The organism is Desulfuromonas sp. TF, from assembly GCF_000472285.1.
Taxonomy (GTDB): Bacteria; Desulfobacterota; Desulfuromonadia; order Desulfuromonadales; family ATBO01; genus ATBO01.
Window position 1 is genome coordinate 258,623 of sequence record NZ_KI421418.1, and the last position, 40,898, is coordinate 299,520.

Consider the following 40,898-nt stretch of genomic DNA (forward strand, 5'->3'; position numbering starts at 1 on the left):
CCAAAAGTAAGCAAAAAATGCCTTCCCCTGGCGGGGGACACTTCTGTCGCGGATCACCTGCCGTCGAACGCCCTCGCAGCAACAGACCGGGGTGGTGCTCCGTGGCGCCGAGGGGCCTGTTGTTTTCCGGCCCCTGTGGACGCGGTTTTATCCAGAATCGGGAGCTGTACTGCCGTTGCGTAGCTTTGGCGCCGGTGAACCGTTGCGAAACACGCCAGTGGCAGGCCCTTTTCCGCATACTCTCTTAGGCTATGGGTAACGATTTTTAAAGATGGATTCGATATGACCGCAATTCAGATTCTATACGTATTCCTCACGGCACTGTTCGCCTCGCTCACCATGGTTCCGCTGCTGCGCCGCTGGGCCCTGAAAAGAGGGGAGGTGGACCGGCCGGACGGGGAGCGCAAGACACACCTGCGGGCGACCCCGCGGATCGGCGGCATTGCCATTTTCATGGCCGTTCTTTTTGCCCTCCTGGTGCATGCCGATCTCGACACCGGCGTGCGCGGCATCCTGGCCGGAGGGCTTGTGGTCTTTTTCACCGGGATGGTTGATGATCTGCACGGGATCTCGGCCCGCAAGAAATTTCTCGGCCAGATCGGAGGCTGTCTGGTCGCCATGGCGGTCGGCCAACTCTATATCACCAGCCTGGGCAACCCCTTCGGCGCGGGGGAGATTCATCTGCCGCTTTGGCTGGCGTGGCCCTTCACCGTCTTTGCGGTCGTCGGGGTGTGCAATGCCATCAACCTGATCGACGGTCTGGACGGTCTCGCCGGCGGAATTTCGGTGATCGCCCTCGCCGCTTTTTTTATCCTTGCCTGCCAGGACGGCAACCAGCCCGCCATCGTTCTCAGCGCCGCCGGTCTGGGCGCCATCCTCGGATTCCTCAAGTTCAATTTCTACCCGGCCCGCATCTTCATGGGAGATACCGGCAGTCTCACCATCGGCTTCCTGCTCGGCTTCATGGCGGTGCAGTTGACCCAGCCGGTGGCCGCCGGCATTGCACCGGTGATTCCCGTGCTGATCCTCGGGCTGCCGATTCTCGACACCCTCTGGGTCATGACGCGCCGGATCCTCCGTAAAACGAGCCCCTTCACGCCGGATCGGACCCATCTGCACCACAAATTTCTCAACCTCGGCCTGCAGCATCGGTTCACGGTTATCCTGATTTACGGCCTCTCGCTCTTCTGGGCGATATTCTCCCTGCTCTTTCTGAATGCACCGGAATATTTCCTTCTCGCCGTCTATCTCTGCGCCTCCCTGGCGTTCTACGTGGTGCTGCGCCATGTTCTCAACCATCCCCAGCACTTTCCGATCGTCGACCGCGACTCGGCGGCGGGGATCCGGCAGTCGGCCGTTTATTTGAAGATCGCCGAAGGGATCGAGCGCGGGGTGCCGGTCTTGATGATGATGGCCGGTCTCTACCTGCTGGCCGCGGTATGGACGGCACGATATGCCGGCGGCAATCTCTGGCAGGTCAACGGGATTCTGGGCGTGTCCGCATTGGGGGTGCTCTACGTCACCCGTGATGCGAGAAACCAGTTTCTGCTGGCGGTGACCTATATCGCCGTGCTGCTGGTCACCTTTTCGGTAGAATCGGCCGGCGCCCGGGAGCTCTTCTGGGGGGTGAGTCTGGCCCGTTTCAGCGACGTGCTTTTCGTCCTGATGGGGCTGCTGGTGGCGGTGAAGATCTGTTTCCGCACGGACGGCGATTTTTTCATCTCCACCGCCGATATCCTCTTCTTCGCCCTGAGCGTCCTCTTTTCGACCACCTACTCCCAGCTGCCCCTCTCCGCCGGACCCGAGGTTCTGCTCAAAGGCATCGTCTTCTATCTGGCCGTCAAGACCCTGGTGGCCCGGAACCGGCGGCGCGCGGTCTTTTCAGTAGGCTCGGTACTGACGGCTCTGCTGCTGATCGCGGTGCGGGGTGTTTTTGTTTAACATCGGAAAATCTTTTTTCAACATTCCTTGCTGAGACTTACCAGCGCTATATAATGAACTCAAACCGCCTCGGCCAACGCCGGACGTATTCTGATGGTTGCCGTTATTGATTGATTTCTGGTCTTCAAAGGAGGTTGCGAACTTTAAAAAACTGAATAACTGTCGTGAAGGAGGATTCTTTCATGCAAGCCACAGTCAGGGCATTCTGGTCAGCGCTGGTGTTGAGCCTTGTTCTGTCTTCAACCGCTTTTTCGCAAGATCCTTTTCCTTCTCCCGTCCGCATCATGCCTCTTGGTGATTCCATCACCAACGGCGCCTACAGCATCTTCGACTCCCTTCCCTTCGAACTGAGAACCGGTTACCGGCAGCCGCTTTATCTTGCCCTGCGGGATGCCGGGTATGTCGTCGATTTCGTCGGCGGCCTGCGCTACGGGGAGCTGGCGACGCCGACCTTTGATCCGGACCACGAAGGGCACGGCGGCTGGCGCGACGACCAGGTGGCGGCTCAGGTGCACAGCTGGCTGACGGCCAATCCCGCCGATATCATCCTGCTGCATATCGGAACGAACTCCGTGGACACCAGCTCCAACGACGTGCGAAACATCCTGGATGAAATCGACCGCTTCAGTACGGCACCGATTGTTCTCCTGGCGCGGATCATCAACCGCATGACCTACGATCCGGTGACCACGGCCTTCAACGACAACGTGGAAGCGATGGCCCGGCAGCGGATCGCCGAGGGGGACAAGATCGTCATCGTGGACATGGAAAGCGCCCTGGACGATCCGTCCTATTATTCGGATGATAAACATCCCGACGCCGCCGGTTATGAGATCATGGCGGGGGTGTGGTACCAGACCCTGACCGGCATCCTGTCCCTGCAGGATGTGCCTCCGCAGATCACCTCGACTCCGATCACCTTCGCCCAGACCGGCGTATCCTACGTCTATGCGGTCACCGCCAACGGCTATCCCTTTCCATCCTATGCACTGGCCGACGCTCCGCCGGGGATGACCATCGACGCCGAATCGGGGGTGATCGAATGGACTCCCGACACTTCCGGCACCTGGGAGGTGACAGTGGAGGCCGCCAACTACCTGGGCGCCGCCCAACAGACCTACCTTCTCTCCGTCGTCGAGGCAGGGGGATGCTCCGCGGGACTGGTTTCCTACTGGCCCCTCGATGAAACATCCGGATCGGTGTATGCCGATGTCTTCGGCGGCAGAAACGGCCTCTGCGCAGGAGGCGGATGTCCGGCGGCGACGACCGGACAGGTTCTCGGAGGCCAGTCCTTCGGCACGGCCACCGGCATCTCGGCGCCGGCCGACGCCGCCTTCGACTGGGGAGCGGCGGAGAGCTTCTCCGTCGAGTTCTGGATGCGGCGCTCGGGCGCTCCGGAGGGCACCGAAGTGATGGTGGGGCGAGACGCGGCCGAAAACAAGGTCCAGTGGTGGTCCGGCATAGATCATTCGCAGGGGGACGTCGCCCGGTTCTATCTGAGGGACCGCGGGGGCCGGGCGACCGGCGTCAGCGGATCGACGAACATTTCAGACGGCGCCTGGCACCATGTGGCGGCGGTCAGGGACGCCGCGTCCTCCCTGCTGCGGATCTATGTGGACGGGGTGGAGGAAAATTCCGCGGCGACGAATTACACGGGCGGGTTTGACTCCGCGTTCGCCTCCGTGGATGTCGGCTGGATCAATTTGGGAAGCGGATATCATTACCGCGGACTGGTGGACGAGGTGGCCCTCTACAATCGGGCCCTGACCCCTGTTGAAATTCAGAATCATTACAGCAGCGGCCTCCTCGGCGAGGGATACTGCGCGAACCCGTCGGACTCCGTCGCTCCTTCCTTCGTCACCGATCCTCCCCTGACGGCTGCCCTTGGGGGCAGTTATGTCTACGATGCGGATGCCGGCGGAATCCCCGCGCCGGTCTATTCCCTGGATCAGAGCCCGGAGGGGATGACCATCGATCCGGCATCGGGGCTGATCGAGTGGAGCGTCAACAACACGGGCAGCTTCCCCGTTTCCGTCCTGGCCGTCAACACGGCCGGCACGGCAACCCAGTCATTCTCCATTCAGGTGAACGCCGTCGTTCTGGCCCCTCGTATCACCTCCAGCCCGACCCTGAGCGTTAACCTGGGAAACACCTACACCTATGACGTCGAGGCCGATGGCGCTCCAGCCCCTGCTTTCGCCCTGGCCGCGGCCCCCCCGGGAATGACCATCGACGGGACATCGGGATTGATCACGTGGCTTCCCGGCGCCGCCGGCAGTTACGGCGTCACCGTCGAAGCGTCCAACTCGGACGGAGGGGACAGCCAGTCCTTCACGGTCGCGGTCACGGAAATCCAGAGCGGCGGCTGCTCGGAAGAACTGGTCTCCTACTGGACCCTCGATGAAACGTCCGGATCCTTGTACGCCGATGTCATCGGCGGCAAAAACGGCCTCTGCTCCGGGGACGGCTGCCCGGCGCCGGCGGCCGGACAGGTCCAGGGGGCTCAAGTCTTCGGAGCGAATACGGCAGTATCGGTGGAGCCGGACGCCGCCTTCGACTGGGGTGTGAACGACAGCTTCTCCATCGAGTTCTGGATGCGCCGCTCGGGGATCCCGACCGGCAACGAGGTCGTGGTCGGCCGGAACGAGTCCGGAACGAAGCTTCAATGGTGGGCCGGCATCGATCATTCTCGGGGGGACGTGGCGCGATTCTATCTCCAGGGCACGACCGGAAAAGGCGCAGGAGTCAGCAGCACGACCATCCTGGCCGACGGCGCCTGGCATCATGTGGCGGCGGTCCGGGATGCCGCGGCGGGTCGATTGAAGATCTACGTGGACGGGGTGGAGGAAGGCTCGGCTCCGGCCAGCTTCGGCAGCGGGTTCGGTTCGCCCTCAGCCCCCGTGACAATCGGCTGGCTGAACCGCAGTAAGGGCTATCATTATCTGGGTCTGGCCGATGAAGCGGCCATCCATGGCCGAGCCCTGTCGGCGGAGGAGATCGAGGCGCACTACGCCAGCGGACTCGCCGGCAAGGGCTACTGTGAAGCGGCTCCTCCGGCCGAGGCCGCTCCCTCGATCACTTCCGACCCGTTATTGTCGGCCAACCTGAGCGGAAGCTACGCCTACGATGTCGACGCGGTCGGGGTTCCCACCCCTTCTTATATCCTGACCGGCGCTCCGCCCGGAATGACCATCGACTCCGCCTCGGGGCTGATCGCCTGGACACCGACCTCCTCAGGCTCCTTCAATGTCGTGGTCGAGGCCGTCAACGCGGTCGGAAGGGACATCCAGTCCTTTACCGTGACTGTCGCCGAGGCCTTGGTCTGTCCGACCGGCCTGATATCCTACTGGACTCTGGATGAGGCCGCCGGTCCCCTCTATGCCGACATCTTCAGCGGCAAGGACGGCCAGTGCGCCGGAGGGGGCTGTCCTGACGCCGTTGCCGGACTTGTCCTCAGGGGGCAATCCTTCGGATCGTCCACGGGAATCGCCGTTCTGGACGATGCCGCCTTTGACTGGGGAGTGAACGACAGTTTCTCCATCGAATTCTGGATGCGTCGCACTGGCGCCCCTTCGAGCAATGAGGTCATTGTCGGTCGGGACGAAGCGGGAAGCAAGCTCCAGTGGTGGGTCGGCATCGACAATTCAAGAGGCGATGTTGCCCGGTTTTATCTCCGCAACCGCTCCGGGCATACCGCCGCCATAAGTGGCGTAACCTTCCTTCCCGACGGCGGCTGGCACCACGTCGCGGCGGTCCGCGATGCCGGGGCCGGTCGGCTGCGGATCTACGTGGACGGGGTGGAAGAAGGCTCGACGGCAGCAAACTTCGGCAGCGGTTTCGAATCGTCCGCCCCCCTGACTATCGGCTGGCTGAACCGCAGCAACGGCTATCACTATTTCGGCGTGGCGGATGAAGCGGCCATTTACGGTAGGACGTTGACTCCGGGAGAAATTCAGCAGCACTTCAACGATGGTCTGGTTGGAAGGGGGTATTGCGGGGATTAGAGGTTCGCGGGACGTTCGACGAGGGAAGTTCAACCTGTAACGGATAGCCTGCCCGCGTCCCGATTTCTAATCGACCAGACGCTGGAATGGTGATATAAGAGGGGAGTCGTTCCGTTTGATGCTTTTCATGGATCGTATTTCAGTTGAACGAACAGGAGACCTCCGTGCCTTTTTTTGCGCCTTTTTTCCTTTTTTTTCTGCTCCTTGCCGTCGGCCCGGGTCTCGCCGCTTCAACCTGGGCGCTGGAGTTGATCCCTTTCAGCACCACCAACCAGAACCCGCTGGTGGCGGTGTACGGACTTCCTCCCGCCGGACCGGCGGCGGTCCTCGCGCCGGGGCGGACAGCTGCGGAGCTGCGGGCCGACATCGCCAGCAACTTCACCAGGGCTCGGGGATCGCAGGAACAGATCCTTCTCGACGGCGAAACCTACCGTTACACCCTGGCCCTCAAGCACGGGATCGGAGATCGTCTCGAGGTGGGGCTGGAGGTTCCTTACGTGATGCACCGGGACGGTTTCCTCGACAGCTTTGTCAACGATTTTCATGACATTTTCGGTTTTCCCGACGGAGGCCGGGACAACGCGCCGAGCGACCGCCTGACCTACTCTTATGAGAGAGACGGGCTGCCCCTTATCGATTTGACCGAGGAAAAGGAGGGTTTCGGCGATCTGCGCCTGACCGGCGCCTGGCAGCTGTGGCGGCGGGAAGGGGAGAACCCCCGGGCCCTGGCCCTGCGAGCCAGTCTCAAGCTCCCCACCGGGGATGAGGACCGCCTGCTGGGCAGCGGCAGCACCGATTTCGCTCTTTGGCTGAGCGGCTCCAGATCCTGCCGGGGCGGCTCCCTGGCCCTCTTCGGAGCCGCAGGCGGCCTGCTGATGACGGACGGTGACGTGCTGCCCGATCAGCAGCGCAACGCTGTCGCCTTCGGCACCCTCGGCGGCGGCTGGAGGGCTCTTCCCCGGCTGGCCCTCAAACTCCAGTTCGACGGTCACACCCCTTTTTACCGGGACAGCAGCCTTCGGGAACTCGGCGAGTCCGTGCAGCTGGTGCTCGGCGGCACGATCGGCGTGACCGACACCCTCTCCCTGGACATTGCCATCAGCGAGGACATCGTCGTCGATTCCGCTTCGGATGTTGTTTTTCATCTGGCCCTGAGGAAAATCTTCTAAATTCAGGGCAAAGCTTTTTTATCCGCAGATATACGCAGATTTTCGCAGATTAAATCAGAGACAGGATTCTTTGATTTTTGTCCTTATCTGCGCTAATCTGCGTCATCTGCGGATAGGTTTTCTCACCCTGGATTCAGGTATTAAGAGAATTGAAATGGACGAATTTGAAATCAGGGATGCCGAATACATCGAGCTGGCCAGCCTGCTCAAGGCGACCGGGCTGTGCGCCAGCGGGGGCGCGGCCAAGATGGCGATCGCGGAGGGGCAGGTCAGGGTCGACGGCGGGGTGGAACGGCGCAAGCGCTGCAAGATCCGGCCGGGGCAGGTGGTCGAATTCGAGGGGCATGTCATCGCGGTGCGGTGAAAACAAGCTGTAAGCTGTAAGCTGTAAGCTGTAAGCTACGAGTTACGAGTTACGAGTTACCTGCATCCGCCATGGCGATCAGAGGCTCTTTCTCCTTTTTCTCATCCCCCGGCGAGCTGGCGACCCAGAGCATGGTTCCCTTCTGAATCCCGAAGAGTCTCGCCGCCTCGCGGTCGTCATGCCAGATGTCCACCCGTCGGTGCCAGCGCCGATTCATCCTGTCCTGCACTTCGAACACCCCGTGCCCCGGAATCAGAACCCTCTGGCCGAAGGCTAGGCCGAGCTCCTTGACGATGTCGTCGGAGACGGCGATGACGCCGTGGCGCACAGGTTTGTTCGAGGCGGTGATGTGAGGAGTGGAGTCGCACTGCTCGGGGGTGGAGGAGTAGGCGGTGAGGGTGACGGGGGCGGTGTGGACATTTTCGAGTTGAACCGGGCGGCCGAAACTTTTTTCCAGCAGGCTGATGGCCAGGTCCAGGTCTTGACGAAGCTTCTCCAGTTCGTTCTGGAACTCTGCCACGGGATCGGGGGCGTCAGGCGCGGCATCGACGACCTGCAGTTCCATTGCGGAGGTTCCGGAGAGGGTCTGGGATGAAGCGGGCTCGTAGGGCCAGATGGCAGCACCGATGAGCACCGGCAAAATCGCAACAAACAGCAAAGCGCATGTGGGGCGATTCATGACCATCCTCCTTGATTAAAATTGAGTCTACGATTCAATAGTATCGACTAATCGAGTGAAATCAACTTTAAGGGATTTTTTTTGGGACGGGGGAGGGGTTTCACCTTGTCGTAGTCGCCAGTTTCAGCGCCAGGGCCACAAACACGGCGCCGGCGAGTCGGTTCATCACCTTCTGGGTTCTGGCGGAGCGGTTGAGCCATCGGCCGAGGGTGCCGGCGAGCAGGGCGATGCAGCCGAAGACCAGGATGGTGGAGAGGATGAACACCCCGCCGAGCAACAGCATCTGGATCGAGATCGGGCCACGCGCCGGGTCGGCGAACTGGGGCAGGAAGGCGAGGAAGAAGATAGAGACCTTCGGGTTGGTGATGTTCATGAGGATGCCACGGCAGTAGAGCTTCCGGAAATCGGCCGCGCCTTTCTCCTCCCCTTTGATTTCGGTGGGCGAGGCGCGGAAGGCCTGCCAGCCAAGTAGATGAGGTAGGCGGCGCCGAGCATCTTGAGGGCCGTGAAGGCGATCGCCGAGGTCTGGAAGATCACCGCGACTCCCAGGGCGACGGCGACGCTGTGGCCGACCAGTCCGGTGCAGAGGCCGAGCATGACCATCAGGCCGGCGCCCCTGCCGCGCAGGGCGGACTGGGTCAGGACGAAGAGGTTGTCCGGGCCCGGGGCCAAGGCCAGGAGGGTGGACGCGGCGAAGAAGGTTGCCAGGGTTTCGATGGGGAGCATGGGGGTAAATCCTCGATTCGAATTGTCAAAGCGTTTCGTTCCAGAACTCCTGGAAATCGAAGGAACGTTGGATTTCTATCGTTTTTTTCGGTATTCCGATACGGCTGAAGCAGTGGCTGCAGCGAAACAAGCAAGGGAACTGATGATCCACACTGTTTTCCCGGTTTTGCTTTCAATTGAACGTGCCGACCAGAGTGATATTTCGGCGCCGGAATAACCGAGCAATGCCAGTATGCCGACAATCGCACAAAGAGCAGCCAAGGCGGCGACCCAGAGGAGAAAAAATAATCTGTATCTCATCGCGCTACTTGATCCAAAGGCCCAGAAGGTCAGATCGCGGAAAAACCTTTCCCCTTCCGGGGCCCGCGACATCAATAGCCACCAGTCGCTCCTCCGCCTCCGAAGCCCCCGCCGCCCGGGCGGAATCCCTCGGGGGCGGGCGTTTCTGGCGCCGGAGCCAGGGGTTGGATCGCCGCCAGGGCCTCGGCATCCAGGCCGTAGAGACGAGGCTCCAGCAGGGACTCGGCGGTGAAGGCACCTCTGCGCCGATGCGCACCGGAGTGCAGCCAGCGCAGAAGCCCCAAGGCCACCCCGACCAGGACCAGCCCCGCGGCCGTCACCTCCTCGGCCAGATATCCCAGGTGGATGAAGTACTTGAGGGTGAGGATCGAGGCGGTGCCGGTGAAGACTGCGTACCAGAGGAGCGCCCGGTCCCGGCGGAGGATCCCCAGGATCAGGGCCGTCACTGGCAGGAGGGCGGTGAGCAATGCGCAAAAGGGATCGGTCCAGGGCATCTCCCACGCTTCCGGTGTCCAGCCGAGCCAGTTCGTCCACAGGAGGCGGTGGGCGAAGAGGTTTACGTCCAGGTAGATCCCCGCCAGCGCGACGAGACGCACGGTCTCAAGGCACCAGACGTAGCTGCGGGGCATGGTTTCCCGGCGCCCGAGCCGCCGGTGCGCCCAGATCCCTGCCGCGCCCAGGAGGAGGAAGAGGACGACCCTGGCCAAATCCGGCTCGTGCAAGTGCAGCGCGTCGACCAGGTGGAAGGGGAGGGCGGCCAGGGCAGCCACGGACCCCAGGGCCGCCAGGGCATACCCGTAGCGGACGGCCAGCACCGTTGCGCCGGCAAGCAGGATGCCGTGGGCCGCGAGCCAGCCCAGGCGCTCCGCGCTCATTCCCCACTCGTGGGTGGGGATCCCCACCGCCAGGGCCAGGAAGCCGACGGCCAGAAAGAGGAGAACCTCCTCGGCTCCGCAGCGGTAGAGGCGGCGGCCGCTTATGAGGCGGCGATCGGCGACCCATGCGCAAAGCGGCGCGAAGAGGAGGAAGAGCACCGAAATGCCGAATTCCTCGACATCCAGGACCACGGCCGGGAGCGCCACCAGGGCCACCACACCCACCGCGGTGAACAGGGCCAGCAGGATCCGTATGAACAGGTTCACCCGCGCCAGCTCGGGGCGGTACCGTTCCCGCACCGCCGCGGCCTGGGCCGGCGAGACGATCCCGGCTTTCTCCCAGCGGCGGGTCTCTTCAAGCACCTGCACCCGTCCCTCGCCGGCCGAATAGAGCGCGATCATTCGGCGCTCCTGAAGCGACGGTGGAAGGCCACGAGGGCCGAAACCAGGGCCGCCGCGGTAATCAGGAAATAGCTGAGGATCCCCTCCGAGCGCCACCGGACGTGTTCCAGCACGAAGATCGTGACGCCCAGATATCCGTACAGCAAGGCATAGAGGAGAAAGGCGAAGCGGCGTGCCCGCTGGGCGTAGAGGGCGCTGCCGGCGCCGACCAGAAGGAGACCGGCGAGGTAGAGCAGGCCCTTCGCCTGGGAGTCGATCCCTGCGACCAGCGCCGCAAGGAGGATGTTGACGCCCAGATGCAGGTGCACGGGGAGGAAGTGGCGCTTCCACCCGAGCCGGATCTGTGCCGTTCCAGCCCCCACCACCGCGGCGCCGAAGGCGAGGGCGTTGCCCCGCAGAGCGGCTTCCCAGCTTCCCCCGGCAAACAGGCTTGTCTTCACGCCGAGCCATGCGCCCAGGGTGGAGAGGGCCAGGGAGAGCACCAGACGATTGTCGAAGAAGTGGGCGCAGAGGAGATAGAGCACACCGGAGCCCAGCAGCCACCAGTTCCAGTGCTGGGCCAGCACCTGGTAGCGGAGCTCCAAATATCCTTGAAAGGTCCCGATGAGCAGGCACCCCAACAGGAGCGCGTAATCGTACCCCGCATCGGGAGCTGGCACCTCCTCCGGAGAAAACCCGCCGCCCCGGCGCAGGCAGTAGGCGAAACATCCCGCGCTCCCCAGGGCGATGGCCGCGAGCAGGGCCTCGTGGCCGATGGAGGCGAAATGCTTTGCGACAAGCAGGCCGAGACCGGTGGTCAGGATCAGGATGCCCGCATAAAGAAGCAGCCGGAGTTCCCAGTGCACCGAAAATAACTCCCGGCCGTAGATCCGGCGCAGCAGCGCTGCCTGCTCCCGCTTCAGAATCCCGGCCCCATCAAGGTCGTTAAGTGCCTCTTGCACAACTTGCCTCCCTAAGTCATAACCGACCGTTTCCCATTCCCTCCAAGCTTCTTGGATAGATTGGCATCTCAAAGTTGGATCTTTTGCAGTCTCTTGGTTTTTCCGCCTTTTTGTCAAGTGTGTAGGCTTGACCCCTCAGCCTTTCCCCATCTCGGCTCGTGTCATGGATGCCACACTCCCGTTGTAAGACCAACTCATTCAGGCCCGGGAGAAAGGCAAAATAGATTGGATTTTTCTTGCGGAAAGCCTCGCCGATAATTTTTATCAACTAACTTTCTCTTTCAAAACAGCACCTTGTGCCTTTTTGCGTCATTTCGGTGCGTGAAAACGCGAGACACTGAAAAGTCCAGTGCTTCCGCCCTCTTTCCGATCGAAAGGAATGTTTTCAAGATCAAATTTTTCGGAAACAGAAGGTGGGCGAGGCAGTTTGAGAGAACGACGGCTCATTGAGACTATCGGGTTTGATATTCCTCTATGGCCACTATTGGCACGTCAGGTGCAAAAGATCGAGACGAACAAGCCAAGCTGTGGAAAAACATACAAAAGTTTTCTTCGACAAAGGCAAAACCGGAGTAATCCGGTGACGCAAAGTCACGGGTCCGTCTTAGCCAAGGCTTGAACGGATAGCCGGACTGCCGAAGAGATGCCGCCCAACAACAAGGGTGCTCATCTTCGGTTTTATGATGATGGGCGCCCTTTTTTGTTATTTGGCAGACTAACCAGTCCCCTTTCCTACTGAATTTGCCCGTTCTCGGCGAATGACCAGCCGTTCGGGAAGGTTGCCGGGAAAGGGGTAACCGTCGCAACCGCTAACCGAAGGAGAATCGGAATGGAAAGCTCGAAAACAGCAACAGCAGCGACAGAAATGAGCTTGATCCACAGAGCATCAGTACTTTTTTTGATTGCCATCGCCTTCGTGGCATTTCAATTCTGGGGGACGGAAGCCCAGGCGTACTCCTCATTCTACTCGAGCAATTGCGGCAGCTGCCATGTCGCGGCAACAACCAACACCTGCAACGGCTGTCATCACCACGGCCCGAAATCGTTGAAGGGAACGACCGACAAGGCGTCATATGCCCCTGGTGAGACGGTCTCGGTGACCATAAGCGGCGGCAACCAAAAAGGCTGGTTCCGGGCCGTCCTGTATGATCAGAACAACAAGCAGGTTGCCATTTCGAACGACAACGCCAGCGGCTTCGGGCATGCGGCCACCTATCCTGCCGTTCTGAGTGCGGCGGCCCCGACGACACCGGGCACCTACACCTGGAAGGCGGCCTGGTTCGGGAACAACTTTGATACCAACAATATGAATGCCAGCTCCCACGGCGAGGTTGCGGTAAACACCAACTCCTTTACCGTCGTGGCTCCGGCCGACACCACCACTCCGGTGGTCGGCACCTTCACCCTGCCGGCGACCGCCACCAGCCTGACCGTGCCGGTCACCTCCCTGAGCGCCAGCGACAACGTTGGCGTCACCGGCTATCTGGTGACTACAAGCTCCACCAAGCCGGCCGCCTCGGCCTCCGGTTGGAGCGCCTCCGCTCCCTCCAGCGTCACTGCTCCTGCCGAAGGGAGCGTCACCTTCTACGCCTGGGCCAAGGATGCGGCGGGCAATGTCTCGGCCGCCAAGAGCGCCACGGTGAAGATCACCCTGCCCGACACCACTGCTCCGGTGGTCGGCACCTTCACCTTGCCGGCGACCGCCACCAGCCTGACCGTGCCGGTCACCTCCCTGAGCGCCAGCGACAACGTCGGCGTCACCGGCTATCTGGTGACCACAAGCTCCACCAAGCCGGCTGCCTCGGCCTCCGGTTGGAGCGCCTCCGCTCCCTCCAGCGTCACTGCTCCTGCCGAAGGGAGCGTCACCTTCTACGCCTGGGCCAAGGATGCGGCGGGTAACATTTCGGCCACTAAGAGCGCCACGGTGCAGATTACCCTCGCTGTCACCACCCCGCCCACGCTGACGATTTCCACCCTGGCCGACGGCACCCGCACCAACCAGGACACGCTCAATCTCAGCGGCAACGCCAGCGACCCTGACGGCATCGAGTCCGTCACGGTCAATGGCCAGGCGGTAACTGTCAATGCGGACGGCTCCTTCAGCACCGCCCTGGTGCTTGTCGAAGGGATCAACACCATCACGGTGGTCGCCACCGATTCCCTCGGCACCCAGCAAACAGACAACCGGACCGTCACTTACGATCCGAGTGCACCGGTCATCACTGTCTCGAACCCTGGCGATAACAGCACCACCAACCAGGCGTTCGTCGTTGTCAGCGGCAATATCAGTGAAACCGGCACGGTCTTCGTCAAGGCCAACGACGATACGCCCCAGGTCGCACCCATGACCGGAAACGACTTCAGCGTTACCGTTTACCTGCAGCCGGGTGTCAACACCATCGACATCGACGCCACCGACCTGGCCGGCAACACCTCCAGCGCCAAGCGGACAATAACCTACGAGGTCGCCCAGATTTCCGTCGCGGTGACCAGCCCTGAACAGGACATCACCACCGGTAAACCCTTCCTGAACATCAGTGGGACGGTCGCTGACGGCGTCGGAACTCCCACCATCTCCATAACCATGGACGGCATTACCTATACCCCGGCTGTCAAAAGCGGCCGATTCCAACAGCGGCTCACCTTCGACGCCGCCAAACAGTATGCGATCGCCGTCACCGCCACCGATGAGGCGGGCAATGTCAGCACCGCTTACCGCAACGTGATCTACGATCCAGCGGCCAAAGGTGGCAAAGGCGGAGGCAAGGGTCGTGGTAATAAGTGATTGCACCTACCCGGGCAATCGAACCTAGATTGATCGATGAATGCGAAAGCCACCTGGAGTTCCGGGTGGCTTTCGTCTATTCAGAGAATCTGATAAGAGTAAGGTCGCTTCCTTGACCCCGCTACTTTAATTTAGGGAGGTCCGTATTTTTTCTCATCCTCTGGACAACCTGTCCCACCCCAGGTAAACATTCCTGTTCATGGGCTTCAATAGGGATTAAATTACATTCTCGCATGTGATGCAATATAGAGGTCTATAGCGATGGACTCTATAAGAAAGGAAGCGGCAATAAACGGCATTAAGAAGGCTGCTGCTCTACTCTGGTGCCTCGAGAATTTAAAAGATCGTATGACTTCGATGATAAACCAGAACAGGTTTAGAAGAGGAATAAATACAAACAGAAAAACAATAAGTCCAAATCCTGAATCCATACGATTAAATCCGAAAATCAAATCAAATTTAGCGCCGACAAAAAGGATCAATGGCACTTGGGTTGAGATAATCGCTACGCCTCTAAAAATATTCACCTTCAGACCTCATGGTTGCAATTTAACGGTATAGATAAGAGTAAGTTAGAGTGTCAGGTCTACACATTGACAAAAATTCTGTCATTTGATGTCAAGGAGTAGACCTGACACTGCTGTTTTATCCTGTTGTTTTATCTCCGGCGCCAGGACCGCCTTTCTGATCGCCGCGATATCGGCCGCGCGAATGAGCTTCGGGATGTTGCCGTAAAAGAAGGCGTGGTAACCGTAGCCGCCATCGGTCAATTCGAGGATGGCAGCTTCCTTCTCCCACCCTTGGAAGACGATCCGGTACATGGCGCTGACCAGACCTGTGCGGTCGGAGCCGTGCCAGCAGTGGATCAGGATCGGTCCGTCGCTGTTGCTGATGATGCGAAGCGCCGCAATGACCTGGTCGGTGGTGACGGATCCGGCCGCCATCGGCACCCGGAAGAGGTTCATCCCCGCGGTTTCCTCGCCGCTGTCGATGTGGTGTTCGCGCAGGTTGAGGACATTGCTGATGCCGAGCGCCTTGAGCTCGGCGAACCCCACGGCGCTGGGCTGCGCCGCCCGGTAGACCTTGGAGTCGAGGCGGTAGAAGTTCTTAAGCTGCGCGGAGGGGAGGGGGCTCGCCCAGGCGGAGGGGCGTCCGTCCTGTTCAGCCTGGTCGTCCTGGCAGTAGTTTTGCGGATGGTCCTCCGCATAGGCCTGGAGCTGCCGCTTGACCTGCTCCTTCTCGATCGCGTTCAGTTCCTTGTAGCCACGTCCGTAGTCCCAGCCGTAGCCCCAGCGGTACCAGGCGGGAAAGGCCGGGATGCCGCCGGCGCGAACGCCGAGATACATGGCTTGCGCCAGGGTCGCATCGCCAGTCCGCTCCTGGACGCAGCCGCGCAGGGCTTCGTCCGTCGCAAGGCGCTCCGCTTCGCTTCCCCCCTGCCAGTAGGCCATATCATGGCTGAAACAGCAGTCGCACCACCTGGTGCGGTCGTTGAGGGTGCCGTCGGGGAAGAGGCTGCAGCCGTCGCTGCTGAAGGGGTGGATTTCGGTGGCAGCGAAAGTGGCGGAACCCGTCAGCAGCATGGCCGCCAACAGCACAGGGGTCATGGGGCGCAGCAAAAGGCGGGTCAGGGATCGTAAGAGTTCCATGAAAATTCCGAGCAGGTGAGACATTCTTTGTACCTACGGTAGTGGGGGCTGGGACAGCTGAACTGTAAGAGAACCACATTAGGGCCTGAATTCAGGTCCAGAAAGGGTGACGCGAAAAAGGTTAAAAAGTTTCTTCCCAAAACTCCGGAAAATCGAAGGAGAGTTGCCGGTGGTGCTTGATAGCCAGCAGGTAGAGATCGTTGTCGCGCCGGGCGTAGAGGATGAGGTAGTCGCCGCGGATCAGTTCGCTCAGGGCGGTCTGGGAACCAAGGCGTTTCCGAAGAGCGGATTCCAACTCGGAGGCTTCACGGGAGGACGCTCGGCGGCGGAAGAAGTCGGTTCCAAGTTCTGGATAGCGTTCGAGGGCGGGGATGCTCTCTTCGAAGAGGTCGTCGAGCAGCGCCGAAAAGGCCCCCGGTGCGTCGGCTTCGAGCAGGAACTCCTTGATGGCGTCGAGATTCTCAGCGAAGTGGCGGGTAACCCGGATGACGGCTTTTCTCATTCTTCGCGGCCGTAGCGCGCCTTGAGCTCAGCCACCGACAGCAGATCTCCCTTTTCGACGTCATCCCAGCCGCGGCTCGCCTCTTCCAGAAGGGTGAGATGGATATTTTCGCGCTCCAGGCGGTGATAGTAGTCGAGTCGCCGGGCGTCGATAAGGGCGACATAGGCTTTGCCGTTGCGGGTGATGATCTTCTCGCGCCCCCGGCAGGCGTCTTCGGCCAGTTCTGTCAGCCGGGCCCGCATCTCCTTGAGAGGGACGATGTCCTTGCTGGTGATCGACATGATGTCTCCTTGGGTTGAAAGTTACACCAATAGATTAAACTATTGATGCAGCTTCGGCAATGGCCGAATTCGTCCCCCAGAGAAAAACGATTCATGGGGCCAGGCGCTCTATCACCCAGTTTCCTGCCTCGTCACGCCGATAGCGCAACCTGTCATGGAGGCGGTTTTCCCCTTCCTGCCAGAACTCCATCACTCCGGGGACGACTCGGTAGCCGCCCCAATGAAGGGGGCGGGGAACGTCCTGCCCTTCAAATTTCCGGGTCAGATCCTTGAACCGCTTTTCCAGGGAAGAACGGTCTCTGATGATCTCGCTCTGGGGCGAAGCATGGGCGCCGAGTTGATAACCCCTGGGTCGGCCGGAAAAGTAAAGATCGGATTCGGCGGCACCCGATTGTTCCACAATCCCTTCGACCCGAACCTGACGGGATAAAGGCAGCCAGCAGAACACGAGAGAAGCCAATGGATTTTCCCGTAGTTCCTGTGCTTTTCGACTCTCGTAGTTGGTGAAAAAGACAAAACCGCGCTCATCAACCTCCTTGAGCAGTACGACCCGGGCCGATGGCTTTCCCTGTCGGCTCGAAGTGGCGAGCGTCATGGCATTTGGAAGCGGGACTTCGGCCTGCTCGGCTTCACGAAGCCACCTGATAAACTGCGAGATTGGATTGGGTTCCAAGCTATTCCGGAGCAGCGGTGTCCTCGGCCAATTTTTCATACTATCAAGAGCCTCTATAAAGGGGGAGAGGGGGGGCAGGATTCCTTCATTTGTGGATACTGGGATTATGTCCCCGGAAATACCAAGCCCTACAGGGTACACAATATTCTATTGCTTGATGTCAAGGTGTAGACTTGACACTGGATTTTTTCTCAGGCACTTAGCTTGGTCCGACCCGAGACATCCGAGATTCTGACATCTGATAATTAAGTAAGGTGTCCCTGGAACTGCCCCATCCTGTCTGCTCCCCGTTCAGGATTCCGGCCTCCTCCAAGTCGTTCAACACTTTCTGCACGCCGTTCCTCCTGCCGTTATCCATAATCTGGTTGCCATTCGTTCAATAATGTTTTTTTGGGAGAGGCTCTCTCAAACCTTGATTCCAAGAAAGTAAGAATGTCAGGTCTGCACGCTGACAAAAATTCTGTCATTTGATGTTAAAGCGAAGACCCGACAATGTTGGTTTATCCTGTTGATTTATCCGTAAAGCACTTGTTTCTCAGTTTTTATATCATCTCATTTTTGCTCATGAAAGAACAAAAAAGATTCGGAGATTACCCATGAAAAGTCCCGTTTGGCGGCTATACTCTGAACATTCAGAAGGAACTCCGGTGCCAGTGAGGTTATCATGTCCCTACGGAATAACGATTGGATAAAAGTCGCCGCAATCATCGCCATTGCAACCCTGCTCTTGCCGTCGCCTTCATGGTCCCAGACCGATTGGCTGCAGAGAGGGCGGGAGCTGTTCGGTATGCCCGAAAAGGGGTCCAACGCCGTCACCACCTCCCAGGTCGCTGCCGGACTCAAGGAGGCCCTGCGGGTCGGAAGCGAAAATGTCGTCGGCAAACTCGGCCGTCCCGACGGCTTTGCTGCCGACCCGGCCATCCATATCCCGCTGCCAAAAAGCCTTCAAACCGTTCAGACGACCCTCAAACCGCTCGGCATGGCCTATCTGCTCGACGATCTGGAATTGAAGCTGAACCGCGCCGCCGAACAGGCGACCCCGAAGGCGAAGGGGCTCTTCTGGACGGCTATCGAGCAGATGACTCTCGATGATGTGATGGGGATTTACAACGGACCGCCGGATGCGGCAACCCGCTATTTCCAGAAAAAGATGTCTGTGCCGCTCGGGGAGGAAATGCGGCCGATTGTGGACCAGACGCTCGATCAGACAGGGGCTGTGCAGGCCTACGACAACGTCATGGGGAAATACCGGAACGTTCCTTTTGTCCCCGACGTCAGGACCGACCTGACCGGCTATGTCGTCGAGCAGGGAATGAATGGCATTTTCCACTATCTGGCCGAGGAGGAGGCCGCCATCCGGATGGATCCGGCCAAGCGCACTACCGAGTTGCTCAAAACCGTCTTCGGCTCGAAATAGAGGTGCCTTATGCCACACCCCTCACTCCTGCCGGTTGCCAGGGCAGAAAAATTCCTCGGACTGCTGCCACGGATGGCCAACCGCCACGGCATCAGGCACAGTGACATTTCCAGCTTCGACCGGGAATGTCCGTCGCGTCAGTGGGGACGTTGGTAAGTTTTGTAGCTTATTCACGAATGGGAAGAATCCAGCGGGCAGCTTAATTCACCAGCATCCGCCAATCCCCCACCCCCAACGCCTCGGCAAGCATCCGAGCCCGCTCCTTGCCGATGGGGCGCTTGCCGTTCTCCATCTCGCTGATGTGATGCTGCGGGATGCCTGTACGTGCCGATAGTTCCTTCTGGGTCAGGTCCTCGCGAGTGCGGTAGGCGCGCAAGGCCACATGCGACTTACTGCCGAGATATTCAGGAAAGACCTCGGCGACGGTAATTCGGATTTGGTCATGATCTCTGTTCACAACCCGTGCTCCCTTTTCAACTGCCTTAAATCTTCCTCCAACTGCTCCCCCATCGACTGCGTATAGATCCGTGTGATCCTGCCGACGTTTTGCAATTCCACCAGTTTCCCCAAGTCGCTGGTACGCTCCCGCCATGTGATCCCGTCCGTTACCAGCAGGAAATGAGTGTCATGCCGTTTCTCAGTGACGATCCGGCTGATGTCGCCCAAGACGTCCGTCTGCTTGCTGCCGGTGGCGCCGTATGCTTTGGCTTCTACCAGAATGGCCGGATCCTTGCGGTTAGGAATGGCGAAATCCGCTTTTTCGGAGCTGATTCCAGTGGCGCCGAGAAAGCTGCAGCGAAGGTCGTAGGCGTTTTCTCCGAAGACGCGGATGATCTTCCCCTCGACGAAATCCTCCAGGAAGCGACCACGGCGCTGTCCCTTGATGGCGCTTCCGCGACCGCCCTTGAGACGTTCCACCATCAAATCGCTCCAAACTAAGGGCCGGTTCACCGCTGCAGCAATCCGGTCCAGCAGCCCCAACTCCTCAAGTGCGCCAAAGAATTGATCTGAGTTCTGAAGAGCTTTCTTGATGCCTATTCCCTTGCCGAGCCGGTCCCTCAATTCGGCGGTGAACTCGTCCTTGGACATGTCCAGAAACAGACGAACCACCGTCAGGTCAGCATCGAAGCGCTTCCGATTGGTGGTATCCAAATCGAACATTCCGATCAGGTCGTTACGGGTGTAGGCGGTTTTGACGGGAAAGTCTTCCAGCTCCCGGATCACCGCATCGGCATGATCGTCGCGCCAGCTGGCCTCGACGGGAGACAGGTGCTCAAGGATTTCGTCCAGGGTTTGCCGGTAGCGTTTCATTCAGACTCCGATGATGAGGTATTCCTTGACCTGGGCTCGTTTCACGGCCTGATGGGTTCCGAAGTGGTAGCGATGCGCGCGCTCGAAGACTTCCACCGTGCGCTTGTACTTGCGCATGAGGCGGTGCAGAACGGCGAGGTCGGGATAGCCGTTGGAGGAGTAGGAGAGGACAAGAGTGCTGTCGGCGAATTTGCGGAACATGCTATCAAAGGCGTCGATGGCGTTCTTGCGATAGGAGAAGGGAGTGAAGGGTTTTTCGATCTTCTTCACCTTCGTATCCGGCATGATCGTCTTGCCTTCCCAGTAGCAGGAAAGCCCCTCCAGGAAGTGGTAGCGCTTCATGTAACAGTTGTCGTCGGCGCGCGGCACGTAGGGAGGGTCCATGTAAACCAGATCCGGCGGTTCAGGCAACTGCCAGTCGAAGACGTCGCCGCAATGGGCCGAGTTCCGCTGCCCATTGTCGAAGGCGGCGGCGTTGTAAACCTGTACCTGCTCCAGAAAATGCTCCCGCAGGCTCAGCTTCAAATCGCGCCGGCCGTCCTTGTAATGATCCAGGTCGCCGGAGATGGTGAAAACCCCACGGGGCTGGCGCTTGGCGCAGGATCGTATGAGGGCGGCGCGGGCGATGGCCTGCTCGTGAGGGTCGGTCAATTTCCGGATGTTCCAGGAGGTTTGATCGAGGAAGTGAAGATCCTTCGGCGTGTAGAAAATTCCCGAGAAAGTCTTCTCGATGAATCGTTCGTGGTCCTTGTCCGTTTCTAGAAGCATTTCCAGGCTTCCATTTGAAAGCTGACGGCCGGGATTCTCGATCAAGGCCTTGGCCAGAGTCGTGCCGAGGTTGAGGAAGTCATTGGAGGCCACCCGCTTGCCCATGGACTTGAACATGTAGCCGATACAGCCGGAGCCCGAAAAGGCATCGGCGGCACTCTCGAATGTCAGGTCGGACAGAACGGTATGAATCCAGGGGAGAAGCCGGTATTTGCTCCCCATGAAGCGGATTTGCGGGAAATCTCCCGCCTTGGCGGGAAATCCCAGGTCGAACAGCTTTGCCTGGTCCGGTTCGGGGATCGGTTCCGCCACGATGAAACGGCCGTCTGCTTCTGGGGCGGAATCATTGCAATAGGGAGTGGGATTGGATGAAGACATTTATTGCCTTTGATTTACTCAGAGGGTTTATTCGAATGGAATGAGTCTGCTGGAACTCTATGTCAGAATACGTCATACATCTTGTTCATTATGATAATGAACAGTCTGGACCCCCAGCATATTTATATCATTCCATCTTCCCCGGCCAAAGCACAAAAGCAAACGGCCTCCCGGGGGAGGCCGTTCGTCATCTCAAATCAAGCACACTCACTATACCCGCAAGCATGACACACGCAGCATCCACCCTCATGCTCCACCGGCCCCCCGCACTCGGGGCAGGCGCCGCCGGCCTGGGTGTGGGCGACGTCCTCCTCGTGGAACATGTGCATCTGGATCGCCTTGGCCACGGCGTCGGCGCAGGAGGTGATGCGGTTGTCGCCGAAGCCGGCGGGCTTGTGGCAGGTGATGCCGATCATCTGCTTGACCGCCTGCCGGGCCTGCACGCCGCTGCGCCAGGCCAGGGAGACGAGGCGGCCGATGGCCTCGCACTGGCTGGCGGCGCAGCCTCCGGCTTTGCCCATGGTGGTGAAGAGCTCGAAGAGCCCCTGGTTGTCCTCGTTGATGGTGACGTAGAGAGGGCCGCAGCCGGTCTCCATCTGGTAGGTGGAGCCCTTGAGGGCCCGGGGCCGCTCACGCTTCTTGCCGGCCTTGTGCGACTCCATGGGGACGATCTTCTCGTCCTTCTTCTCCTCTTTCTTGCCTACCGAGAGCACCTGCATGTCGCGGGAGCCGTCGCGGTAGATGGTTACCCCTTTGCACCCCTTCTTGTAGGCGAGGCGATAGACGGTGGAGACGTCTTCCTTCGTGGCGGTATTGCAGAAGTTGACGGTCTTGGAGACGGCGTTGTCGGTGTGCTTCTGGAAGGCCGCCTGCATCCGGATGTGGTCCTCGGGGGTGATGTCGTGGGAGGTGACGAAGATGCGGCGCACGTCCTCGGGGATCTCGTCGATTCCCTGCACCGTGCCGTGCTCGGCGATGAGCTTCATCAGCTCGGGGGAGTAGAAGCCCCGCTCTTTGGCGATCTTCTCGAAGAGGGGATGCACTTCGAGCAGGATGTCGTTGTCGAGCACCTGGCGCACGTAGGAGACGGCGAAGAGGGGCTCGATGCCGCTGGAAGTGTTGGCGATGATGGAGATGGTTCCGGTGGGTGCGATGGTGGTGCTGGTGGCGTTGCGCACCGGTTTGGCCCCTTTTTTGTCGAAGACGCTGCCGGTGAAGTTGGGGAAGGCGCCGCGCTCCTCGCCGAGTTCGATGGAGGCCTGCCGGGCCTCTTCGGTGATGAACTTCATCATCTTTTCGCCGAGCTGGACCGCCTCGGCGCTGTCGTAGGGGATGTCGAGGAGGATCAGCAGATCGGCCCAGCCCATCACCCCCAGCCCCACCTTGCGGTTTGCGCGGGTCATCTCGTCGATCTGCGGGATGGGATAGTTGTTGACCTCGATAACGTTGTCGAGGAAGCGGGAGGCCAGGCGCACGACCTCCTTCAGCTTGTTCCAGTCGAGCTCTCCCTTCTCGTCCACCATTTTCGCCAGGTTGATGGAGCCGAGGTTGCAGCTCTCGTAGGGGAGCAGGGGCTGCTCGCCGCAGGGGTTGGTCGCCTCTATCTCACCAACGTGGGGGGTGGGGTTGTCGCGGTTCAGACGGTCGAGGAAGATGATCCCCGGCTCGCCGTTGGTCCAGGCCAGATCGACGATGTGCTCGAAGACCTTGCGCGCCGGCATCCTCTTCAGCGCCTCGCCGGTACGGGGGCTGACGATGTCGTACTCGCCGTCGGCATCCACCGCCTCCATGAAGGCCTCGGTGAGCCCGACGGAGATGTTGAAGTTGGTCAGCACGTTCTGGTCGCGCTTGGCCATGATGAAGTCCATCACGTCAGGATGGTCGACCCGCAGGATACCCATGTTGGCGCCGCGGCGGGTACCGCCCTGCTTGATCGTCTCGGTGGCGGCGTCGAAGACCTTCATGAAGGAGAGCGGACCGGAGGAGACGCCTTTGGTCGACATCACCACGTCATTTGCCGGGCGGATGCGGGAGAAGGAGAAGCCTGTGCCGCCGCCGCTCTTGTGGATCAGCGCCGTCTGCTTGATCGATTCGAAGATCTCCTCCATCGAATCGCCGATGGGGAGCACGAAGCAGGCGCTGAGCTGCCCCAGCTCGCGGCCGGCGTTCATCAGGGTGGGGGAGTTCGGGAGAAACTCCAGCGAAGTCATCATCCGGTAGAACTCTCCGGAGAGAGCCTGGGCGTCGTTGCCGGTTTTCAGCCGGTCCTCAGCGGCGGCGATGGATTCGGCCACCCGGCGGAACATGTCGACAGCGTTTTCAAGTACCTTGCCTTCGCTGTCCCGCTTCAGATAGCGGCGTTCGAGGACGGTCAAGGAGTTTTTGGAGAGGGGAAGGGCGGCTTCGGACGGAGTCTGCAAGGCTGTTGATAGTTTTTTGGCGCTCATGGTGGTGAAATTACTCCATTTTATTGAATGTTGATTTTAGAAGGAGATGCCTATATCATGTGGTGGTTCAGAATTTAAAACACAATATGTCGTGCTGTCAAGGATTCTATGGATATTTGGGGGGGGCCTGTTTCTTGCAGAAAAAGTAAACGTCATAGTCGCTGAGCGCTAAAAGGATCAAATCACCTTTACACGGGTTCTCATTCATTTTATTATTCGACATTAATTTTAATTGAATATCTCAAAGGGAAGGTCGGTTTATCGCCATGGCCCAGCTTGAACTTTTCGAAGAGGAAGCAAAAGGGTTGCGCGCCATTCTGACTGTGGCCCAGGTCGTGGTCTCGTCGTTGGAGCTCGATGAGGTGCTGCAGAACATCCTGTGCAGCGCCATGGGGATCATGGACATGCCGGCCGGCAGCATCGCTCTTTATGAGGAGGAGTCACGGAACCTGACTCTCCATGCCCATGAGGGACTGAGCCCCACATTCACTTCCAGGGGCCGCTGGCAAGTCAAAAAAGGGGGACTCACCCATCGGATACTGGAGGCGGGGGAGCCCCTGGTTGTCGAGGACACCTCCGAGGCCGCATTCTTCAACAATCCCTTGGCACTCGATGAAGGGATCAGATGCCTGATTGCCGCTCCCCTTCAGATACAGAAGAAAATCGTGGGGATCCTCTATCTCAACGATTTTGTTCCGCGGCGGTTTTCCAAGCCACTGCTGCAGCTGCTGTCGATTCTCGGCTCGTTTGCCACCATGAGCATCGACAACGCCCGCCTTCACCAGCAAACCGTCCATATGGCCTGCACCGACGGTCTGACGGGACTGTACAATCATCGCCAGTTCAAAAAGATGCTCAAGGATGAGATATCCCGGACGAAGCGCTACGGGAACCCTCTTTCTCTGATCATGCTCGATGTGGACGATTTCAAGAAGTTCAACGACACCTATGGCCATCCCGCCGGGGACAAGGTGCTGACGACCGTGGCAGGTATCCTGCGGGATCTCTCTCGCGAGAGCGATCTGGCCTTCCGTTACGGGGGGGAAGAGTTTGTGGTCATTCTCCCCGAAACCTCCATTGACGAGGCGTTGGTGGCGGCCGAACGCATCCGCCGGGTCATTGAGTCCGATTCCGTTCCAGATCTGCACGGAGCGGTCAAGTCGGGGGTGACGGTCAGCGCAGGGGTGGCTTCATATCCCAGCGACGGCGATAGTGCCGAGAACCTGCTTAAGACCGTCGACGAACTTCTTTTCCAGGCCAAGGAGCAGGGAAAGAACAAGATTCATCACCTGCCCTCCTGAACGAATGCCGACGGACATCGAAGCCGATGAATATATGTGTCTGATCTTCCTGAGTTCTGCTCCTCTGCGAGATCGGGAAATTTAGGTTGCCAAACCTCAAGATCGGTGATAATTTTCGGCCGTCTGTCGGGCGGCGCAGCCGGAGCTGAAAAGACATGGAGGGGTTGAGAAGCGTCGGTTTTCCATACGGTTTTTTTAATTATGACGATATATCTCGATAATGCGGCAACCTCCTTCCCAAAGCCGGAATCCGTTTATCGCGCCGTGGATCAGACCCAGCGATTTATCGGGGCTAATCCGGGCCGTGGCGGACACCGCCTCGCCGTGGATGCCAGCCGTCTGGTTTTTTCGGCCCGGGAAGCCGCAGCCGATTTTTTTTCCATCGCCGATGCATCTCGGATCGCCTTCACTGGAAGCGCGACGGAAGCCATCAATATCGCCCTTTTCGGTCTTCTGCAGCCCGGCGATCGGGTGGTGACCTCCACGATGGAGCACAATTCCGTCACCCGTCCCCTGCGGACTCTTCAGGAACGGGGCATCGAGGTGGTCAAGGTCCCCGCCGACCGGCGCGGATTTATCGACCCCCTTGCCATTCGCCGGGCTTGCGCCGAAAAAACCCGCATGGTCGTCCTCACCCACTGCTCCAACGTGACCGGCACTCTTCAGCCCATCGAGGAAGTCGGTCCCTGGTGCCGCCGGGAGGGGATCCTTTTTCTTGTCGACGCCGCCCAGAGCGCGGGTTTTTTCGCCATCGACGTCGAGGCGATGGGAATCGATCTCCTCGCGGTTCCCGGTCACAAGGGACTGCTGGGGCCCCAGGGGACGGGGTTCCTGTATGTCCGGGAGGGTTTGAAGCCGATACCGCTGATTTACGGGGGCACAGGCGGCAATTCCCATTCAGAACTGCCCCCCGAGACGATGCCGGAGCGGCTGGAAAGCGGCACGCTCAACACGCCTGGCATCGCCGGGTTGAAGGCCGGCATCGATTTTCTGAAGGAGGAGGGGATAGCGGCCGTAAGGGCCCATGAACAGGAGCTGATGGCCAGGCTCATTCAGGGCCTGCGTGAGATTCCCGGCTGCAGCATCTATGGCCCTCTCGATCCCCGCTTCCATGGGGGCGCCCTTTCCTTCAATATGGAAGGGATCGATCCTTCCGAGGTCGGTTTTATTCTCGACCGTGACCACGATATCTTCGCCAGGGTTGGACTTCATTGCGCTCCGGATGCGCATCGCACCATTGGCACCTTTCCCCGCGGGACGGTTCGGGTCAGCCCTGGATTTTTCACCACTTCCAGGGAAATAGATCATCTGGTGGCAGCCCTGTCTTCTCTCTCTTCCCATTTTCCGGCTTGAAGGGTAATCTTAAGAAAACACCGCATGATCGGCTTGGGAACAGTCGCTCATCCGATTCCGCGAAAAAGGTAATCATGAAAAAAACCTACGTCCTTGATACGAATGTTCTGCTCCATGATCCCGAGGCTTTGTTCAAGTTCGAGGACAATGATCTGGTGGTACCAATAACGGTCATCGAGGAAATCGACCATTTTAAAAAGGATCAGAACGAGACCGGACGTAATGCCCGGCAGATCTCCCGGATTCTCGACGGCTTTCGTGAGAAGGCTCACCTGACCGCCGGGGTGCCTCTGGAAAGAGGGGGGACCCTCAAGGTGGAGATCTATGCCGAGGAGGCCCTCAGGAAACTGCCTCCGGAGTTGAGGATCGATCGGGGAGACAATCGGATCCTGGCCGTGGCCATGGCCCTGAAGGAGGGGCGGGACTGTCCGGTCATTCTCGTCACCAAGGACACCAATCTGCGGATCAAGGCCGATGCGCTGGGGCTGTTGGCCGAGGATTACGCATCGGACAAGGTTTCCCTCGACGAACTTTATTCCGGCACCGCGGAGGTTCTTGTCGAAAAAGACGAAGTCGATCGTTTCTATTCCCAGGGGTATCTGGAGCTGGAGGAGGAATTTTTTCCCAATCAGTGCCTGACTCTGGCCGAATCCTCCAACCCCTCGCACACGGCCATCGGGCGGTACCATGCGCCGCTGCAGAGACTGCAGCCGCTGATTCGCGCCCCCAAGGACGGGATCTGGGGGATTCATCCCCGCAACCGCGAACAGCAGTTCGCCCTCGATCTGCTGCTGAACGACGACATCCAACTGGTGACCCTGGTCGGTAAGGCGGGCACCGGTAAAACCCTCCTCGCCATTGCCGCCGGACTGTTCAAGACCGCCGACGAGGGGGCTTTCAGCCGCCTGCTGGTTTCCCGCCCGGTCTTCCCCCTGGGGAAGGATCTCGGCTTTCTCCCCGGCGACATCGAAGAGAAGCTGGCGCCCTGGATGCAGCCCATCTTCGACAATGTCGAACTGCTGCTGAGCGGTGTGGACGAAGGAGGCAAGCGCAAGCGCGGCCATCGCGAACTGGTCGATATGGGCATTCTCGAGATCGAGGCACTGACCTATATCCGCGGCCGCTCCATCCCCAGACAGTACATGATCGTCGACGAGGCCCAGAATCTGACTCCCCACGAGATCAAAACGATCGTGACCCGGGCCGGGGAGGGGACCAAGATCGTCCTGACCGGCGATCCCTATCAGATCGACAATCCCTATGTAGACTCGTCCAGCAACGGCCTGACCTATGTCGTGGAGAAATTCAAAAGCCAGGAAATCGCCGGCCATATCACCCTGACCAAGGGCGAGCGTTCCTGTCTGGCCGAACTGGCGGCCAATCTTCTGTAAAATCGTCATTGGTCATTTGTCCATGGTCATTTGTAAAAAGAACCAGGTGACAAGTGACAAGTGACAAATGACAAGTGACGTTTTGCCATGCTTTTACTCTGTATCGAATCTTCCTGCGATGAAACCGCCGCCGCCGTGGTGCGGGACGGGCGCTCCATTCTGTCCAATGTCGTCGCCTCCCAGGTGGATGTCCATGCCCGCTACGGCGGAGTGGTCCCCGAGCTGGCTTCGCGCAAACACCTGGAGGCCATCACCGTGGTCGTGGACGAGGCGCTCGGCAAGGCCGGCGTGAGTCTCGGCGAGATCGGAGGGATCGCCGTGACGCGCGGTCCCGGCCTGGTCGGGGCGCTGCTGGTGGGGCTTTCGGTAGCCAAGTCGATCGCCTTTGCCCGGGACCTCCCCCTGGCGGGCGTTCATCACATGGAAGGCCACATCCTCGCCCCGCTTCTGGAGCAGGAGATTCCTTTTCCCTATCTGGCGCTGGCCGTTTCGGGGGGGCACACCCATCTCTACAGGGTCGAAGACATCGGGAGCTATCGCATCCTGGGGCGCACGCTCGACGACGCCGCCGGGGAGGCCTTCGACAAGGTGGCCAAGCTGCTGGGCCTCGCCTATCCGGGAGGAGTGCTGATCGACCGCCTGGCGGCGCAGGGAAATCCCCAGGCCATCGATTTCCCCCGACCGCTGCTGCACCAGAAGAATCTTGACTTCAGCTTCAGCGGGATCAAGACGGCTGTCCTCAATCATGTACGCCGCCAGTCCGGTCCCATAGAGGGAGATCAGCTCAAGGACCTGGCCGCCAGCTTTCAGGAAGCGGTGGTCGATGTGCTCAGCCGCAAGACCATGCGCGCCGCCGAGGAAACGGGGCTGAAACGCATCGTCGTTGCCGGCGGAGTGGCCTGCAACAGCGGTCTGAGGACCCGGATGCAGACCCTGGCCCGGGAAAAAGGTGTCTCCGTTCACTTTCCCAGCCCGGCCTTGTGCGGCGACAATGCCGCCATGCTGGCTGTGGCCGGCGACCGATACCTGGAAGAGGGGAGAAGAGCGCCGCTGGATCTCAATGCTCTCGCCAGCTGGCCTCTGGATCAGGCCGGATGTGAACTGAGCCGATGAAAAAGGACTGAACGGAACCAGATATGTGGCGGCGTTTCGGATTCATCCGGCAAATCAAACTCAATTTCCTGCGTTTCGTCAGGCTGCGGGGGGCTCCCGATGAAATCGCCAAGGGGGTGGCGCTCGGGATTTTCATCGGCATGACCCCTACATTTGGCTTTCAGATCGTCCTTGCCCTTTTCTTCGCCTGGCTGCTCAAGGAAAACAAACTGGCGGCCCTTCTGGGGGTCTGGATCACCAATCCGGTGACCGCCCCTTTCATTTACGCTCTGGAATACGAATCGGGAAGACTGCTTCTCGGCATGACACGGGCCAGACTTCCGGTGGAATTCTCTTTTTCCGCCTTCGGGCACCTGGGTTGGGAGGTGCTCCTTCCTCTCACTCTCGGAAGCATCCTGTACGGCGTCCTCTGCGCCAGCCTCTCCTATGCCCTGACCCTGCGCATGATTCCCGTGGTCAAGACCTGGCATGTTCCCCGCTGGCCGAAGAAGCGGAAAAACCTGTGACTAGTGATTGGTGACTAGTCATTGGTTTAGAGCAAGGCCTTTTACGAGTCACCAATCACCAATCGCCAATTACGGATTTTCATGGATTACCGCCCCAAAAAGCGCTTTGGACAGAACTTTCTAAGGGATCATCATATCGTCCAGCGCATTCTGGATGCCGCCGCACTTCTGCCGGAGGATCGGGTAGTGGAGATCGGCCCCGGCCTGGGAGTTCTGACCGACCGGCTCCTGCCCCGGGTGCGGGAGGTCCGGGCCATGGAGGTGGACCGGGACCTTGCCGAGCGCCTCCTGCAGCGCGAGGCGGATAACCTCGTGGTCCTGGAAGGCGATGCCCTGCGCCTGTCCTGGGAGGACCTTCTGCCGACTCCGCCGTACAAGCTGGTGGCCAATCTCCCCTACAACATCTCCAGCCAGATTCTGTTCAGGATTCTTGACCACCGCCGGTTCTTCGGGCGGCTGGTCCTGATGTTTCAGAAGGAGGTCGGCGACCGCCTCTGCGCCTCTGCCGGGACCAAGGATTACGGCATCCTTTCGGTTTTCTGTCAACTCTGGTACGATATCCGCCGCGTCGCAGTCGTTCCGCCGGGGGCCTTCAACCCACCCCCCAAGGTCTATTCGGTGGTGCTGGCTTTCGATCCGTTGAGCGGACCCCGCGTGCCGGTCGAGGACGAGGCGTTCTTCCGCCGGGTGGTCAAGGGGGCATTCTCCCAGCGCCGCAAGACCCTTCGCAACGCCCTGATCGGGTCAGGATTTACCGCCGGGGACCTCGACTCAGCGATGGAAGTTGCCCGGATCGACCCGGTCCGACGGGGAGAGACCCTGAGCCTGGAGGAATTCGCCCGGCTTGCCGCGGCTCTGAATCCGACCGAGGAGAGATGATATGTCCGACCTTGTCGCCACCGTGAACGGCACTCCCATCCGCCGTTCCGATCTCGATAATGCCATTCAGGGGCTTGCCATGCAGATGCACCGCAAGACGATGGATCAGCTCTCGGCGGAGGAGCGGGAGGAGATCAACGAACTGGCTCTGGAAAAGCTTCTGGCCCGGGAACTCATCTACCAGGCGGCCATGGCCCTGGGCGTCCTTGCCGACGCAGCGGCCGTGTCCGAGGAAAAGCGCAAAGTCATGGCCAATTTTCCCACCGAGGAGGAGTTTTTTGCCACGCTTGAGAAAGCGGGCATCGATGCCGCGGCTTATCACAGAATGCTTCGACAGGATCTTACGGTGAACCTGATGACGGAGAGGCAGCTGGCCGACCTCGATATTGAGCCTTCCGAGGAGCGGATCGCCGAAACCTACCGCCGTTTTCCCGAGAAGATGAAAAGGCCTGGAAGGGTTCGTGCCGCCCATATCCTGATCCGCCCCGGAGAAAGCGGCAGGGAGGAAGCCCTCAGGCGTGTCCGGGAAATCAGGGCTCTGTGTGCCGAGGAGGGTTTCGGCGCCCTGGCCAGAAGGTTTTCCGATTGTCCCAGCGCCCCCGGCGGCGGTGACCTTGGCTATTTCCGCAGGGGGGACATGGCCCGGCCTTTTGAGGAAGCGGCCTTTTCCCGACCGGTTGGGGAGATCGGCGAGCCGGTGGAGACCCAATTCGGTTTTCACCTCATCAAAGTGCTCGACCGGGAGGAAGATGTTCCGCTGACCCTGGAGGAGGCGACACCGAAAATCCGCGGGTTTCTCAAGGAGGAAGCTGCAGCCGCAGCCCTTAAGAAGTGGGTCGGAGAACTTCGGTCGGCAGCCGAGATTGTGATCATGTAATCTTGATGGCGCCATCCTCTGAGTTTGCGAGTGCATCAATCTTCCCCGTAGCAGGTCGTCCTTGAGCTCCGCAGGAAGGAAACTTGTCATGCCGGCCGGGATGATTTAGGCTTTCTATAAGCGGGGATGTCTTTTCTTCCCGATGAAAGTTCATCAACCTCCACTCCTCGGGAGAATTCATGAGTTGGAATTTAGTCGTCGATTCCCGGTCCGGATTATCCCCGGATGACGACCTGCTTCGGAAGACTGAACAGGTCATCTCTATTCTGGAAGCCGAGTCCGGGAAAGCAGGATATCCCTGGTGCAAAACCCTCGCGGCGATTCTGCGGGAGCATACGCCTCTTTCCTTCATCGTTTCCCCTTCGGCACGGCAGATCGCCGACTGGCTTCTGGAATTCGCAAGGTTTCTTGAAAACCGCCGCCAGGATGCCGCTGTGCGTCTTCTCCCCATCGGCGCGGGAGGGCACTTTCTCCTTCTCACCAATTCCCCCGATGTCCCCTACCTTCTCGATTCCATCCAGACCGTCCTAGAGGGCCTGAATCTGCGCTTCAACCTCATCTCCCACCCCATTCTGAGCGTCCGCCGCAAAGACGGCGCGCTGACTCACCTGGCGCGCGTCGAGAAGAGGGGACCGCACGAATCATTCATCGTTATCGAACTCGAAGGGATAATGGCCGATGCTCTTCCCCGCATTGAGGAAGGGGTCCGGAAAACGATCGAAGCGGCGCGGCAGGTGCACCATGACCATAAGGCACTGATGAAGACGCTCGCCGGCCTGGAACAGGTCCCTGGAATGAACGATTACAGGGATTTATGGCGCTGGCTGCAGAAAGGAAACTTTTTCCCCTTCTCTTATCGCTGCCTGCGCGTCGAGGCGGCTGGTGCCGGGGAAGCGACAATACGGGAGGTGGAAGGCTCGGCTCTCGGCCTCACCCCGGAGCCGCCGGAACTCACCTGCTGCGACGGGAGGCCCCTGTCCGACTTCGACCGTGACGTCCGGGAGCGCCTCCTGCGCCGGGAGGCGCTGGTTGTGGAAACCATCGAACGCCGCAGTCCGATACTGCGAGACGATTCACTGGTCTGGATCGGGTTTCGCGAGAAGGATGAACATGAACCGGGATCCTGGCAGGAACACGTGTTTCTCGGTCTTTTCTCGCAGCAGAGCATCGATGAGACGGCATCCAGCGTACCGACGCTGCACAAGCGGATCGACCAGGCGCTTTCCTTCCTGCGCATTCCCGAGGACAGTCACGACTATCGCAAGTCGATCGAGATTTTCAACAATTTTCCCAAGGTGGAGCTTTTCAGCATGGCGCCGGATGAGCTGGCCGGGGCCGTTCGTTCCTTCACGCTTCTTTACCGCCGGGGCGCAGTCAAGGTCGTCCCCGCCCGCAGCCTCGCCGTACGCGGATTGACCCTGCTGGTCATCATGCCCCGTGAGTATTATGCGGAAGAGAACATGGGGCGCATCGGGAATTATCTCTGCCGCTATTTCAAGACCCCTTCGGTCGCGGCACAGATCATTCATATATCCGACGACTATCTGAGTCTCCATGTCAATATCCGGCTGCGCGAGGATGTCCGGGTCGATATCGAGCGACTGGAGCGCGGATTGACCAATATCGCCCGGCCGTGGAAACTCAAGCTGCAGATGCTCCTCGAACGCGAGCTCGGCGAGCAGGAAGGCGGCGAGCTGTGGGAGAAATACAGCAGCAGCTTCCCCCGCGAGTATCGAACCATGGTCCATCCCCGTTTTGCGCTCCGTGATATCCGGGGGCTGGAGCAGGTCCTGACAACGGGCGAAGAGGTTCTCGACCTGTGGGGCCCCTTCGCCGCGGCCGAGCCGTCTTACCGCATTCAGTTCTACAGTCTCAAGGGAAGTTATCTTAATGAACTGATGCCGTTTCTGGAGAACCTCAATCTGTGCGTCATCGACGAAGTCGATTTCTCGATCAAAGTCGGCGGCGTGGTGGTGTTCATCAAGAGCTTTGCCGTGCGTGGAGCGGCCGAGGCGACCCACCGCCTCTCGAGCCTGCGGGAAAACTTCCTCGGTACTCTCACCGCTTTGCGGAGAGGAGAGGTGGAGAATGACTATCTCAACCGGCTGCTGGTGCTGACGGGACTCTCCTGCAGGGAGATCGATGTTTTCCGCGGATACCGCAATTACTATTTCCAGCTCGGCTCTCCCTATACCAAGCGGCGGGTGGCTTTTGCCCTGATCAATAATCCGCAGGTCGCGCTTCTGCTGTTTCGCTACTTCGAGGCGCGCTTCAGGATCGAACCCGAATGGCAAGATCCCATGCGGCGGGAAGAAGAAGCCCTCTCCCCCATTCGCCAGGAACTCGTCACCGCTCTCGAAACCGTCGCCGACATCAATGAAGACAATATCCTGCGCATCCTCTTCAACCTGATCGACTCCACGGTGCGGACGAACTTCTTCCTTCGCCGAAACCTGCCGGATTACTTCTCCTTCAAGATCAGCGCCATCGGGATCATCGACATGCCGGCCCCGCGCCCCCTTTACGAGATCTATGTCCATTCCGCCTCCATGGAAGGTATCCATCTGCGCGGCGGGCGGGTGGCCAGGGGAGGGATTCGCTGGTCCGATCGCCCGGACGATTTTCGCACCGAGATCCTCGGTCTGATGAAGACCCAGATGACCAAGAACGCCCTGATCGTTCCGGTCGGCTCCAAAGGCGGATTCGTGGTGAAAAAGCCCTTCGCAGATCGGGAGGAGGGAGCTGCCCTGTCCAGGGCGGCCTATCAGACCCTGATCCGCGGGATGCTCGATCTCACCGACAACCGTGTCGGGGAAGAAATCGTCCGACCCGAGGGTATCGTCGCCTACGACGAGGAGGATCCCTACCTGGTGGTGGCGGCGGACAAGGGAACCGCCCACCTCTCCGATACGGCCAATGCCATCAGCCGCGAATATGATTTCTGGCTGGACGACGCCTTTGCCAGCGGCGGCTCGCAGGGCTACGATCACAAGAAGCTGGGGATCACCGCCCGCGGCGCCTGGGAGTGTGTCAAGGCCCATTTTCGTGAGTTGGGGAAGGACATCCAGACCGAACCCTTCACCGTGACGGGGATCGGGGACATGAGCGGAGACGTCTTCGGCAACGGCATGCTCCTCTCCCGGCAGATCCGTCTCCTCGCCGCCTTCGATCACCGGCACATCTTCCTTGATCCCGACCCGGATCCCGAGGTCTCCTTTCGGGAACGACAGAGACTGTTCGAGCTGCCCCGATCCTCCTGGGATGACTACGATCGCAGCCTGATCTCGTCCGGCGGCGGCGTCTTTCCCCGCCACGCCAAAAGCATTCCCTTGTCACGGGAAGTGCGCGACTGGCTCGGCGTGCGCCATGAGACGATGGACGGACAAGGCCTCATCAGACTCCTGCTTATGGCCCCGGTCGACCTGCTCTGGAACGGCGGGATCGGCACCTACGTCAAGGCCGCGGGCGAAAAGAACGAGGATGCGGGGGACCGGGCCAACGACGCCGTCCGGGTCGATGCGCCGCAGCTCAAAGTCCGGGTGGTCGGGGAAGGGGGAAACCTCGGTTTTACTCAGCGGGGCCGGATTGAGTACGCTCTTGGCGGCGGCCGGATCAATACCGACGCTGTCGATAATTCGGGGGGTGTCGACTGTTCCGACCATGAGGTCAATCTCAAAATTTTCATGCAGCACCTCAAGAACAAGGGGCTCATCGGCTCGCAGGAGGAGCGCGACCGACTGCTGGAGGAGATAGCGGACGAGGTATGTGCCGCCGTTCTGGCCGACAATTACGGCCAGAGTCTCTGCCTTTCCCTGGACCGGATCCGCTGTGCCGACGATGTCGAGCCCTCCCTCAGCCTTACGGAGCGTCTCTCGTCCGCCGGACTCCTTGATCGTCGCGGCGAATTTCTGCCGACCTCAAAAGAGGTATTCGCCCGAAAGGACAGCAGCCTCACTCGTCCGGAACTGGCCATCCTGATGGCTTACAGCAAGATGCAGCTTTTTCAGGCGCTTCTGGAGAGTGCTCTTCCCGAACAGCGGGAAGCCCGGGTTTACCTCTTCCGGTATTTTCCCGAGGCGGTCCGCAACCACTTCGGTGATGAGATTCCGGCCCATCCCCTGGCGCGGGAAATTACCGCAACGGTTATCACGAACCTGGTGGTGAATCAGGGCGGCAGTACTTTTCTCAATCAACTTGCCCGTCAGACCGGGGCTCCACTGGCGAAGATTGCCGCTCTCTATCTCGCCCTGGATCAGGTTCTCGACGGGGAAGCCATGCGGCTTCGGATTGCCGCGCTCGACAACCGTGTATCAGCCGGCCTTCAGCAACAGCTCCTTCGCCGCCTTGAAGACACCCTGTTCAGCCTCTGTTCGTGGGCTCTCGTGCGTGAAACGGGACTGGGGCTCGAGGAGGAGGAAATTTCCGCTTTTCGGGAGCGGGCAAATGTTTATGTCAAAAATCTGGGCGGTGTTCTTCCAAAAGTGGAATGGGAGCAATATCAGAAAGCGGCCGCTTCTCTTGAAAGCGAGGGGTTCTCCGCCGAAATCGCCCGGACAGCGGCGGCCCTGCCGTATCTGGAGGATTTTCTTCCTGTGGAAACTCTCGCTGTCGATACGGACAACGATCTGTATTCGGCGGCGCAGACTTATATCGAAGTGCACGAATACCTGGGTTTGAAGGATCTGCTGCGGCGGATGGAAGCAGTGCAGGTGCGGGACCGGTGGGACCGGCTGGCCCTTCAGTCTCTCAAAGGGGAGTTTGCTTCAGCGGCATTCAACCTGGCTCATGGAGCGCTTCAGGAATCGAAGGGGAACCTGGAGTCCTTTTTCGCCCCTCGTCGCCATAAGCTGAGGTTCTATCGGAATATGCGAGAGGCCCTGGGAGGCGTTCCGGCCAATTTTCATCCGTTTACGGTACTTCTCCGGGCATTGGTGGCCCTCCAGGATAAAAGCTCCTAACAGGGACTTTAGTGAATTTTTTTGTAGCATTGCCCGGAGTCGGCCAGGTAATCGCAGTCTTCTTCCGGGGCTTCGACAACCTCGAAGAGCTGGAAGAGTTCCCCCGGAACATCTTTCAGTACGGAAAGAATATCTTCTCTGCTGTGGCGGGGATCGAAGACATACAGGTCATTGCTGCTGTCTCTGATCTCGAGTTTCCGGCCGACTTCCGAAGACCAGTGGTCATGCCAGCGGATCTCATCCAGTATGCGCAGTCCTTGCATAGGCGCCTCCCGGTAAAAAGAATGATTATAAAAGAATAGTATCCGGAATCGACCCTATTGCAAGGTAGTTCATAGCTGCCGCAGGGCGGCAGAGGACATGGGGCTGAGAACAGCCCCCCTTTAGAAGGAGCATTGAGAAAACGATGACGGAGAAGAGAAAACTCGGCCCTTGCGTGACCTTTTTCCCTCAGCCGACCACCCTCCTGTCGACGAGGGGCGCTGACGGTCAGGTCGATATCATGACCGCCTCCTGGGTCGGGATCGTCAGCAAGACGCCGCCGACCATGGCGGTTTCCCTGGCCCGCGGTCGCCAGACCTATGCCAACATCCGGGAAACGGGATGTTTTGCCGTGAACATGGTACCGGCGCGCCTGGTGGTGGAAGCCGATTATTGCGGTCTTAAATCGGGGCGCGATGAGGATAAGGTGGAAGGAGCAGGGTTGACCCTGGTCGAGGCAAGCCTGATATCCTCCCCCCTGATCGATGAATCCCCCCTCAACGTGGAGTGCCGCTACGTGCGGGAGGTGGAACTCGGCGAATACCGTTTGGTGCTGGGCGAGATTCTGGAAATCCATGCCGCCGGCGCGGCCTTCGATGAGGAGGGAAAGATGGACGCCCGGGTGTTCGATCCCCTGGTCTACTTCGGAGGCATCCGCGAGTACTGGAGCCTTGGAGAAAAGGTCGCCCAAGCCTACCAGGAGGGGAAGAAGCTTTTTCGCTGATCCGGGATTTCCGGCTTTGCATGCGCCGGTGGAACGTTGTAAGATAACTCTGTTTTTTTTGGAGAGGTTAAGAGCTTGAATAAAAAAAAGACGGTTCTGGATATTCAGAGAATGAAGGAAGAAGGGGAGAAGATCACCGTTCTGACGGCCTACGACTATCCCTTCGCCCGCCTGATGAGCCAGGCCGGCATCGATGTGATTCTGGTCGGCGATTCCGTCGGCTCGGTGGTCTCGGGGTATGACAACACCCTGCCGGTGACGATGGAGGAGATGCTCTATCATACCCGGGCCGTTGTGCGCGGCTCCGGCGGCGCCCTGGTTGTGGCGGACTTGCCCTTTCTCTCTTATCAGATCGATCTGCGCGACGCCCGGCTCAACGCCGGACGCCTGATCAAAGAGGGCGGGGCGCAGGCGGTGAAGCTCGAGGGGGGCGAAAACGTCGCCGCAACCATCCATGCCATCGTCGATATGGACATCCCGGTGGTCGGACATATCGGTCTGACTCCCCAGTCGATCCACCGCATGGGAGGATTTCGGGTGCAGGGGAAAAAAGAGGAGCAGGCCCGACAGCTCCTCGCCGATGCCCGGGCAGTGCAGGAGGCCGGGGCTTTCGCCCTGGTTCTGGAAGGGATTCCCGCCGACCTGGGCCGTCGGATCACTGAATCCGTCACCATCCCCACCATCGGCATCGGTGCCGGAGTGCACTGCGACGGGCAGGTACTGGTCATCCATGACATCCTCGGCCTGTGCGAAAAATATTCGCCTAAGTTCGTCAAGAAATACGCCGACGTCTCCGGCATCATCCTCGGCGGCATCGAAGATTACATCCGGGAAGTGAAGGCGGGGGAGTTCCCGGACGACGAACACAGCTTTTAAAACGGTGATTAGTGATTAGTAACCGGTGACGGGTTAATAAGCCAGATCCGGTTTTTCCATTCACCGATAACTTTCCCGGTTTTCAGTTTTGCTGATCACGAATCACTGATCACGAATCACAGTCACGGAATTTATGGAAACCATCACCGACGTTCAGACAATGCAGGAGCGCTGCGCCGCCGCGCGCCGTGAGGGCAGGCGCATTGCCTTTGTCCCCACCATGGGATATCTCCACGAGGGACACCTCTCTCTTTTGCGGGAAGGACGCCGTCGGGGAGACCTGCTGGTTCTCTCCATTTTCGTCAATCCTACGCAGTTCGGCCAGGGGGAGGACCTCGACTCTTATCCTCGCAATCTTACCGGGGATTCCGAGATGGCCCGTTCCGCCGGCGTCGATCTGATCTTCGCTCCCGAGGCGCGCGATGTCTATCCGGCCGGCTATGCCACCTATGTCCAGGTGGAGGGGCTGACCGAAACCCTTTGCGGCCGCAGCCGGCCCGGGCATTTCCAAGGGGTAACCACGGTGGTCTGCAAGCTGTTCAATATCGTACAGCCTCATGTGGCGCTTTTCGGCAACAAGGATTTCCAGCAGCTGGCTGTCATCCGCCGGATGACGCGGGATCTGAACCTGCCGGCGGAGATCGTCGGCATGCCCATCGTCCGCGAGACGGACGGACTGGCAATGAGTTCGCGCAATGTTTATCTCTCCGCAGCCGAGCGGCAGCAGGCGCTGGCCCTGATCGATGCCATCCGCCTGGCGGTGAAGCGGGTCGGTGAAGGAGAGCGCAGAGCCGATGCACTGATCGATTCCGTGCGGCAGCGCATCGAACGGGAACCGGATGCGGCAATCGATTATGTCCAGATCTGCCATGCCGAAACCCTTGAGGATATGGAAACCATCGATTTCGATTCGGTTCTTCTCCTGGCCGTCAGAATCGGCGGCACCCGATTGATTGATAATCATTATCTCTTTCAGGAGGTGTAGCCTAAAGGCCGTGACCCGTGACTCGTCATACCAGACTTGGACCTGATATTGGTCCTCGAACCATGGACCTTGCCCCTTGGACCTGCACTTTGAAGAATTCAATCATCTATCTCGCCCGCTATGCGTATCCCGTCGCTTCCCCTCCCATCGAAGACGGAGCCCTGCTGGTGCGCGACGGGCGCATTGTCGAAGTGGGAAAGCGATCGGTCCTGACCGCATCCTGTCCTCAGGCAGCGGTTGTTGATTGCGGCGACGCCGTTCTCCTCCCGCCGCTGGTCAACGCCCATACCCATCTTGAGCTGACCCATTTCCCCGGCTGGGCCGAAGAGATCGGAGAGGGCGGCGCGCCCGCCTCTTTCATCGACTGGATACTGCACGTTATCCGGGTGAAGCGAAGCATCGATTCCAACCGGTACCGTCCCTCCCTGGAAAAGGGAATCCGGCTTTCCCTGAAATCCGGCACAGGGGCGGTCGGGGACATTCTCTCCTTCTTTCCGGCCCGTTCCGCCTACGCCGGATCTCCCCTGCGGGGCCGACTGTTTCTGGAGACTCTCGGCCGGGACCCGGCCCGAAACCGGGAGATCCTTCGGGGGATCGGCCGCATCCTCGACGAGGGCCGTATCGGGCGCATGGAACCGGGGATCTCCCCCCATTCTCCTTACACGCTCTCCGCCGAATACCTGGAGGAAGTTTTCGAACTCGCCCGTCGGCGCAGGATTGCCGCCTGCACCCATTTTGCCGAATCCTCCGACGAGGTCGAATTCCTGCGAGATTCCGAAGGGCCCATTGCCAGGATACTCTACCCTCACGTCGGCTGGGGAGACATGACTCCTCCAGCGTCGCGTCGCTCTCCGGCGGTTTACCTTTTCGAGTGCGGCGGTCTCGTCCGCGGAAACCTGCTCGTTCATGGGGTGCAGGTGAGCGGTCGGGATATCGAGCAGATAGCCCGCTGCGGGGCCACCGTGGTTCTCTGCCCCCGCTCCAACGCCCGTCTGGGGGTCGGCAAGCCCCCTTTGCGACGCTACCGTGAGTCCGGCATTCCCCTGGCCCTGGGAACGGACAGTCTGGCCAGCTCCGACTCCCTGTCGATGTGGGATGAGCTCTCCTTTGCCCGCCGCCTGTTTGCCGGCGACGTCGATTCCGGCGACCTCCTGAAAATGGCCACCGCCGACGGAGCCGTCGCCCTTGGTCTGGGCGGGGAGATGGGGGTTCTCAAAGCAGGGTACGGGGCCCACTTCCAGGTCCTGACCTCTGCGGGCCTTCCCCGCATCGAAGATCTGACCGAATTTCTCTGCACCTGTGGAAACTCCGCTGAAATTACCTCCCTCTATCTGGACGGCCGCGATGTGTTGCAAATGACCTGAATAAACCCTATAATCCCTCTCCGGCGGCGCGCGCCATTCTTTAGCCGTTGTGTTAAAATCAAAATCAAGGAAGCAAAGGAGGTGCCGCATGGTCGAGGAATTCGGAAACATCGTCGAGCTGAAAGGGAAAGAGATCGCCGTCGTCCTTTGCGAGAAGTCGAGTTTCTGCAAGAACTGCGCGTCCATGGAAAGCTGCCAGGTCGGAGACGACAACCGTTCGAAACTGGTCGAAGCCCTCAATATGCTGGGTGCCGATGTGGGAGACCGGGTCAAGCTGGTGGTCAGTACGAAAACCTTTCTCCAGTCGTCCTTTTTCCTCTACATCGTCCCCTTGATTGCCCTCGTCTTCGGGGGATCGCTCGGTCAGTGGATGGGAGGCGTCCTGCAGGGGGGTCCGGATGCGAATCTGCTGTCCGCTATTCTAGGGACCGTTTTCCTGGTCGGATCCTTCTTCGTGATCCGGGTCGGCAGCCGGGCCATTCCCAAGGAAACCTACATGCCGCGCATCGTCGCGGTCGTTTCGGAAGACGACATCTTCGCCGATGAATTGAAAAAATAAATATGATGGCGTCGCAAAAAGTCCGCCCTACGGCGTTACGGCGTTTTTTCAGGACCTTGACATATCTGATGTATGCCTTCGCCCCTGAAAAACCACCAGGCCTTGTAGGACGAAATTTTTGCTTAGCCATCCTCTGAGT

33 protein-coding genes, 1 pseudogene and 1 riboswitch are annotated in these 40,898 nt (G+C 59.5%); of the genes and pseudogenes, 20 read left to right on the forward strand and 14 right to left on the reverse strand.

Going from position 1 to position 40,898, the window contains the following annotated elements; genetic code table 11:
• Positions 1–282 precede the first annotated feature (282 nt).
• The 4 genes from DTF_RS25440 to DTF_RS0109470 all read left to right on the forward strand — a co-directional run bounded on the left by DTF_RS25440 (position 283) and on the right by DTF_RS0109470 (position 7,478).
• Positions 283–1,941, forward strand: a complete 1,659-nt coding sequence (locus tag DTF_RS25440) for a glycosyltransferase family 4 protein (RefSeq protein WP_051361193.1) — start codon at positions 283–285, stop codon at positions 1,939–1,941.
• A gap of 182 nt (positions 1,942–2,123) precedes the next feature.
• Positions 2,124–5,945: a LamG-like jellyroll fold domain-containing protein gene (locus DTF_RS25445; protein WP_155890772.1), complete on the forward strand. Its 3,822-nt coding sequence runs from the start codon at positions 2,124–2,126 to the stop codon at positions 5,943–5,945.
• 164 nt (positions 5,946–6,109) lie between these two features.
• Positions 6,110–7,114, forward strand: coding sequence for a DUF3187 family protein (locus DTF_RS22865; RefSeq protein ID WP_162148626.1), 1,005 nt, complete (start codon positions 6,110–6,112; stop codon positions 7,112–7,114).
• 154 nt (positions 7,115–7,268) lie between these two features.
• Positions 7,269–7,478 (forward strand): RNA-binding S4 domain-containing protein, encoded by a 210-nt coding sequence (locus tag DTF_RS0109470; protein ID WP_035056603.1) that lies wholly within the window; start codon positions 7,269–7,271, stop codon positions 7,476–7,478.
• Between the two features lie 49 nt (positions 7,479–7,527).
• On the opposite strand, the gene DTF_RS25450 is transcribed toward DTF_RS0109470, so the two are convergent.
• Entirely contained in the window at positions 7,528–8,157 is a 630-nt protein-coding gene (locus DTF_RS25450; RefSeq protein ID WP_051361196.1) for a 3D domain-containing protein, read from the reverse strand.
• A gap of 100 nt (positions 8,158–8,257) precedes the next feature.
• Positions 8,258–8,883 (reverse strand): annotated as a pseudogene (locus tag DTF_RS27765) (LysE family translocator).
• Between DTF_RS27765 and DTF_RS22880 the strand changes: the two are divergent.
• A complete protein-coding gene (locus tag DTF_RS22880; RefSeq protein ID WP_035056436.1) occupies positions 8,882–9,100 on the forward strand; it encodes a hypothetical protein in 219 nt (72 codons plus the stop codon). The pseudogene DTF_RS27765 and the gene DTF_RS22880 sit on opposite strands and share 2 nt — an antisense overlap.
• A gap of 154 nt (positions 9,101–9,254) precedes the next feature.
• Here DTF_RS22880 and DTF_RS0109485 read toward each other — a convergent pair whose 3' ends face one another.
• On the reverse strand, positions 9,255–10,460 hold the full coding sequence (locus DTF_RS0109485) for a hypothetical protein (protein ID WP_027715132.1): 1,206 nt from the start codon (positions 10,458–10,460) through the stop codon (positions 9,255–9,257).
• Positions 10,457–11,401 carry a DUF2157 domain-containing protein gene (locus DTF_RS0109490; protein WP_027715133.1) on the reverse strand — a complete coding sequence of 315 codons (945 nt, stop codon included), beginning with the start codon at positions 11,399–11,401 and terminating at the stop codon, positions 10,457–10,459. The genes DTF_RS0109485 and DTF_RS0109490 overlap by 4 nt, the downstream gene beginning before the upstream one ends.
• A gap of 550 nt (positions 11,402–11,951) precedes the next feature.
• Positions 11,952–12,041: riboswitch (cyclic di-GMP riboswitch) on the forward strand.
• Positions 12,042–12,230: 189 nt separating this feature from the next.
• Here DTF_RS0109490 and DTF_RS22885 point away from each other — a divergent pair.
• Positions 12,231–14,186 carry a hypothetical protein gene (locus tag DTF_RS22885; protein WP_226989252.1) on the forward strand — a complete coding sequence of 652 codons (1,956 nt, stop codon included), beginning with the start codon at positions 12,231–12,233 and terminating at the stop codon, positions 14,184–14,186.
• 221 nt (positions 14,187–14,407) lie between these two features.
• Here the strand turns inward: DTF_RS22885 and DTF_RS26845 are convergent, their stop codons facing one another.
• The 5 genes from DTF_RS26845 to pdxH all read right to left on the reverse strand — a co-directional run bounded on the left by DTF_RS26845 (position 14,408) and on the right by pdxH (position 17,330).
• Positions 14,408–14,713, reverse strand: a complete 306-nt coding sequence (locus DTF_RS26845; RefSeq protein ID WP_027715135.1) for a hypothetical protein — start codon at positions 14,711–14,713, stop codon at positions 14,408–14,410.
• Positions 14,714–14,794: 81 nt separating this feature from the next.
• Positions 14,795–15,835, reverse strand: coding sequence for a tyrosine-protein phosphatase (locus DTF_RS27180; RefSeq protein WP_226989253.1), 1,041 nt, complete (start codon positions 15,833–15,835; stop codon positions 14,795–14,797).
• A 121-nt stretch (positions 15,836–15,956) separates the two neighbouring features.
• Positions 15,957–16,337: a type II toxin-antitoxin system RelE/ParE family toxin gene (locus DTF_RS0109520; protein WP_027715136.1), complete on the reverse strand. Its 381-nt coding sequence runs from the start codon at positions 16,335–16,337 to the stop codon at positions 15,957–15,959.
• Positions 16,334–16,618: a type II toxin-antitoxin system Phd/YefM family antitoxin gene (locus DTF_RS0109525; protein ID WP_027715137.1), complete on the reverse strand. Its 285-nt coding sequence runs from the start codon at positions 16,616–16,618 to the stop codon at positions 16,334–16,336. The genes DTF_RS0109520 and DTF_RS0109525 overlap by 4 nt, the downstream gene beginning before the upstream one ends.
• A 91-nt stretch (positions 16,619–16,709) precedes the next feature.
• The gene (pdxH, locus tag DTF_RS0109530; protein WP_027715138.1) at positions 16,710–17,330 is read right to left on the reverse strand and encodes a pyridoxamine 5'-phosphate oxidase; all 621 of its coding nucleotides are present in this window, start codon (positions 17,328–17,330) and stop codon (positions 16,710–16,712) included.
• A 625-nt stretch (positions 17,331–17,955) separates the two neighbouring features.
• Between pdxH and DTF_RS0109540 the strand changes: the two genes are divergently transcribed.
• Positions 17,956–18,708, forward strand: a complete 753-nt coding sequence (locus DTF_RS0109540; protein WP_035056439.1) for a DUF4197 domain-containing protein — start codon at positions 17,956–17,958, stop codon at positions 18,706–18,708.
• 199 nt (positions 18,709–18,907) lie between these two features.
• Here the strand turns inward: DTF_RS0109540 and DTF_RS26075 are convergent, their stop codons facing one another.
• The 4 genes from DTF_RS26075 to DTF_RS0109560 form a co-directional block, all read right to left on the reverse strand.
• Entirely contained in the window at positions 18,908–19,165 is a 258-nt protein-coding gene (locus DTF_RS26075; protein ID WP_226989255.1) for a helix-turn-helix transcriptional regulator, read from the reverse strand.
• Positions 19,162–20,019, reverse strand: coding sequence for a DpnII family type II restriction endonuclease (locus DTF_RS0109550; RefSeq protein ID WP_027715140.1), 858 nt, complete (start codon positions 20,017–20,019; stop codon positions 19,162–19,164). Before DTF_RS0109550 ends, DTF_RS26075 begins: the two co-directional genes overlap by 4 nt.
• Positions 20,020–21,165 (reverse strand): DNA adenine methylase, encoded by a 1,146-nt coding sequence (locus tag DTF_RS0109555; RefSeq protein ID WP_226989257.1) that lies wholly within the window; start codon positions 21,163–21,165, stop codon positions 20,020–20,022. It lies immediately after the preceding gene.
• Positions 21,166–21,362: 197 nt separating this feature from the next.
• Entirely contained in the window at positions 21,363–23,612 is a 2,250-nt protein-coding gene (locus DTF_RS0109560; RefSeq protein WP_051361197.1) for a vitamin B12-dependent ribonucleotide reductase, read from the reverse strand.
• A 266-nt stretch (positions 23,613–23,878) separates the two neighbouring features.
• Here DTF_RS0109560 and DTF_RS0109565 point away from each other — a divergent pair, with 266 nt between their 5' ends.
• From DTF_RS0109565 to DTF_RS22905, 8 genes are all read left to right on the forward strand, one after another.
• Positions 23,879–24,913, forward strand: coding sequence for a sensor domain-containing diguanylate cyclase (locus tag DTF_RS0109565; protein ID WP_027715143.1), 1,035 nt, complete (start codon positions 23,879–23,881; stop codon positions 24,911–24,913).
• 201 nt (positions 24,914–25,114) lie between these two features.
• Complete coding sequence (locus DTF_RS0109575; RefSeq protein ID WP_027715144.1) at positions 25,115–26,266, forward strand: aminotransferase class V-fold PLP-dependent enzyme; 1,152 nt, start codon at positions 25,115–25,117, stop codon at positions 26,264–26,266.
• Positions 26,267–26,340: 74 nt separating this feature from the next.
• Positions 26,341–27,657: a PhoH family protein gene (locus DTF_RS0109580; protein WP_027715145.1), complete on the forward strand. Its 1,317-nt coding sequence runs from the start codon at positions 26,341–26,343 to the stop codon at positions 27,655–27,657.
• 87 nt (positions 27,658–27,744) lie between these two features.
• A complete protein-coding gene (gene tsaD / locus DTF_RS0109585; RefSeq protein ID WP_027715146.1) occupies positions 27,745–28,770 on the forward strand; it encodes a tRNA (adenosine(37)-N6)-threonylcarbamoyltransferase complex transferase subunit TsaD in 1,026 nt (341 codons plus the stop codon).
• A 23-nt stretch (positions 28,771–28,793) separates the two neighbouring features.
• Positions 28,794–29,276 carry a DUF2062 domain-containing protein gene (locus DTF_RS0109590; protein WP_027715147.1) on the forward strand — a complete coding sequence of 161 codons (483 nt, stop codon included), beginning with the start codon at positions 28,794–28,796 and terminating at the stop codon, positions 29,274–29,276.
• 81 nt (positions 29,277–29,357) lie between these two features.
• Positions 29,358–30,155 (forward strand): 16S rRNA (adenine(1518)-N(6)/adenine(1519)-N(6))-dimethyltransferase RsmA, encoded by a 798-nt coding sequence (gene rsmA, locus DTF_RS0109595; RefSeq protein WP_027715148.1) that lies wholly within the window; start codon positions 29,358–29,360, stop codon positions 30,153–30,155.
• Position 30,156: 1 nt separating this feature from the next.
• Positions 30,157–31,032, forward strand: a complete 876-nt coding sequence (locus tag DTF_RS0109600) for a peptidylprolyl isomerase (RefSeq protein WP_027715149.1) — start codon at positions 30,157–30,159, stop codon at positions 31,030–31,032.
• 179 nt (positions 31,033–31,211) lie between these two features.
• Complete coding sequence (locus DTF_RS22905) at positions 31,212–35,990, forward strand: NAD-glutamate dehydrogenase domain-containing protein (protein WP_081702892.1); 4,779 nt, start codon at positions 31,212–31,214, stop codon at positions 35,988–35,990.
• A gap of 8 nt (positions 35,991–35,998) precedes the next feature.
• Here the strand turns inward: DTF_RS22905 and DTF_RS0109610 are convergent, their stop codons facing one another.
• Positions 35,999–36,253, reverse strand: a complete 255-nt coding sequence (locus DTF_RS0109610) for a hypothetical protein (RefSeq protein ID WP_027715150.1) — start codon at positions 36,251–36,253, stop codon at positions 35,999–36,001.
• Positions 36,254–36,396: 143 nt separating this feature from the next.
• Between DTF_RS0109610 and DTF_RS0109615 the strand changes: the two genes are divergently transcribed.
• The 5 genes from DTF_RS0109615 (at position 36,397) to DTF_RS0109635 (ending at position 40,759) form a co-directional block, all read left to right on the forward strand.
• The gene (locus DTF_RS0109615; protein ID WP_027715151.1) at positions 36,397–36,975 is read left to right on the forward strand and encodes a flavin reductase family protein; all 579 of its coding nucleotides are present in this window, start codon (positions 36,397–36,399) and stop codon (positions 36,973–36,975) included.
• Between the two features lie 75 nt (positions 36,976–37,050).
• Positions 37,051–37,851 (forward strand): 3-methyl-2-oxobutanoate hydroxymethyltransferase, encoded by an 801-nt coding sequence (gene panB / locus DTF_RS0109620; RefSeq protein ID WP_027715152.1) that lies wholly within the window; start codon positions 37,051–37,053, stop codon positions 37,849–37,851.
• A 133-nt stretch (positions 37,852–37,984) separates the two neighbouring features.
• Complete coding sequence (gene panC / locus DTF_RS0109625; protein ID WP_027715153.1) at positions 37,985–38,836, forward strand: pantoate--beta-alanine ligase; 852 nt, start codon at positions 37,985–37,987, stop codon at positions 38,834–38,836.
• 89 nt (positions 38,837–38,925) lie between these two features.
• The gene (locus tag DTF_RS22910) at positions 38,926–40,200 is read left to right on the forward strand and encodes an amidohydrolase family protein (protein ID WP_051361198.1); all 1,275 of its coding nucleotides are present in this window, start codon (positions 38,926–38,928) and stop codon (positions 40,198–40,200) included.
• 88 nt (positions 40,201–40,288) lie between these two features.
• Positions 40,289–40,759 carry a SoxR reducing system RseC family protein gene (locus DTF_RS0109635; protein WP_027715154.1) on the forward strand — a complete coding sequence of 157 codons (471 nt, stop codon included), beginning with the start codon at positions 40,289–40,291 and terminating at the stop codon, positions 40,757–40,759.
• Positions 40,760–40,898 lie beyond the last annotated feature (139 nt).

Coding starts and splice junctions, on each gene's coding strand:
- DTF_RS25440 (WP_051361193.1), top strand. CDS start 283: ATGACCGCAATTCAGATTCTATACGTATTCCTCACGGCACTGTTCGCC.
- DTF_RS25445 (WP_155890772.1), top strand. CDS start 2,124: ATGCAAGCCACAGTCAGGGCATTCTGGTCAGCGCTGGTGTTGAGCCTT.
- DTF_RS0109470 (WP_035056603.1), top strand. CDS start 7,269: ATGGACGAATTTGAAATCAGGGATGCCGAATACATCGAGCTGGCCAGC.
- DTF_RS25450 (WP_051361196.1), bottom strand. CDS start 8,157: ATGAATCGCCCCACATGCGCTTTGCTGTTTGTTGCGATTTTGCCGGTG.
- DTF_RS22880 (WP_035056436.1), top strand. CDS start 8,882: ATGGGGGTAAATCCTCGATTCGAATTGTCAAAGCGTTTCGTTCCAGAA.
- DTF_RS0109485 (WP_027715132.1), bottom strand. CDS start 10,460: ATGATCGCGCTCTATTCGGCCGGCGAGGGACGGGTGCAGGTGCTTGAA.
- DTF_RS22885 (WP_226989252.1), top strand. CDS start 12,231: ATGGAAAGCTCGAAAACAGCAACAGCAGCGACAGAAATGAGCTTGATC.
- DTF_RS27180 (WP_226989253.1), bottom strand. CDS start 15,835: ATGGAACTCTTACGATCCCTGACCCGCCTTTTGCTGCGCCCCATGACC.
- DTF_RS0109520 (WP_027715136.1), bottom strand. CDS start 16,337: ATGAGAAAAGCCGTCATCCGGGTTACCCGCCACTTCGCTGAGAATCTC.
- DTF_RS0109525 (WP_027715137.1), bottom strand. CDS start 16,618: ATGTCGATCACCAGCAAGGACATCGTCCCTCTCAAGGAGATGCGGGCC.
- pdxH (WP_027715138.1), bottom strand. CDS start 17,330: ATGAAAAATTGGCCGAGGACACCGCTGCTCCGGAATAGCTTGGAACCC.
- DTF_RS0109540 (WP_035056439.1), top strand. CDS start 17,956: ATGTCCCTACGGAATAACGATTGGATAAAAGTCGCCGCAATCATCGCC.
- DTF_RS0109550 (WP_027715140.1), bottom strand. CDS start 20,019: ATGAAACGCTACCGGCAAACCCTGGACGAAATCCTTGAGCACCTGTCT.
- DTF_RS0109555 (WP_226989257.1), bottom strand. CDS start 21,165: ATGTCTTCATCCAATCCCACTCCCTATTGCAATGATTCCGCCCCAGAA.
- DTF_RS0109560 (WP_051361197.1), bottom strand. CDS start 23,612: ATGAGCGCCAAAAAACTATCAACAGCCTTGCAGACTCCGTCCGAAGCC.
- DTF_RS0109565 (WP_027715143.1), top strand. CDS start 23,879: ATGGCCCAGCTTGAACTTTTCGAAGAGGAAGCAAAAGGGTTGCGCGCC.
- DTF_RS0109575 (WP_027715144.1), top strand. CDS start 25,115: ATGACGATATATCTCGATAATGCGGCAACCTCCTTCCCAAAGCCGGAA.
- DTF_RS0109580 (WP_027715145.1), top strand. CDS start 26,341: ATGAAAAAAACCTACGTCCTTGATACGAATGTTCTGCTCCATGATCCC.
- tsaD (WP_027715146.1), top strand. CDS start 27,745: ATGCTTTTACTCTGTATCGAATCTTCCTGCGATGAAACCGCCGCCGCC.
- DTF_RS0109590 (WP_027715147.1), top strand. CDS start 28,794: ATGTGGCGGCGTTTCGGATTCATCCGGCAAATCAAACTCAATTTCCTG.
- rsmA (WP_027715148.1), top strand. CDS start 29,358: ATGGATTACCGCCCCAAAAAGCGCTTTGGACAGAACTTTCTAAGGGAT.
- DTF_RS0109600 (WP_027715149.1), top strand. CDS start 30,157: ATGTCCGACCTTGTCGCCACCGTGAACGGCACTCCCATCCGCCGTTCC.
- DTF_RS22905 (WP_081702892.1), top strand. CDS start 31,212: ATGAGTTGGAATTTAGTCGTCGATTCCCGGTCCGGATTATCCCCGGAT.
- DTF_RS0109610 (WP_027715150.1), bottom strand. CDS start 36,253: ATGCAAGGACTGCGCATACTGGATGAGATCCGCTGGCATGACCACTGG.
- DTF_RS0109615 (WP_027715151.1), top strand. CDS start 36,397: ATGACGGAGAAGAGAAAACTCGGCCCTTGCGTGACCTTTTTCCCTCAG.
- panC (WP_027715153.1), top strand. CDS start 37,985: ATGGAAACCATCACCGACGTTCAGACAATGCAGGAGCGCTGCGCCGCC.
- DTF_RS0109635 (WP_027715154.1), top strand. CDS start 40,289: ATGGTCGAGGAATTCGGAAACATCGTCGAGCTGAAAGGGAAAGAGATC.